We start from the raw sequence: 56,921 nt of genomic DNA, 5'->3' as shown, positions 1-56,921 counted from the left end.
CTCTTGCAGCAGCAGCTCAAGGCGCTCCTGCTCGACCTGCTCAGCCATGGACTCGACGGTGTCGCGCTCGATCGGGATTTTCTCCTGGGGCGACTCGGTCTTGATCTCCGGGTTGATGGTGCGCTCAGGCGCCAATTGCGGCGAGCCACCCAGGTCGATCACGAAGGGCGTGCCGCTTTCCGAGAAACCAATCGGGTCTTTGAAGTAGCCGGCGATGGCGATCTTCTGTTCCGGCGTGGCGGTGGACATCAGCCACAGCACCAGGAAGAACGCCATCATCGCCGTCGCAAAGTCGGCGAAGGCGATTTTCCAGGCGCCACCATGGTGCCCCGCAGCGAAGCGCTTGACGCGCTTGATGATTATCGGCTGGTTGTTTTCCATGGCTTAGCGACCGCGAACCGCTTGTTCCAGCTCGGCGAAGCTTGGGCGATGTTTCGGGTACAGCACCTTGCGGCCAAACTCCACCGCCAGGGACGGCGGCATGCCGGAAGCCGAGGCAACCAGGCTGGCCTTGATCGATTCATACAGGTTGATTTCTTCCTTGGCGTCATGGGCCAGGGAGGTCGCAAGCGGACCGAAGAAGCCGTAGGCCGCGAGAATACCGAAGAACGTACCCACCAGTGCCGCACCCACGTGCATGCCGATGGCGGCCTGGTCGCCCTCGCCCAGGGACGCCATGGTCACCACGATACCGAGTACCGCCGCGACGATACCAAAACCCGGCATACCGTCAGCGATGCCGGTCACGGCGTGGGAAGGATGCTCCAACTCTTCTTTAAGGCTGAACAACTCCATGTCGAACAGGCCTTCCAGCTCATGGGGGGCCATGTTGCCGGAGGACATGATGCGCAGGTAGTCGCAGATGTAGGCGGTCATGCGCTCATCTTTGAGCACAGCCGGGTACTTGGCGAAAATCGGGCTGGCGGCGGCGTCTTCAATGTCGGCCTCGATGGCCATCATGCCTTCGCGGCGGCTCTTGTTGAGGATCTCGTAGACCAGCCCCAGCACTTCCAGATAGAACGTGTGAGTGAAGCGCGAACCGAACATCCCCAGCGACTTCTTGACCACGTGCATAGTCATGTAGCCGGGGTTGGCCTGCAAGAATGCGCCGAACGCCGCACCACCGATGATCAGCACTTCGAAGGGCTGGATCAACGCCGCAATTTTACCGTGGGACAGGACGTAGCCACCGAGCACACTTGCGATGACGACGATGATGCCGATAATTTTAGCCATAGGGGATGAGTACTTGCGCCGTCGGGTTCATGGACATATTGGGTGTAGCAGAAAACTCTTGTTCTACTTATCGGCAAAACTGCGCCAGACTATAGCCCGTTAAGGCGAAAAGCCAGTTCGGCCCGCTCCGGGCGTGTAGACCGCAAGTGATGATCGCGCCCCTATCATGGCTAATGAAACGACAGTCCCAAGTGCAAAACCCAACTCTCTCGCCGCTTGGATCAAGCGCCTGGACGATGTGCTGCTGCCTGTGCCCCAGGCCAGTCACGACCGGGTGTGCAAAGGCATCCGCGACAGCCGCAGTTCATTGCGAGATATTGCCGATCTGATGCAAAGCAGCCCAGCGCTCGTGCTCAGCGTGATGCGCGAGGCCAACAGCTACACCCATGGCAGCCTGGCGGAACCGGCGGAAAACCTCGAAGTGGCGCTCAACCGCCTGGGCCTCAAGCGCGCCGAAGAACTGCTGGCGCGCCTGCCTTCGGTGCCGGCCAATGAGATCCCCGTGGCGTTGCGCCAACTGCTATTGATCAGCCAGCACGCGTCGCAGCAAGCCAACGGTTTGTTCGGCAGCCGCCTGGCGCGACTGTGGCAGGACATTCACTGGGGCAGCCTGCTGTTTCTGTCGCCGCTGTGGCCGATGGCGGTCGCCTACCCCAAGCTCCTGGAAGAATGGGAACTGCGGGTGATCCACAAAGGCCAATCGGCCCGCGAGGTCGAGCAGGCACTGTTCGGCGTGCGCCTGCTGGACCTGTGCGTCGGCCTGACCGAAGCCTGGCACCTGCCGATCTGGGTGTCTCAGGGCTACAAGCTGCTGATGAGCGAGCAGCGCTTGCTGGTCAAGGCGCTGCACATCGCCCGCGAAGACGACCCACTGCGCCACCAGCAACTGCTCGACGCCGAACCCAACCTGCGCCGTTGGCTGAACCAACCGGCCAACACCGTGCTGCTGGCCAACGGCCTGGCGATGTCGGCCCAGGAATCCTGGACCTGCCCGCACACCGAACGCTGGCAACTCCTTACGGCGCTGTACCTGCAGCAGCCTCTGGGCGAGGTGCAGCAGCAGGTTCACCAACAGGCCGTCACCAGCGCCCGCACCACCTTGATGCCTGACCTCTGGCACCCGGCGCTGTCGCTGATCTGGCCGTGGCATGTGCAGAAGATTCATCGCGGCCTGCTTCCAGCGCCGCCGCCCACCGCCGAGGCCCTGGCCGTGTGGCGCAAGCGCTGCACCGAACTGCTGGTGGAACCGAGCCGCTTTGCCAACGCCATGCACCTGACCACCTGCGCCAAGGAGGCCCTGGTGGCCAGTGGCATGCAGCGGGTCATGCTGTTGATGGCTGACCGCGCCATGAGCACCTTGCGTGTGCACCAGGTCGATGGCCTGCCGAAGGATGCGGCCAATTTGTGCCTGGATGTGGTCAACAGCACGCTATTGCAGCGCTTGCTGGAAAAATCCGCGCAGGTGCGCCTCAACCCGGAAAACCACGCGCAGTTCTCGGCCTTGCTGCCGCCGATCCTGCGTCGCCTGTTCACCGGCGAACACCTGTTGCTGCGCTCGCTGAGCTGTAATGGCAAGGTGGTGATGCTGATGGTGGCCGACCAGGGCGGCGGACCGTTCTCGGAAACCACCGTGCAGGCCTTCGGCAAAACCGCCCAATGCATCGAGAAAGCCCTGCACTGCTTTACCAACCGCAGCGCCTGATGCTTGCGCTACAATCGCCGTCCTTTATCGCCAACATTTGTGCCCAGGAGACCTCACATGCCTGACTTCTCTGGCTTGCCGCTGGTGATCGAATCCAGCGACCTGCTTGGTCGCCTCGATACCGAACACCTGATACTGGTGGACCTCACCAGTGCCGCCCGCTACGCCGAAGGGCATATCCCCGGCGCGCATTTCGTTGACCCCAAGCGCACCCAACTGGGCCAGCCGCCGGCGCCCGGCCTGCTGCCCAGCAAGGCTGATCTGGAGAAGCTGTTCGGCGAACTGGGCCACACCCCGGACGCCACTTACGTGGTCTACGACGACGAAGGGGGCGGCTGGGCCGGGCGATTCATCTGGATGCTCGACGTGATCGGCCACCAGAAATACCACTACCTGGACGGCGGCCTGCTGGCCTGGCTGGAAGAAAAGCACCCGGTTTCCACCGACGTGCCTGCCCCCGTCGGCGGCCCGGTCAGCCTCACGTTGCACGATGGCCCAACCGCCACCCGCGAATACCTGCAAAGCCGCCTGGGTGCCGCCGACCTGGGTATCTGGGATGCACGCGGTCCGCTGGAGTATTCCGGCGAGAAGGTCCTCGCCGCCAAAGGCGGGCACATCCCCGGCGCGGTGAACTTCGAATGGACTGCCGGCATGGACAAGGCGCGCAACCTGCGTATCCGCCGCGACATGCCGCAGATCCTCGAAGACCTCGGGTTGACCAAAGACAAAGAAATCATCACCCACTGCCAGACTCACCACCGTTCTGGCTTCACCTACCTGGTGGCCAAGGCGCTCGGTTATCCGCGAGTCAAAGGTTATGCCGGTTCCTGGGGCGAATGGGGCAACCACCCCGACACCCCCGTCGAGATTTAAGGTTTAAGGACAGTTATGAAAAAGCAGTTGTTTATCCTCAGCCAGTACTTGCTGCCGCACCACTTGCTGTCGCGTCTGGCCGGTTGCATTGCCGAGTGCCGCGTGCGCTGGTTCAAGAATGCCTTCACCAGCTGGTTCGCCAAGCGTTATCAAGTGGACATGTCCCAGGCCCTGGTTGAAGACGTGACCGCCTACGAGCACTTCAACGCTTTCTTCACCCGCGCCCTGAAAGATGGCGCCCGCCCACTGGATCAAACCCCAGGCGCGGTGTTGAGCCCCGCCGATGGTGCGGTCAGCCAGTTGGGCCCGATCGAGCATGGCCGGGTGTTCCAGGCCAAGGGCCACAGTTTCAGCGTGCTGGAATTGCTGGGCGGCGACTCGGCCGTCGCGGCTCCGTTCATGGGCGGCGATTTCGCCACCATCTACCTGTCGCCAAAGGACTACCACCGCGTGCACATGCCGCTGGCCGGCACGCTGCGTGAGATGGTCTACATCCCGGGTCGCATCTTCTCGGTCAACCAGACTACCGCTGAAAACGTACCTGAGCTGTTCGCGCGCAACGAGCGCGTTGCCTGCATCTTCGACACCGAACGCGGCCCGATGGCCGTGGTATTGGTGGGCGCGATGATTGTGGCGTCGATTGAAACCGTGTGGGCTGGGCTGGTAACGCCGCCGAAGCGCGAGCTGAAAACCTTCCGCTACGACGAGGCCGCACGCGCGCCGGTTCATCTGGAGAAAGGTGCGGAGCTGGGTCGCTTCAAGCTGGGTTCGACCGCGATTGTGCTGTTTGGGCCGGATCAGGTGAAGTGGGCTGAAGAGCTGGCCGCTGGCACTTCGGTACAGATGGGCCAAGGCATAGCACTGCCAAAAGCCTAACGCACAACCCAATGTGGGAGCGGGCTTGCTCGCGAATACGGAGTATCAGTCGACACATCAGTGACTGAACTATTGCATTCGCGAGCAAGCCCGCTCCCACATTTTTTACCGCATTTTTTCAGTTACAACTGACCGTCGCGGTCACGGAAGCCCAGCAGATACAACACGCCATCCAAGCCCAACGTCGAAATCGCCTGCTTGGCCGATTGCTTCACCAGCGGCTTGGCACGGAAGGCCACACCCAACCCCGCAATCGCCAGCATCGGCAAGTCATTCGCACCGTCGCCGACCGCAATGGTCTGCTCCAGACGCAAACCTTCCTTGTGCGCCAACTCCTTGAGCAGATCCGCCTTGCGCTGAGCGTCGACAATCGGCTCGACCGCCACGCCGGTCACCTTGCCATCCACCACTTCCAGCTCGTTGGCGAACACATAGTCGATGCCCAGCTTGGCCTGCAATTGCTTGGCGAAGTAGGTGAAGCCGCCGGACAGGATGGCGGTCTTGTAGCCCAGGCGCTTGAGTTCAGCGAACAGGGTTTCGGCGCCTTCGGTCAGGCGCAGGGAGGCGCCGATGGAGTCCAGCACGCTCACGTCCAGGCCTTTAAGCAGCGCAAGGCGCTCCTTGAAGCTGGCGCGGAAGTCCAGCTCACCGGCCATGGCGCGTTCGGTGATTTCGGAAACCTGCTCGCCCACGCCGGCCGCTTTGGCCAATTCGTCGATGACTTCGGCTTCGATCAGCGTGGAGTCCATGTCGAACACCGCCAAGCGGCGGTTGCGGCGGAACAGCGAGTCTTCCTGGAAGGCGATGTCAACGTTCAGCTCTTGGGCCACGCTGAGGAATTCGGCGCGCAGGGCCTGAGGGTCGGCCGGTTCACCGCGCACGGAGAACTCGATGCAGCCCTTGCCCTTGTCGGCCGGGGTGTCCAGCGGCATACGACCCGACAGACGGTCGATATGGTCGATATTCAGACCGTACTGCGCGGTAATGGAGCTGACGCGTTGCAATTGTTCCGCGGTGACCTTGCGGGTCAGCAGCGTCACGATGTGGCGTTTCTTGCCCTGGCCGGCTACCCAGTGCTGGTAGTCCTCTTCGGACACCGGGGTGAAGCGCACCTGTTGATCCAGCTTGTACGCCGTAAACAGGATGTCCTTGAGCACCGAAGACGCCTGTTCAGTGCTCGGAATCTCGACCAGGATGCCGAACGACAAGGTGTCGTGGATCACCGCCTGACCGATGTCGAGAATGTTCACACCACCCTGGGCCAGAACGCCGGTAATGGCTGCGGTCAGACCTGGGCGGTCTTCCCCCGTGATGTTAATCAGGACAATTTCGCGCAAGGCGCACCCCCAGGCTGGAAAAAAACCGCATTCTACCCACTTTCAGTGACCATCGGGCACAGCCAGCGCTTTGCCGGTTCTAGGGCTGTCGCTATACTGCGCGTCAACTTCACGGACCAAGAGCCGAGCGCAAGTGAACCGGCCCACGCCAGTAAAAACCGATAATTTCTTCCTGCTGATCTTCCGGGCACTGCGCCACCGCCGTGTACCGATCGCATTACGCATCGCCAGCCATAACGTGATCCTGGTCGCCCTGGCCCTGGTGATCTACGCCTGCGTGATGGGTTTGCAGTTCAAACAGGCCATGCACGAGCAAGCCGACGCCCTGGGCGAGAGCTTGACCACCCAGACCGCCACCTCGGCGACTGAGCTGCTGGTGTCCAACGACATCCTCAGCCTCAACGTGCTGCTCAACAACCTGACCAAGAACCCGCTGGTGGCCCACGCCGCCATCTACAGCGTGGACAACCGGATCATGGCCGAAGCCGGGCAGCGCCCGAAAAACGGCCTGCTGGGTGAAGCCGAAGGCCTGTATCAGAGCAACATTACGTTTCAGGATGTGAAGGCCGGCCAACTGCGCATCAGCCTGGACATGCAGCAATTCCAGCAGCCGATGACCATCAGCCTGCAAAGCATGGGCATCTTGAGCGCGATCCTGCTGGCCTTGGCGTTGGCCTTGAGCCTGCGCCTGGGTCGACACATCTCTACGCCGCTGATGCAGTTGCGCATCTGGCTGCGCGATATCGACGAACACACCCCGGCCACTGATCGCCAGGATGAAATCGGCGACCTCGCCCGCCAGCTGCACGCCAGTTTCGCCCCGGAGCCGGTGGTGCGCGAAGTGGAGCCAGAGCCTGAGTTCGACGAAACCGACTACGACGACGAGCCTGAGTTTGAAGTGCAGGACGCGCCGGTAGCGGGCCTGAAGCCTGCCACCCGCCAGGCGTTCAAAGCCGAAGAAGACGAGCTGGACGACGAAGACCCCTTCGCCGACCTGCGCGACACCTCGACCAGCGCACCGGCCGTCGCGCCGAAACCGGCCCCGGTGAAGAATACCGAACCTCAGTTCAGCGCTGTACTAGCGGTGCAACTGGGCGCTCAGGACCAACTGCGTCGCCTGCCCCGCGCACGCCTGACCGAGCTGCTGGAGCGCTACCGCGACTGCCTCGACCAGGCTGCGTCGCTGTACCAGAGCGAACTGCACACCCTGAACGATGGCAGCACCTTGATGCTGTTCCACAGCGAAGACAGCGGCGAAGACTACCTGACCAACGCCATCTGCTGCGGCGAGTTGCTGCGCGCCCTGGGCCATGCCCTGCAGATCGAAGTGGCCGACAGTGGCATCACGCTGCAACTGCAGTTGGGCCTGACGGTGAGCGATGATCTGTTTGGCATGAGCCAGATCGACCTGCTGCTCACCGAGAGCGCCCAGGACGCCCTGGCGCTGTCGCAACACAGCCGCAACCTGCTGCTGGTGGAGCGCAAGATCAGTGAAGACACACTGATCCGCCAACGCGCACGGATCCGCCCGATTGCCAGCCCAGAAGGTGCCAGCTGTGTGGAGCGGTTGATGGAGCCGTATCCGTCGATGCTGGAGCGGCAGTTGGCGCGGATGCACGAGACCCGCACCAAAGGTTAAGGTGAAACGGGCTTGTTGTAGCGGAGCGGGCTCCTGTGGTGAATGGCTTCTGTGGTGAGCGGGCTTGCCCCGCGCTGGGCTGCGAAGCGGCCCTAAAACCAGACGGCCCGGTTCTACCTGGAAACATGCGGTGACTGGATTGGGGCCGCTTCGCGCCCCAGCGCGGGGCAAGCCCGCTCACCACAAAAGCCTCCCTCACCACAGGAACCCTCTCATCACAGGGGCAAACGCCACAACAAAAAGGCCCGCTGAATCAGCGGGCCTTTTTTGTATCTGCGATTCAGATCAGAACCTGAACACTTCCATATCCGTGCGAATCGGCGTTGCCATCGGCATCTTCGGCTTCTGCGGTTCTGCCGGTTTGGCTTGTACCGGGGCGCTTTGCTTGCGCGGTGCTTCGGCAATCGGCGGCTGGTTGGCCAATGGCTTGAGGGCCACCGACAGCTGCTGCGCCAGATGTTGCAACAACACGCCCTGGGCCTGGACCTGGGACGCGGTGGTACCGGTGTGTTGTTCCTGCAGGTGCACAATGCGGTTATCGCGGACCTGGCCACGACGATCGATCAAGCGCCATTGCGCATCGAGGATCGCCGGTTGCGACGTACCGGAGTCAAGACGGGTGATGGTCAGCAACACCTGCACATCCGGGGTAAAACCCGTCGGCGCGGGCGCCAGCACCACACGCTGGCTGTCCAGTTGACCTGCCACCTGGCGCAACATCAATTGGTTGATGTCGGAGGACAAACTGCCCGCCCAACGACCATCGGTGGAACCTTGCAGGCTGCCGTCGTTCTGACGTTGCAGCAGTGTTTCGCGTTGCAGGTAGTCGGCGACGACCACCGGGCCCAGCAAGACGGCCATGCCGGCGGTCTGTGCAGGTTGAGCCGGACTTCCGCTGTCCAGCTGGTACAGCGACACCGGTTGATGTGTGCTGCAACCCGCCAGCCCCAAAAGGCCAGCGAGCACAAAAAATAAAGGAAGGCGTGGAGCAGTCATCATCCCATCCAGGTGGCTGCCACAAGGCGAACCACAATGTAATACTAAAAATAACCTAAACACGCTCGGCCACGCTGGCGCTGGAAAGGCCATATCATCCGTGAATATGCGCCATGACTCCAGCGCCAAAGCGTCGATCTACGCGTTAAATCGTAGATCGAGGGCTCTAATACGCGTTAAACCGGCGTTTCCACCAGCAAAGCATCCACGCGCTGGAAGCCGCGAGGCAATTTGTTACCACGCCGACCGCGCTCACCCTTGTAATGCTCAAGGTCGTCAGGACGCAACGACAGGGTACGTTTACCGGCTTGAAGCACTAACGTCGCGCCTTCCGGGATCACTGCGATGTCGGTCACGTACTCTTCGCGACTGGCCACCCGCTCGCCGGGAATACCAATGATCTTGTTGCCCTTGCCTTTGCCCAACTGCGGCAGGTCGCTGATCTTGAACACCAGCAAACGCCCTTCGGTGGTCACCGACGCCAGCCAGTTGCTCTCGCGATCGTTCACCGGCCGCGGCAGGATCACCTTGGCGTTGTTCGGCAAGCTCAGCAAGGCCTTGCCCGCCTTGTTCTTGGCCTGCAGGTCTTCACCCTTCACCACGAACCCGTAACCCGCGTCGGAGGCGATCACGTACAGCGCATCATCGTCCGGCAGCAACACGCACTCGAAATTCGCCCCTGGCGGCGGCGTCAGGCGCCCGGTCAACGGCTCGCCCTGCCCCCTTGCGGATGGCAAGGTGTGGGCCGGCACCGAATAACTGCGCCCGGTGGAGTCGATAAACACCGCAAACTGGTTGGAACGCCCGGCAGCGGCGGTCTTGAAACCATCGCCGGCCTTGTACGACAAGCCAGTGGCGTCAATATCATGCCCTTTGGCGGAACGAACCCAACCCTTTTCCGACAGAACGACGGTAATTTTCTCGTTTGGCAGCAGCTCGGTTTCTGTCAGCGCTTTCGCTTCGGCGCGCTGGACGATTGGCGAACGACGGTCATCGCCGTAGGTTTCGGCGTCTTTGATCAGTTCGCTACGCACCAGCTTCTTCAGCTTGGCTTCGCTGCCCAGCAGCGCTTGCAGCTTGGCTTGTTCCTTGAGCAGCGCATCTTGCTCGTCGCGCAGCTTCATTTCTTCCAGCCGTGCCAACTGGCGCAAGCGGGTGTCGAGGATGTAGTCAGCCTGGATTTCGCTCAGCTCGAAACGCGCGATCAGCTCGGCTTTCGGGTGTTCGGCGGTACGGATGATGTGGATCACTTCATCCAAGTTGAGGTAGGCGATCAGCAAGCCGTCCAACAGGTGCAGGCGACGCTCGACCTTATCCAGGCGGAATTGCAGGCGGCGACGCACGGTCTGCACCCGGAACTCCAGCCATTCCACCAGCAGGTTGCGCAGGTTTTTCAGCTGCGGCTTGCCGTCCAGACCGATGATGTTGACGTTGACCCGGTAGCTGGACTCCAAATCCGTGCTGGCAAACAAATGCTGCATCAGCACTTCGTGATCGACCCGGCTGTTGGTCGGGATGATCACGATGCGGCAGGGGTTTTCGTGGTCGGATTCGTCACGCAGGTCGGCAACCTGCGGCAATTTCGACGGTTTGGCCTGCATCAACGCGGCGATCTGCTCCAGCACCTTGGCACCGGACACCTGATGCGGCAGCGCGGTGACGATAATGTCGCCATCTTCGATGTGGTACACGGCGCGCATGCGCACCGAGCCCTTGCCGGTTTCGTACATCTTCAGCAGGTCGGCGCGCGGCGTGATGATTTCCGCTTCGGTCGGGTAGTCCGGGCCCTGGATGTGTTCGCAGAGCTGTTCCACCGTGGCTTTGGGCTCATCGAGCAAGCGCACGCACGCGGTGGCGACTTCGCGCAGGTTATGCGGCGGCACATCGGTGGCCATGCCGACGGCGATACCGGTGGTGCCATTGAGCAGGATATTCGGCAAACGTGCCGGCAACACCAGCGGTTCATCGAGAGTGCCGTCGAAGTTAGGGCCCCAATCGGCGGTGCCCTGGCCCAATTCGCTCAGCAGGACTTCCGAGTAACGCGACAGGCGTGCCTCGGTGTAGCGCATCGCAGCGAAGGACTTGGGATCATCCGGCGCACCCCAGTTGCCCTGGCCGTCTACCAGCGTGTAGCGATAGCTGAACGGTTGGGCCATCAACACCATGGCTTCGTAGCAGGCGGAATCGCCGTGGGGGTGGAACTTACCGAGCACGTCACCGACGGTACGCGCCGACTTCTTGTGCTTGGAATCGGCGTCCAGGCCCAACTCACTCATGGCGTAGATAATGCGCCGTTGTACAGGCTTCAGGCCGTCGCCGATATGCGGCAAGGCACGGTCCATGATCACGTACATGGAGTAGTTGAGGTAGGCATTTTCGGTGAAGTCAGCCAGCGACCGGCGTTCTACGCCATCTAAGCTGTCTGCGAGGATGTCACTCATGCGGGCCTCATCATGGTCGGGTAAGGTGCTGCGGAACTGCCGCTGCACCGGGTCAATTCAAAAAAACAGGGGCTCATGGGCGAGCGCTCCAGCCACCGGCAGGGGCGGCGAAACGATAGACCACGGGGCGCTTTTCACCATCGGCACGCGGGCCGAAGTTGTTGTCGATGCCCAGCCAGGCGCCGTCGGCATCCACCACCAGGGCTTCAGCCAGGCCATAAGACTGGGGATAACGCCGCTCGGGCGTCAGGGTCTCGTCGGCAAACGACCAGCACAGTTCGACCTTGGCCGTGACCGCATCCCGCCGGCAAATCTGGAACGCATTGCGCTCCAGGGTAAACAGCTTGCCGTTGAACAGCGCCAGGTCGGCGAAATCCTTGGACACCGCCTTGGCGTTCGGGAACTGGGCCGGTTGCACTTCCTGGCCGGCTTCGCTCAACAAGACGCAGGGGCCGTCACAGTCCCACAGGCTTTGCGGACGCTTGATCGAAATCAGTCCACGTCTTTCGCGCTCAGCGGCCAGCCAGATCTGGTTGCCTTCGGGGTTGATCGCCAGGCCTTCAAACAACGCATTGAAGTGCAGCAACATGCCACTGGCCCGCGCTTCACGCACCATGCCCGGCGCAATCTTCAACCACTCAGGCGCGCCCGTCACCGGCACTTGCAGCACCGCCGCATGGGCTTCGCTGACAATGTAGCGGTTGCCGGCGGCATCGCAGGTGATGCCTTCAAAGTCCAAGTCACCACCGCGAATGAACGATGCGGCCTTGGTGCGCGAACGCAAACCCCAGGGCAACCCGGACTCGGGCACCGGCGGCACGTCGATCTTTACCGCCTCGGCCTGCCAGGTCGGCGCGCTGATATCCAGGCGGTAGATCTGGTCATCATCGCGGTCGGAAACCGTCCACAACTCCGTGCCACACAAGGCCAAGCCCGACAAGTTACCGCCGCGCATGCCATCCACCGGGTGCTCGGACAGCAGCTTCAGCTCAGCCACGGGTGCGGCAACTACCGTGGTAGCCGCCAGCCCGCTCAACATCAGGATCGCCAGGGCGAAACCTGTGCGCATCAGCCCAGAACCTCGGCCAGGTTGCCTTTGGATTCCAGCCAGGACTTGCGGTCCGGCGCGCGTTTCTTCGCCAGCAGCATGTCCATCATTTCCGAGGTGGCGGCGAAGTCGTCGCCCAGCGTCAACTGCACCAGGCGCCGAGTGTTCGGGTCCATGGTGGTTTCGCGCAGCTGCGGCGGGTTCATTTCACCCAGGCCCTTGAATCGTGTGACCTGTGGCTTGCCGCGCTTCTTCTCGGCCACCAGGCGGTCGAGAATGCCGTCGCGCTCAGCCTCGTCCAGGGCGTAGTAAATCTCCTTGCCCAGGTCGATCCGGTACAACGGCGGCATGGCGACGTAGACGTGGCCGGCATCCACCAGCGGGCGGAAGTGCTGCACGAACAGCGCGCACAGCAGCGTGGCGATGTGCAGGCCGTCGGAGTCGGCGTCGGCGAGGATGCAGATCTTGCCGTAGCGCAGTTGGCTCATGTCCGCCGCGCCTGGGTCTACCCCAATGGCCACGGCGATGTTGTGCACTTCCTGGCTGGCCAGGACTTCGCTGCCATCGACTTCCCAGGTGTTGAGGATCTTGCCGCGCAACGGCAGGATCGCCTGGAATTCCTTGTCCCGCGCTTGCTTGGCGGAACCACCGGCGGAGTCACCTTCCACCAGGAACAGCTCGGAGCGCATCGGGTCTTGCCCGGCGCAATCGGCCAGCTTGCCGGGCAATGCCGGGCCCTGGGTGATGCGCTTGCGCTCGACCTTCTTGCTGGCCTTCAGGCGACGGCCGGCGTTGTTGATCGCCAGTTCCGCCAGGGCCAGGCCCAGTTCAGGGTGTTCGTTGAGCCACAGGCTGAAGGCGTCCTTGACCACGCCGGAGACAAACGCCGCCGCCTCGCGGGACGACAGGCGCTCTTTGGTCTGGCCGGAGAATTGCGGCTCCTGCATTTTCATCGACAGCACGAACGCGATGCGCTCCCACACGTCTTCCGGCGCCAGCTTCACGCCGCGCGGCAACAGGCTGCGGTATTCGCAGAATTCGCGCATGGCATCCAGCAAGCCCTGGCGCAAACCGTTGACGTGGGTGCCGCCCTGGGCGGTCGGGATCAGGTTGACGTAGCTTTCCTGCACGCTGTCGCCACCTTCCGGCAGCCACAACAACGCCCAGTCCACGGCTTCTTTATTACCCGCCAGGCTGCCGCAGAACGGCTCGTTGGGCAGGCGCTCGAAGTCGCTGACGGAATCCTCTAGGTACGAGCGCAGGCCATCTTCGTAGTGCCACTCGACCTTCTCACCGGTGCCTTTGTCTTCAAAGGTCACCAGCAGGCCTGGGCACAGGACAGCCTTGGCCTTGAGCACGTGCTTGAGGCGGCTGATGGAGAATTTCGGCGAATCGAAGTATTTCGGGTCCGGCGCAAAGTACACGCTGGTGCCGGTGTTGCGCTTGCCTACGGTGCCGATCACTGCCAAGTCGGTGGCTTTGTAGCCATCGGCGAACGTCATCTCGTACTCGTTGCCATCGCGCTTGACCCTGACGCGAACCAGCGTGGACAGGGCGTTGACCACCGAAATACCCACACCGTGCAACCCCCCGGAGAACTGGTAGTTCTTGTTGGAGAACTTGCCACCCGCATGCAGCTTGGTGAGGATCAGCTCAACGCCGGGCACACCCTCTTCCGGGTGGATATCCACCGGCATGCCGCGACCATCGTCGGACACTTCCAGGGAATGGTCAGCGTGGAGAATGACATGCACCGACTTGGCGTGGCCGGCCAGGGCTTCGTCGACGCTGTTGTCGATGACTTCCTGGGCAAGGTGGTTCGGCCGACTGGTGTCGGTGTACATGCCGGGGCGTTTGCGCACCGGGTCGAGGCCCGAGAGGACTTCGATGGCGTCGGCGTTATAAGAGCTAGCGCTGGGAGTGGCCATGGGGTCTCGTCGTGAGTCGTTCGATTAAAAAGTGACCTGCGATTCTTACAATGAAGAAAAATCGAAGGATTGATACTGATCTGCGCCAATGCCGGCAAAGCTCAACATAGCCGGCAATTGCTGGGCGAACCCCTGGTAACCATGGTCGCCGCCGGCCTGGATGCGCAAGGCACAGGCCCGGTAATACTGCTGGGCGAGGCGATAATCCAGGGTTTCATCCCCAGTCTGCAACCACACCTGATACCGCGCCGCGCCCTGGGGAGCCGGTACTTCCAGCTCGGCCAGCGCCGTGACGTGGTCGTGGGTCAGTTCCCAGGTTTCATCGGTGTAGAGGTTCTTCTGGGTGCCCAGGTAACCGTCGAACATCCGGTGAGGGCTGACCGCCGGGTTTACCAGCAGCGCCTTGAGGCCATGGCGCTCGGCAAGATGGGTTGCATAGTAGCCGCCGAGTGAGCTGCCGACCAGCAGTGGCCGCCCCAGTTCGGCAATGGCCGCTTCCAACTGGGGAATCGCCTGACGGGGATGGTGATGCAGGGCCGGCACGCGCAATTGGTCGGCCAGGCCGATGGCGTCCATTACAGTGATCAACTGAGTGGCCTTGTTGGACGCAGGCGCGCTGTTGAAACCGTGGATATACAGGATCGAAGCGGACATGCCGGGCTCTCCGTGCTTGCGCCAAAAAGGCGCAGTTTACAGGTAAATCTCAGTAGCCGTTGCTACCGTAATCCACCGTAAACGCGAAGCCGACCAAGCGCTCTACCCCGGTCTCCAACCGTCCGTCGGCATGCAGACGCAGCCAGCGGTAGCCCGGCGCTTGCTCGCTGACCTTGAAATCCTCGCTGCCCGGTGCGAACTGGATGCAGGTGGACGGCGATGCCAGCAGGCGCACGCCGTTGCGCTCGCGGTCGATTTCCTGGTGCACATGCCCCCACAGTACCGCCCGCACCTGCGGGAAACGGTCAAGCACGGCAAACAACGCCTCAGGATTGCGCAAGCCAATGGGGTCCATCCAGGCGCAACCGATGGGCACCGGATGATGGTGAAAACACACCAGATGATGACGGTTAGGCGCTTCGCTCAGGGCCTGGGCGAGCAGCTGCAGCTGCTGGTCTTGCAGGTAGCCCGGCACTGAACCGGGTACGGCGGAATCCAGCAAGGTCACGCGCCAGTTGCCGATATCGAGCACCGGCTCCAGCAGATCGCTGTGCACGGCGGCGTGAGCCATGATGTGCGGTTCGTCGTGATTGCCGGGAATCCAGCGTGCTGGGGCGTCGATCTGCCGGGTCATGTCGCGAAATTGCTGGTACGACTCCAACGTGCCGTCCTGGGACAGGTCCCCCGTGGCCAACACCAAATCGATGTGCGGCTGCTGCGCGCGCACCAGCTCAATGACGCCTTGCAGGCTTTCGCGGGTGTTCATGCCCAGCAGCGTACCGTCGGCCTCGGCAAACAAATGGCTGTCGGACAGTTGCACCAGCAATGCGGGCGCATCAGGACTCACAGTGGATACGCTCGGCAAGGCGCTCTCCCAAGGCAATCACAGGAATGGACGTGTGGCGTGATTATGCTGGGGCAGGACACAAGAGGAAACCTTGGGAAGCAGATGCAGTTCACATCTACCGCACAACTTCGAACTCATGGCCCAAGGCCAGGCAATGGCTCAACCATTCACCGAGGAACACATTGAGCTGTGCTTTCTCATCGGGCTGGTGCATGAACACGTTGGGGTAAGGATAGATGCTGCGAAAGCGTCGTGCATGTTCGGCACTGATGACTTCGGCCATCCGCGCGTCGTGGTACACCTGCACTTCCAACTGCGGCACCGGCAGCCAGGGCAGGCTGTGTTCCTGACGCACGCGCAAGGTGGTGGTGTACGGGCAGTTGACGATGACTTCCAGGGCCAGCACGCCGAGCATCTGGTCGCCGTGGGTCACGCCGATGCGGCGGGCCTCGGGGGCATGGCGCATGTCGGGGAGCAAGCGCATCAGCCGCGCATAGTTGGCCTCGCAGGCGGCTTGCAGCCCGATCAGGTCGACTCGATAACGTTCCCGTGCCTTTACTGCCATAACCCCCTCACTTCCGCGCGATTAAGCGCAAGCCATTGCAGGGCGATAATGCTGGCTGCGTTGGAAATTTTGCCGTCGCGCACCGCTTGCAGGGCATCTTCGAAGGCCCAGACGGTGACGCGGATATCTTCAGCTTCTTCTTCCAATCCATGGACGCCCCCCACACCGGCGCTGTCGCAGCGACCCAGGTACAAGTGCACATATTCGGTACTGCCGCCGGGCGACGGGAAATATTTGGTGATCGGCCACAACGCGGAGAATGTCAGCCCAGCTTCCTCCTCGGCTTCGCGGTGTGCAACCTCCTCGGGTTGCTCGTCCTTGTCGATCAGGCCGGCGACCATCTCGATCATCCAGGGGTTGTCGGTACGGCCCATGGCTCCGACGCGAAACTGCTCGTTCAACACCACTTCATCGCGCTGCGGGTCGTAGGGCAATACACACACGGCATCATGACGAACAAACACTTCGCGGTTGATCACACGGCTCATGCTGCCGTCGAATTTTTCATGGCGCAGTTGTATCTGATCCAGCTTGTAGAAACCTTTGTAGAGATTGTCGTGCTGAACCATTTCGATCTTGTCCGGCGCCGACTTTGCAAAATCCGTCATATCCATCCCCGTTGAACCTGCGCAATTGGCGCCATCCTAACGCGCCCGTGCCTCCGGATGCAGCCCCTTTCCAGTTGCCGGGATAGACGGCGGGCGTCAAACTCACTCTAATGAGCTTAGTGGCGAACTGACTGCCTTGCCGGTAGTCGAAGCTGCACAATTTCGCTCTTATCGACGGACGAAGACCCTACATGTCGCTTTTAAAAATCGCCTCCGTGGCCTGTATCGCATTGACCCTCGGTGCCTGCCAAAGCCTGTTCCAGCCCAGCTACAAAACCCCGCTGGACGCCACCCGCGACGCCACCGAGCAAAGCAAGCCAGGCTGCGCCAGCGCCGACTGCCCGCTGGTGAATATCGACACGGTGCACTTTGCCAAGGAGCCCAAGTTGGACGCCTTGATCGAACAGCGCCTGCTGGAAATGACCCAGGCCGACCCGCTGCCAACCAGCCTCGCGACCTACAGCGAGCAGTTCCTGCGCACCGCCGCTCCACGCAACAGCATGTACTTGCAGGCCAAGGTACGTGAGCAGCATGACGGCTTGGTGATCATCGAGTTATCCAGCTACCTGGACCAGGGCGCCACCCACGGCGAGCCAGGCCGTGCGTTCATCAACTATTCGCGCCAGCAGCAAAAGGCCCTGACCCTCACCGACATGTTGCTGCCCGGCAAGGAAGAAGCGTTCTGGAAAGCCGCCCAAGTGGCCCATAACAGCTGGCTGATCAGCACCCGCCTGAGCCTGGAGCCGGAGTACGTGAAACAGTACCCCTTCCAGAAAACCCCGAACGTGGCGCTCACCTACGGTGGCGTGATCCTCAAGTACCCCACCACCACCATCGCGCCGTATGCCTTGGGCCACGTCGAGTTGCAGATTCCGTACTCGCGCCTGGACGGCATCCTCAAGCCTGAACTGGTGCCCGCGCGCCGCTGAAGGCCCGGCCCAGGATCAGCTGCAACAGCCCTGCCAGCACCAGCGCCGGCAGGGTCGCGCCGATGTCCGGATACAGATTGGCCAGCAGGTGGTAAACCGCAATGCCACCCAGCCAGGCAATTAATGCCGGCCAGCGCAGACTGGCTAAGGCTCCCCCGCTACGACGGCGCAGGATGAAGTGATCCACCAGCACCACGCCAAACAGCGGCGCGAATACCGAGCCGATCAGCAGCAGGAAGTTCTGGTACTGAGCCAATGGCGCAAAGCAGGCGATGAGCGTGCAGATCACGCCAATCGCCAGCGCCAGGTGCTCGACCTTCAAACGCAACAATATCCCGCTGGAAACCGCCGCCGAGTGAATATCGGCGAAGGCGTTTTCCGATTCATCCAACAGGATCAATAGCAGCGGGATCCCCAGGCCAGCCCCGGCCAACGCCAGCAACAGCGCGTTCACTTCGCCGCTCGGCGCAAACGCCAGGGTGTAGGCCACGCCCAGGCTCATCAGCCAGAAATTACCGATAAAGAACCCCAGCGCGGCACCGCCGAACACACCTTTGGCACGCTTGCCGAAGCGTGAGTAATCCGCGATCAGCGGCAGCCACGACAGCGGCATGGCGATGGCGATATCAAAACCCACCGCAAATGGCATCGAACCGTCACCGGCCTGAGCCCAGAGCGCGGTGAGGTCGGCCTTGGCAAACAGGTTCCAGGTGAGCCACAGGCAGGCGGCGAGCAGCAGCCAGATCCCCCATTTGCGCAGGATCTGGCGCACAAAGGTCAGCGGGCCACTGACCGCGAGCAGCGTTGCCAGACCGCCGAAGAACAGGGTCCACAGCAAGGGGCTGGCCAACAGGCTGCCGTCGCTGAACGCCCGTGTGCCCAGCAGGCTGGCTGCGTCGCGCATCACGATGATTTCGAACGAACCCCAGCCGATCAGCTGCAGCAGATTCAGCAGCGCCGGCAGGCTCGCGCCTTTGGCGCCGAGGCTGAGCTTGAGGGCCGCCATGGCGGACAGGCCCGTGTCGCTGCCGATCACGCCGACGGCGGCCAGCAACAGGACACCCACCAGGGTGCCGAGGAAAATCGCCAGCAACGAACCGGACAGGCCCAGGCCCGGCGCAAGCAAGGCGCCGGTTTGCAGGACCATCAGGCCGATGCCGAGGGAGAACCAGAGGGAGAACAGGTCGCGGGCGCCGAAGACTCTTTTGTCGCTCGGCACTGCGATATCCGGGGAGTAAGTACTCGGTTGAATGCTCAAGGGTGTTATCTCTGAGGAACATTTGTTGTTTGGGAGATTGCATTCGCGAGCAAGCCCGCTCCCACACTTGGAATGCGTTCCAAATGTGGGAGCGGCGGTGCGACGATTCGACTTGCTCGCGAAGAGGCCGGCACAGCCTCCAACAATCCCGGATCAGACCTTTTTGTACAGCTGACTACCTTCCTGCTTGAACCGCTCCGCCTGCTCGGCCAAGCCCTTGGCGACATCCACATCCACCGCTTCAATGCGCTGGTTGGCCGCGTATTCACGCACTTCCTGGGTGATCTTCATCGAGCAGAACTTCGGCCCGCACATGGAGCAGAAATGCGCGACCTTTGCCGAGTCCTTCGGCAGGGTTTCATCGTGGTACGAACGCGCGGTGTCCGGGTCCAGGCCGAGGTTGAACTGGTCTTCCCAGCGGAATTCGAAACGCGCCTTGCTCAAGGCGTTATCGCGGATCTGCGCGCCCGGATGGCCTTTGGCAAGGTCAGCCGCGTGGGCGGCGATCTTGTAGGTGATGATCCCGGTCTTCACGTCATCCTTGTTCGGCAGGCCCAAGTGCTCCTTGGGCGTGACGTAGCAGAGCATGGCGCAACCGAACCAGCCGATCATCGCCGCGCCGATGCCGGAGGTGATGTGGTCGTAGCCCGGCGCAATGTCGGTGGTCAGCGGGCCGAGGGTGTAGAACGGCGCTTCGTCGCAGCATTCGAGCTGCTTGTCCATGTTCTCCTTGATCAACTGCATCGGCACATGGCCAGGGCCTTCGATCATGGTTTGCACGTCGTGCTTCCAGGCGGTCTTGGTCAGCTCGCCGAGAGTTTCCAGCTCGCCGAATTGCGCGGCGTCGTTGGCGTCGGCAATCGAGCCTGGGCGCAGGCCGTCGCCGAGAGAGAAGCTGACGTCGTAGGCCTTCATGATTTCGCAGATTTCGTCGAAATGCGTGTAGGTAAAGTTCTCTTTGTGGTGCGCCAGGCACCACTTGGCCATGATCGAACCGCCACGGGACACGATGCCGGTGACGCGCTTGGCGGTCAGCGGTACATAGCGCAGCAGCACGCCGGCGTGGATGGTGAAGTAATCCACACCTTGCTCGGCCTGTTCGATCAGGGTGTCGCGGAACAACTCCCAGGTCAGGTCTTCGGCGGCGCCGCCGACTTTTTCCAGGGCCTGGTAGATCGGCACGGTGCCAATCGGCACGGGCGAGTTGCGGATGATCCACTCGCGGGTTTCGTGGATGTGCTTGCCGGTGGACAAATCCATCACGGTGTCCGAACCCCAGCGAATGCCCCAGGTCAGTTTCGCCACTTCTTCTTCGATGGACGAACCCAGGGCGCTGTTGCCGATATTGCCGTTGATCTTCACCAGGAAGTTACGGCCGATGATCATCGGTTCCAGTTCGGTGTGGTTGATGTTGGCCGGGATTATCGCGCGGCCACGGGCGATTTCTTCGCGCACAAATTCCGGAGTGATGATCTTCGGCACGCTGGCGCCAAAGCTGTGGCCGGCGTGCTGCTGGTCGAGCAGGCCAGTGGCGCGGGCTTCTTCCAGCTTCATGTTTTCGCGGATGGCGACGTATTCCATCTCGGCGGTGATGATGCCTTTGCGCGCGTAGTGCATCTGCGTGACGTTAGCGCCGGCCTTGGCGCGACGCGGGTTCTTCACGTGGGCGAAGCGCAGCGCGGTCAGTTCGGCATCGCTCAAGCGTTGCTGGCCGAAATGCGAGCTTAGGCCAGGCAAGCGCTCGGTGTCATTACGCACTTCGATCCATGGCGAGCGTACATCGCCAAGGCCTTTGCGCACGTCAATGATGACGTTAGGGTCGGTGTACGGGCCAGAGGTGTCATAGACCACGACCGGCGCGTTGATTTCACCGCCGAAGTCGGTGGGGGTCACGTCCAGGCTGATTTCACGCATCGGCACGCGAATATCCGGGCGGGTGCCTTGTACGTAGATTTTCTGCGAGCGGGTAAAGGGTTGCACAGAGCCGGAGTCGACCTTGGCCGATTCACTCAGGTGCACGGTATTTTTTAGTTTTGTCGTCATCACGGGCTCTCCAACTTATCCAGGCGGTGGATTTTTGTCGGAGCGAACCTGTGACGGATGGACGCACTGAAACCAGTGCTGTGCTTGGCGCACGAGAGCTGTTCAAAAAACGAACAACAACCCGGACGAAGCACAAGAGGACTCGCCGGGTGACGAGAAATCTTGTTCCCTACGCAGGCGCTAACCTGATCAGGTTCAACGGGATCCGGTATTTACCGATCTCAGCCTTCCAACAAGGCACCCCGACAAGAACGCGGCCAGTCTAGACCATGGCGTGGGCAAATTGCCAATGGCGGTGCATTCAGCGTGATGAATGGCTCTTTTGCAGATTGTTGTGCGGTGACCGCGCCACTACACTCGGGAACTGCTTAAGGCTTGACGCCACAAAAGGCGAGCCTTAGCCTTGGGCTCTAAATTACATCCATAATATTTATCTAGGGATCGCCTCATGCTGCGCAAACTTTCACTGGCTCTCGCCGTGTCTTGTGCGACCAACGGAATGGTCTGGGCAGCTGAAGCGCCCTTGTCCGCTAAAACTGACTTGGTCAGCGTCTACCAGGAAGCGGTGGACAACAACGCCGACCTGGCCGCTGCCCGCGCCCAATACGGCGCTCAAAAAGAAGTGGTGCCCCAGGCCCGCGCCGGGCTGCTGCCGAACCTGACCGGTGGCGCCGATATCAATAACGTGCGCACCCAGATCGACACGCCCGCCGCCACCGCCAACCGCGATGCGCATTCCTGGCGGGCCACCTTGAGCCAGCCGCTGTTCCGCGCCGACCGCTGGTTCCAATTGCAGGCGGCCGAGGCCACCAACGAGCAGGCGGCGCTGCAACTGTCGGCCACCGAGCAGAACCTGATCCTGCAAAGTGCCGAAAACTACTTTGCCGTGTTGCGTGCCCAGGACAACCTGGCGTCGACCAAGGCCGAAGAGAATGCCTTCAAGCGCCAACTGGACCAGTCCAACGAGCGCTTCGACGTCGGCCTGTCGGACAAGACCGACGTGCTGCAATCCCAGGCCAGCTACGACACCGCCCGCGCCAACCGCATCCTGGCCCAGCGCCAGGTGGAAGACGCGTTCGAAGCCTTGATCACGCTGACCAACCGCCAATACAACTCGATCCAGGGCATTGTCCACACGCTGCCGGTGCTACCGCCGCTGCCGAACGACGCCAAGGCCTGGGTCGAAACCGCCGGCCGCCAGAACCTCAACCTGCTGGCCAGCAACTACGCCGTCACCGCCGCCGAAGAAACCCTCAAGCAGCGCAAGGCCGGACATGCCCCGACCCTGGACGCCGTGGCGCAATACGAAAAAGGTGACAACGACGCCCTGGGCTTCAGCAACCCGAATGCGTTCGGCACGCCGTACCGTGGTGATGTGGAACAACGCACCATCGGCCTGCGCCTGAGCATCCCGATCTACAGCGGCGGGCTGACCAGCTCGCAAGTGCGTGAGTCCTACTCGCGCCTGGGCCAGACCGAGCAACAGCGCGAAGGCCTGCGCCGCCAGGTAGTGGAAAACACTCGCAACCTGCACCGTGCGGTGAACACCGATGTGGAGCAGGTGCAAGCGCGCCGCCAGTCGATCATCTCCAACCAGAGCGCGGTGGAAGCCACGGAAATCGGTTATCAGGTGGGTACGCGCAACATCGTCGATGTGCTGGATTCACAACGCCAGCTCTACGCGTCGGTGCGCAACTACAACAACAGCCGTTATGACTACATCCTCGACAACCTGCGCTTGAAGCAGGCGGCGGGAACTTTGAACCCAGGCGACTTGCAGGACCTGGCGCGCTACTTAAAGGCTGACTACAACCCGGACCGCGACTTCCTGCCGCCGGATTTGGCCAAAGCCGCCGCCGAGCAATTGAAAGCCCGCCCCGGCTACTGAAGCAAACGCCCCAGGCCATCCAGCAAGCGCTTCAACGCGCCCTGGTTGGCCTGCATCACCTTCAGCCCCGCCTGCGCCATCTTGCGCGCATCCTGCGGCAGCTCGAACAACTGGCGCACGGCTTCGGCCAAGCCTTCGGCGTCATCCACCTCGCGCAATGCCCCGGCTTCGCGCATCATCGCGGTGATTTCGAGGAAGTTGAACACGTGCGGCCCCATGATCACCGGCTTTGCCAATGCCGCCGGCTCCAGGGGATTGTGCCCGCCGGTCGCCACCAGGCTGCCGCCGACAAAGGCGCTGTCGGCCAAAGCGTAGAGAAATAGCAATTCACCCATGGTGTCGCCGAGCAGTACCGAAGTTTGCGCGGTGACGGCTTCGCCGCTGGAACGGCGCACGGTGGCAAAGCCTTGCTGCTGGCACAGCTCGAACATCGGCCCGAAGCGCTCTTGGTGGCGCGGCACCAGAATCAGCAGTGCGTTGGGATAGCTGTCGAGCAATTGGCGATGGGCTGCCAAAACGACTTCATCTTCACCTTCATGGGTACTGGCGGCGATCCATACCGGACGTTCGCTGGCGCCCCATTGCTCGCGCAACGCAGCGGCCCGCACCGGCAGTTCGGGGTCGATGGTCAGGTCGAACTTGATCGAACCAGTGACTTCGACGGTTTCCGGGCGAGCGCCGAGGCTCAGGAAGCGCTGGGCTTCGGCGTGCGTCTGCACGGCGAACAGGCTCATTTGCGCCAGCATCGGCGCCGTCAGCTTGGCAAAGCGCGCGTAGCCCTTGGCCGAACGCGCCGACAACCGCGCATTCGCCAATGCCACCGGAATCCCACGCTGGGCGCAGGCGTGGATATGGTTGGGCCACAGCTCGGTTTCCATGATCACCGCCAGTTTCGGCTGCACACGGTCGAGGAAACGTTTGGCCGCGCACGGCAAGTCATACGGCAAATAGCAATGCTGGATGCGTGGCTCGTTGGCGAACAATGCCTGGATGCGCTCGGACCCGGTGGGCGTCATGCAGGTAACAGTGATCGGCAGCGTCGGATAACGCGCCAGCAACCCGCGCACCATGGGTGCGGCGGCAATGCTCTCGCCCACCGACACGGCATGCACCCAGATCCCGCCGGGCTGCATCACCGGCAGGCCATAGGAGAAACGTTCGCCGACGCGCTTGGCATAGGCCGGCCCCTTGCGCGCGCGCAGCCACAGACGTAAAGCCACCAACGGCAGCGCCAGGTAAAACAGACAGCTGTAGAGAGTTCTATTCATGGCGGCGGAGTTTATCGGCTTTTTCAGTCGATCGCCTGCAAGCACTCGGCAAATCGTTTGGCCAGGAAGCGTGCGGCAGGTCCCAGGTGCTCGTCGCGACGCCAGACCAGCTCCACCACCAGGGCCGGCGGCGTCCATTCGCTGTCCAGTTCCACCATCTGTTGCTGATACGTCGGATACTGCACGATATGCCGGGGCAGCCAGGCCCAGCCCAGGCCGCTCATCAGCCACTCGGCCAACACGTAGAAACTGTCGGCGCGCCACACCAACGGGCTGGCCGCTTCGCTGCCGGGGTAGACGCTGGTCTGGGTCGACATCAGCAACTGGCGGAACTGTGCCAGGCGTTGGCATGTCACGTAGGGTTCCTTGGCCAGTGGGTGATTCACACCGCACACCGTGACCATCTCCACACTGCCGACCACCCGTCGCTCCAAGGCTTCGGGGATCTGGTCGTGATAGAACAGCAGGCCCAGGTCAGCCTTGCGCTCCACCAACTTGCGCGCCACATCGCCTTGGGCGGCGCTGGACAGCTGCACTTCCAGCAATGGGTATTCGCCCGCCAGTGCTTCCAGGCTGTCGAGGACCGGCTGGAACAGCATGGCTTCGTCCTGGGCCAGGCGCAGGCACGCCTCTTCGCCGCGGGTCAGCGAAAGCGCCCGGCCGTTGAGCCGCTCACATTGCCGCAGCACTTCGCGCGCTTCCTCCAGCAATACGCTGCCGGCTTCAGTCAGCCGAGGCTGGCGGCCGCTGCTACGCTCGAACAGGCTGACGCCGAGGTCCGCCTCCAGCATTGCAATCCCATTGCTCACCGCCGACTGCGCCTTGCGCTGTTGGCGCGCCACGGCCGAAAACGAGCGTTGTTCGGCGACGCTGACAAACAGGCGCATCTGCTCCAGATCCCATTGCACGCTCATGGCTCAACCCATCTCCAATTCAGATAGGTAATGACTTTACCCCATCTGATTAAACTCTAGAATGCCAGCCTTATCTGATTGCTTTACCCCGAGGATTGACCCATGAACGTCGCTTACTACTACCTGGCCATTGCCATCTGCTCGGAAGTGATCGCCACCGTGTCCATGAAAGCCATCAAGGGCTGGAGCACACCGATCCCTTTGATGCTGGTGATCGTCGGCTACGGCGTGGCGTTCTGGATGCTGACGCTGGTGGTGCGCACGGTGCCGGTGGGCGTGGCCTACGCCGTGTGGGCCGGGATGGGCATTGTGATGGTGAGCATCGCGGCGCTGTTTATCTACGGGCAGAAGCTGGATATCCCGGCGATGCTGGGGATGGGCCTGATTGTGCTGGGCGTGGTGGTGATCCAGTTGTTCTCGAAAACCGCCGGGCACTGACCGCTCCTCAACAGCCTGTATACTGCGCCTCTTGTCTTGAACACTGAGGTCGCCCATGCCATCCGTTATTTCCACCGACGTTCTGATTGTCGGCGCCGGGGTTGCCGGCCTCTGGCTGAATGCGCGCCTGCGCCGCCAGGGGTTTTCCACGGTGTTGGTGGAAAACGCCACCTTGGGTGGCGGGCAAAGCGTGAAGTCCCAGGGGATCATTCACGGCGGTGCGAAATACGCCCTGCACGGCGCCCTCACCGGCGCCTCCGAAGCCATTGCCGACATGCCGCGCCGCTGGCGTGAAGCGCTGGCGGGCAACGGTGAGCTGGACCTGACCGGCGTGCGCCTGCTCTCCGAAGCCCATTACCTGTGGTCGCCCGGCACCCTCGCAGGCAACCTCACCAGCTTCTTCGCCAGTAAGGCCGTGCGTGGCCGTGTCGATCAGGTCAAGGGCGACGACCTGCCGCCCGCCTTGCAAGACCGTCGCTTCAAGGGCAAGGTCTATCGCCTGGCCGAGCTGGTGGTGGACGTCCCGAGCCTGATCGAACGCCTGGCGCAGTTGGCGGGCGATGGCTTGCTCGCCGGCCAACACATCGAACCGCTGTTGGAAGGCAACAAGCTGGTTGGCTTGAAAGTAGACGGCCGCGAGATCCGCGCCCAACGCATTGTGTTGAGCGCCGGGGGCGGAACCGCAGACTTGCTGACTGGCCTGGGCTTAAGCAAGCCGGCGATGCAGAAGCGCCCCTTGCACATGATCATCGCCAAAGGCCCTGGCCTGAAGCAGTTGTATGCCCACTGCCTGGGCGGCGGCACCAAGCCGCGCATCACCGTCACCACTCACCCGGCCGCCGATGGCAACTGGGTGTGGTACATGGGCGGCGACATTGCCGAAGCCGATGGCGTGGCGCGCACGCCGCAAGAACAGATCGCCACGGCGCAGAAAGAGCTTGCTCAGCTGTTGCCGTGGATCGACATGAGCCAAACCCAGTGGGCCACCCTGCGCGTCGACCGTGCCGAGCCGCTGCAATCGGGCCTCACCCGTCCCGACAATGCCTTCATCGCCGAGGAAGGCCGCCTGTTGGTGGGCTGGCCGACCAAACTGGCGCTGGCGCCGGACTTCGCCGATCGGGTGATCAACAGCCTGGAACGTGACGGCATTCGCCCAAGCGCCAGCGAGCCGCTGCCCGACCTGCCAAAACCCGCCATCGGCGTCCCTGCCTGGGAGCAACTGTTGCCATGAGCCTGCCCACTCTGCACGACCTGCATCGCCCCCTGGGCAGCACCGGCCTGATGGTTTCGCCACTGGGCCTGGGCACCGTCAAGCTGGGCCGCGACCAAGGGGTGAAGTACCCCAGCGGCTTCCAGATTCCCGGTGACGACGAGGCGCGCATGCTGTTGCGACAGGCCCGCGAACTGGGCATCAATCTGATCGACACCGCACCGGCTTATGGCATGAGCGAGGAACGCCTGGGGCCGCTGCTGCGCGATCAACGCAAGGAGTGGGTGATTGTCAGCAAGGTCGGGGAAGAGTTCGAGAATGGCGCATCCACCCACGACTTCAGCGCGGCTCACACCCGCCGGTCGATCGAGCGTAGTTTGAAACGACTTGAAACCGATTTTATCGACCTGGTGCTGGTGCACTCCGACGGCAACGACCTGCACATCCTCAACGACTGCGAGGTCTACCAGACCCTGGCCGAGCTGAAAAAAGAAGGCAAGATCCGCGGTTTCGGCTTCTCCGGCAAAACCGTCGAAGGCGGGGTGAAGGCTCTGGAACAGGGTGATTGCGCCATGGTCACCTACAATTTGAACGAACAGGCCGAGAAAGCCGTCATTGATTATGCGGCGGCCCATGGCAAGGGCATCCTGGTGAAAAAGGCCTTGGCCAGCGGTCACGTTTGCCTGGAGCCTGGAATGGATCCAATTCGTGCGAGTTTCATGCTGTTGTTTGCGCAAACGGGCGTCGCCAGTGCTATTGTCGGGACCATCAATCCGCTGCACCTGGCCCATAACGTGGCGACCGCTGCCCAGGTCATTCGTCAACTCTGATGCCGCCCACGCGGCCGACCCCGTCGCAAGAAGGAGCCGACATGCCGCGAACGCTCATAAGAAAAAATCCCAGCAACTTCAAGACACTGCCGCTGCACGTCGAAGCCACCCCCGAAGGCCTGAGCTACCAGAGCGTCGGCATGCCGCTCAACTTTGCCCAGACCCTGCAACGGCGCAAACCGGTGGAAGTGGCTGACCCAGAGCGCTTCGCCCTGGAACTGGCCAACCTCGGCGTTTCGGTACGCCTGACCCTGCACTGGCAAAACCGCGATTATTGGGTGCTGGTGCGCCAGCGCCGTCAGGACCGTGGCGATGTGGTGCTCAAGCTGATCTCCGGCTACGTCCCCGCCCATGAACTGAACCTGCCGCTGCACACCGCCATCCAGGAAATCGCCGAAGAGTGCCTGTTGGAGACGCCAGAAGGTTGGCTGGGCGGACGCTTCAACGACACTTGGCTACCGGCGCCTTATTCCGCCGCGCTGCATTACCGTGAAGCCCTGCCCTTTCGCCTCAGCCCGCTGTCCGGTGCCGCCCGCCCGGTACGTTGCGCCACCACCCAATTGATCGAGCGCCCGCGCGCCTACGTGCACCTGCCCACCGCCTCCCTGCAATTGATCTATGACCTGCGCCTGGAAGTGCCCAAGGAAGCCAAGTCCCTGAGCCTGTTCCATGTGGACGAGCGCCTGGAAGGCGATCAACTGGTGGCACGCCTGGACCGCCAGCGTCCTGACCTGTACCTGATGCCGCTCAAAGATGGCCAGCCCCTGGCCGAGTTGTACACCGTCAAGAAAGACCAGCTGTACCCGGCGAGTACTCGCGGTTTGTACCTGGCGGAAAGCTTCGCCCAGCAGGAAGGCTGGCTGGTGCGTGAAGAGCGGATTCGCTGGAAGGATTGGCTACGCCAGCAGGGGTTGGCGGAGCCGGAGAAAGAGTCGAAATTGAAGCGCCTGGCACAGCGGGTACTGCGCAAGATCGTGCCGAAGAAAAAAGGCAAGGCCTGAATCAGACTGTAGTGAGCGGGCTTGCCCGCGCTGGAGTGCGTAGCGCTCCGGCTTTTTTGGGGCCGCTACGCAGCCCAGCGCGGGGCAAGCCCGCTCACTACAAATCGCGTCAGCCTTTGAGCAAGCGCTCCAGCCCGACCTTCAAGGGTGTGGGCTCGGGTAGTGTGAAGCTCTCCAACAACCGCTGATTGTTCGCCCGCGAGTGGCGAATATCCCCAGAACGCGCCGGCCCGTAAGTCACAGTCGGCAACTTGCCGACAATTTCTTCCAACGCCTGCAGCACCTGCTTGAGGGTGGTCGTGCGGTTCCAGCCCACGTTGATCGCGCCCAACGGTGCGTCCGGCGCTTCGATGGCCTGCACCAACACGTCCACCAGGTCTTCCACGTACATGAAGTCACGGGTCTGCTCGCCATCGCCAAACACAGCAATCGGCACGCCCTGCTGCGCGCGCTGGCTGAAGATACTGATCACGCCGGAATACGGCGATGATGGGTCCTGGCGTGGCCCGAAGATATTGAAAAAGCGGAAAATCACCGGTTCCAGCGCGTGCTGGCGACGGTAGAAGTCGAAGTAGAACTCACCGGCCAGCTTGTCGGACGCATAGGGCGTCAATGGCGCCTTGGTGGTGTCTTCATCAATCGAAGCGCCTTCGCCATTGTTGCCATACACCGCCGCGCTGGAGGCATACACCACACGCTTGACGCCGGCCTTGCGCATGGCTTCGCAGACATTCAAGGTGCCGACGAAATTGCTCTGGTGCGTGCTGACCGGATCATCCACCGAGGCCTGCACCGAGGCCACAGCCGCCAGGTGCACCACCGCTGTTGCGCCGACGGCGGCGCGGGCTACCAGCTCGGCATCCGCCACATCACCTTCGAGCAATTGGACGCGTGGATTGTCCAGCGGCAAATTGCTGCGCTTGCCGGTGGACAGGTTATCCAACACCCGCACGCTGCAGCCTTTGGCAAGCAGCGCATCGACCAGGTGCGAACCAATAAAGCCGGCGCCGCCGGTGATCAGGACCCACTTATCAGCGTTACTCATTGTTGCGGATCTTCTCGACAATGGCGGTGGTCGAGCTGTTCTCGACCAGGCCCAGTACTTTGACCTTGCCACCGTAGGCGCTGACGATATCCGCCCCAACGACTTGGTCGACGGAGTAATCACCCCCCTTGACCAGCACGTCCGGCTTGACCTGGGCCAGCAGGTTCTCCGGGGTCGCTTCAGGGAAGCTGATCACCCAGTCCACCGCGCCCAGACCTGCAAGCACCGCCATGCGACGGTCGACACTGTTGATCGGACGGCCAGGGCCTTTGAGGCGGCTGACCGACGCGTCATCGTTAACCGCAACAATCAGGCGGTCGCCTTGGGCGCGCGCTTGTTCCAGATAAGTCACGTGACCGGCGTGCAGAATGTCGAAGCAGCCATTGGTGAACACAATGCTTTCGTTGTGGGCGCGAGCGTCGTCAATCGCCAGTAGCAATTGCTCGATGGTCAGCACACCGCGTTCCGAGCCTTCGGAGCGCTGGATCGCGCGGCGCAATTCAGGCGCGCTGATGGCAGCGGTACCCAATTTGCCCACTACGATGCCCGCCGCCAGATTGGCCAGGGCCACGGCGTGGGGCAGTTCTTCGCCCGCCGCAATCGAGGCGGCCAGGGTGGAGATCACGGTGTCGCCAGCGCCGGTAACGTCGAACACTTCACGGGCACGTGCCGGAAGGTGCATCGCCGGGTGGCCCGGACGCAGCAAGGTCATGCCGTGCTCGCCACGGGTGACCAGCAAGGCGCCCAGGTCGAGGTCGGCCATCAGCGCAGCGCCCTTGGTGACCAGGTCGTGTTCATCGGCGCAACCGCCGACGATGGCTTCGAACTCGCTGAGATTCGGCGTGATCAGGCTGGCTCCGCGATAAATCGAGAAGTCCTTGCCCTTGGGATCGGCCAGTACCGGAATGCCCTTGGCCTTGGCGGCCTGGATCAGCACCTGGTGGTTGCGCAAGGCGCCTTTGCCGTAGTCGGACAACACCAGCACCTTGATGCCTTCGAGCAGCTCATCGACCTGGCCGCTGAGGGCCAGGGCGTCGGTGGCGAAGGGTTCTTCAAAATCGATACGCAGCAGTTGCTGGTGACGGCTCATGACCCGCAGCTTGACGATGGTCGGCTGGTGGGCAATGCGCTGGAACAGCGCGCGCACGCCGGCACCGCGCAGGCTGTTGGCCAGGCTGTCGGCGGCTTCGTCGTCGCCGGTCACGCCGACCAGGGAGGCCGGGGCGCCGAGGGCGGCAATATTGAGGGCAACGTTGGCAGCGCCGCCCGGACGGTCTTCGATTTGCTCGACCTTGACTACCGGTACCGGCGCCTCAGGGGAAATCCGTGAGGTACCGCCATGCCAGTAACGGTCGAGCATGACATCGCCGACCACCAAGACAGGGGCTTGATCGAATCGCGGCATGGACAACTTCATGGAGCATCCCACATACAAAATGAACAGGGGCGCGATATTAGCACAGGGTGAGCGCCGCCTAGTTCGAGAGCTTTATGTGGGATGCATCACATGCGAAATCTGATCATTTTTTGAACAATTCCGCCAAAATGTGATCCACCGCGTCGGCCAGTTCGACTTCATCGGTATTGATTTCGCAGTCAGCCTTGATCGGTGCTTCATAGGGGCTGTCCAGCCCGGTGAAGGCTTTGATCCGCCCTTCCAGCGCCGCACGGTACAAGCCTTTGGGATCACGCCGCGCGCACACCTCGAACGGCGTACTGATGTAGACCTCGAAAAACTGCCCAGGCCCGAACAGTGCCTTGGCGGTTGCCCGATCGGCGCTGAACGGGGAAATCGCCGAAACGATCACGATCAGCCCCGCGTCCACCATCAGCCGCGCCACCTCGCCGATGCGCCGGATGTTTTCCTTGCGCGCCGCATCACTCATGCCCAGGTCATTGCACAACCCGGTGCGCAAGTTATCGCCATCGAGCACGAAGGTATGCCGGCCCTGCTCGTTGAGTTGTACTTCCAGAGCGTTGGCCAAGGTCGACTTACCGGACCCGGACAACCCCGTCAGCCACAGGCAGCAAGGCTGCTGGTGCTTGAGTGCGGCCCGCGCGGCGACCGACAACGATAAGGCAAAGGGTCGGATAGAAGCAGAACCACTGGAGAGCGACTGACTATTCATACCCCAAGACCTCGTAATCACGTTGATAGGCTCGTCGGACCAGGCGTCGCGTACGCAGCGTGCAGAAATCCCTGACCGGTTCGCTGCGCCGCCCCTGTGAAACATTCAGGTGTGGCAGGGAAGCGCTCACGCCCAGGCGCTCGCACAAGTGCTGGAAGTCATTCTCGAGTGATTCCTGGCGCCCAAGAAAGTCCATGGCCATGCGCCCCATGTGATCGACCAGGAAATCAGTCTGGGGGGCGAAATGCAGTTGGCGGCGCAGGTTCTCCGGGTGCAGCCAGTTGCCGACGAAATGATCGAAGTCGCGATAGCTGCACACCAGTGCCTGAGCGTGCAAATCACGGGTGCCCATGTGGTTGCTGCGCAAGTAGGTGTAGGCCGAGTAGGCGCGCTCCAATGGGTCGCGCACAAAGGCAAACTTGAAACTGCGTTCGCAGTGTTCGGGGAACTGCTGCTGGTACCAGTAATACGGCAGATGCCCAGGCCAGCGCCCGTCGAGCAACGCCGAGCAGACGCTGCTGCCGGCGCATTTAGGCACATGGATAAATACGCAGTTATGACGCTCGAAAGCCGGCGCAAGTGTGGCCACCCCAGACAGGGACTTGTTCACCGCCTGACGGTCCACCACCGATAAACGCCCCAGCAGAAAAACCCGTTGGGGTTTGGGAAGCAATTTCCAGAACAGACGTTGCAACATTCCATTACCCACGCAAGAAGGTTAGCCCTCTCGTTCGTCAATCGAATCGAGAAGGCCAACATAACAAACGATAGGCAGCGAATTATTTGGCTTTGGTCAAGCCTGTAAGGGGCTTGATACAAACACCGGGGCACATTGCGCGCCCCGGCACATCAGGTGATGTTGGCCGTTACCGGCTCATCCAGGCCCATGGCGTGCAGGCGCGAGTAATAGCCGCCCATGGCCAGCAGTTCCACGTGTGTACCACGCTCGACAATTTCACCGTGGTCCATCACCAGAATCATGTCGGCTTTCTCGATGGTGGACAGTCGGTGTGCGATCACCAGGGTGGTACGGCCCTTCATGACCTTGTCCAGCGCCGCCTGGATATGCCGCTCCGACTCGGTATCCAGCGCCGAAGTCGCCTCATCCAGGATCAGCAGCGGGGCATTTTTCAGCAGTGCCCGGGCGATAGCCAAGCGCTGGCGCTGACCGCCAGAAAGCAGCACGCCGTTTTCGCCGACTTCAGTATCCAGGCCTTTGGGCAGCTCGGCGATGAAGTCCATGGCATAGGCATCGGTGGCAGCTTTCTCGATGTCTTCACGCGGTGCATCCGCCAGATCGCCGTAGGCGATGTTGTTGGCCACCGTATCGTTGAACAACGTGACGTGCTGGGTCACCTGGGCCACATGCCGGCGCAGGTTGCGCAGGCGGTAGTCTTCGATCTCTACCTCATCCAGCAGGATTTCGCCGGTTTCGTGGTGGTAGAAACGCGGGATCAGGCTGGCCAGCGTGGACTTGCCACTGCCCGAGCGCCCGACCAGGGCGATCATCTGCCCAGGCTCTGCAGTGAAGCTGATGTTCTTCAGCACTTCACGCTCGGCACCTGGGTAGGTGAAGCTCAGGTTGCGCACGTCCAGGCGACCGCTGACGCGATCACGCTCCACGGTGCCGCTGTCGACTTCCGGCTCTTCATCCAGCTGTTCGAAGATGCTTTCGGCACCGGCGACGCCTTTCTGTATGGTCGAGCTGACTTCCGACAGTTGGCGGATCGGCTTGGGCAACAGGCCCGCTGCGGTGATGTAGGCCACCAGATCACCCGCCGTGGCATCGCCGCGCAGCAGCAGCACCAGGAACATCAGTGCCGCCATGGCGGTGTAGATCACCAGTTGCAACATCGGCGTATAGACCGCGCCGGTCTTGTTCATGCGCAGTTGCTTGTCGGTGTTGCCTTGGCTGGCCGCAGCAAAACGACGTTCTTCGTAGCTTTCGCCACCGAAGCTGCGCACCACGCGGTAACCCTGGATGGTCTCCGAGGCCACGTGGGTGACGTCGCCCATCGCTACCTGGATCTTCTTGCTCTGCTTGCGGAATTTCTTGCTGGTGCTGCCCACCATGATTGCGATCAACGGCAGGATCGCCAGCATGACCAGGGTCAGCTTCCAGTTCATCCACAGCAGGTAGCCGAACAGGAACACCACCGTCAGGCCCTCACGGATCACCACCTTGATCGCATCCGTGGCGGCGCCGGTGACCATGGTCACGTTGAAGGTGATGCGCGAAATCAGATGGCCGGAGTTGTGTGTGTCGAAATAACGGTTGGGCAATACCAGCAGTTTGTTGAACAACTGGACCCGCAGGTCATGCACCAGGCCCAGGGAGACCTTGGCCAGGTAGTAGTTGCCCAGGAACGAGCCGAGGCCTTGCCACGCGGCGATCAGGATGATCAGCAGCGGCACGGCCATCAACAGCTTCAGGTCCTTGAACAACGGGATCTTGGGCAGGAACACCACGTCGGGATTGCTCAAGCCATCCACGAAGTACTTGAGGATCCCGGCCAGCATCGGCTGGGTGGAAGCAAAGATCACGAAGCCCACGATACTCAGCATGAACATGCCGATGTACGGTTTCACATAGCCCAGCAGCCTGAAATAGATTTTCAGGCTGGATTCCTGGTCCGCTTTGGGCGGTGCGTCACTCATGTGTCGAGCTCACTGATTGGGTAGGACGCGAACTTTATCACATGCATCGGGGTTGGCCCGAGCCCAGACCAAGACAGTCGCCAGCGCAATCGGCAGCCATGAGATAAACCACTCGGCCCGCGGAGTGCCCGTGAGGCTGGCGGCATCGAACTGCATGGCCAGGAACGAAAACACCCACATCCCGATGACACCCTTGCCGTAGAGCGTGTCGCGGGCTTTCCAGGCTTGCCAGAGCACCCCGAACCACAGGCCGCACCACAGCAGCAGGCCGGGCAGACCGAGTTCGATGGCAACGTGGGAAAACAGGTTGTGGGCATGATCGAAATACACGCCCTCAGCCAGGACTTTATAATCCCCCCCCAACCCCAGGCCGGTCCACGGGTGCTCGGCAATCATCTGCATGGCGGACAAGAAGATCTGTGGTCGATAAGAAACGCCGCGAGCAAGCATCAACGATTGCATGGCGAAGAACACCGCCAGCGCCGCGATGACTGCGCCAATGGCGATCACTGCCGTTCGACGATCACGACACCAGGCCGGCATCGCCACGACGGTCAGCAGCAAGGCCAAAGCAGCCCCCCGGCTCTGGCTCAGCACGACGAAGAGCCCTAGCAATGCGATGGACACAACCCACGCCACCTGCATCCAGCGGCCACGTGGCAGCCAATGCAGCAACCAGACGGCAGCCAGGCCGATCACATAGGCACCCAGGATCGGGTGAGCCAACTGCCCCAAGCCCTCAAGGCGAGCGGACCAGGCATTATGCTCAACACCATAAAACTTGATGATCGCCACCAGCGAAGACAGGGCCAACCCGAAGCCCCCCCACTGCATCACGCGAATGACTCGCTCGGTCTGCCCACAGGCAAGCACCGGGAAAAACAGCAAGAACACACCGATATACAGCAGGCGCTTGGCCTCGCGTGATGGGTCTTCGGCATTGGTCCACAACAGGCTGATGGCACCCCAGACGGCCAACGCCGCCACCATCAGGCACATCCAACGCTGCTCACGCCAGACTTCCTTCAAGCGCTCACGGGCCGACCAGGCAAACACCATGGCGGGCAACCAGAGAAACAGGGTCAAGCCTTGTTGATAAATTTTGTTGGTCGGCGCAAAGGCAATCGCCAGCAAAAACCACAGTAACCCGAAAACCATCCATACCTGCGCCCAACGACTTGCCTGCATCACCCGCTCCTGAATACGTCCACCCCGCCAACGCGGCATGGTTAAAACCCAAAACTTTCGGCATTATTACCGATCACTGTGCCCGCGACTCCTACAAGGCTTTCCGACGATGCAATGTTCAAGGCTTCCCCAAGCCGATTTAAACGCGATGATTGAAGGCGCCCGCATCCTCGAAAAGGACAGCTACGGCCCTAAGGTCTACCTGCTGGCTGACGGGAATATCCTCAAACTGTTTCGCCGCAAGCGACTGTTTTCGTCGGCGCTGTTTCGCCCGTACTCCAAACGCTTCATCGACAACGTGGCTCAGTTGCAACAACGTGGCATCCCCACGCTGACCGTGCTTGCGTTCTTTCAACTGGCGGCGCCTGGCATGACCGCCGTGCTGTATCGCCCGCTGCCGGGTGAAACGTTGCGCCAGATTTCCAATAAGGAAGGCTTTGACTGGCAGTCGAACCTCGACCCACTGGTGGCACTTATCCGCCGCTTGCATGGTGCGGGAATTTACTTCCGCTCCCTGCACCTGGGCAATATCGTTGTTACACCTGATAACGAAATGGGGCTGATCGATGTGGCGGATATGCGCTTTTTGCGCGCGCCGCTAAACGAGGAACTCGCGCGGCGCAACCTGCAGCACTTTGCACGCTATATTGCGCGCGAGAAGCTGAACGAACGCTTTCCAATGCAAGCACTGGAGCAAGCGCTGCTAGCGGCATGAAAACAGGCGCTGGGAGGTCTCACTGAAGTCCTTCCAGGCTTGTTCTGGCGCCAGTGCCCGCAACTGAGCGTCGAGCACGTCCTGGGCCGAAGTCGCGAAGGCGCGCTCCATCAAGCGGCCCCAGGCCTGTGCATTGTCTGAAGGGGCGTACCAGCCGGCGTCCGCCAGTTGCTCGCGAAACACGGCCAATTCGCTGGTCAATACCGGAACGCCAGCCATCACGGCCTCTTGCAGGATCAACCCCAAGCCCTCTTGCGTCGACGGAATCGCCACCCAGTCAAATGCCCGGTACAACGTCGCCGCGTCCGGCAAATGACCCGGCAGTGAAACCTTGCCCTGCAAGCCGAGCTGCTGGATACGCGCCTCCAGGGTATCCCTCGCTGCACCCTCGCCGATAATCACCAGGCGCGCATCCGGCTGATGGGCCGAGACACCGGCAAACGCCTCCAGCAAACAGCTGAACCCTTTGCCGTCGACCAATCGGCCTACCGCGCCCAGCACGGGCGAGCCGTCCAATGGAAGACCAAGACGCGTGCGCGCCTGTTCCCGAGAAAGCGCGGCATGGCGGAAAGCCACCGGGTCGAATGCACTGCGCAGCACAGTTACCGGCCTTTGCAGGAAACGTTCGATCGAGTGAGACAGGGTTTGCGAGACGGCCGCCAGGGTCAGTTGTTCTGCAGGAAACTGCTCAAACAGCTGTTGGTCCGCCCGGCGCATGCGTGTGACACCATGAAAGACCACGACTGCACGTACGTGCGGCAAGTGTTTGAGCACTGGCAGCATCACCCGGGCCACGCCCACTCCATCCAGCAGCACAACCTGCAGATCGTCAGGCAGCGCCTTCTGGAAACGCGCGCGCATCCAGGGCATCAGTAACTTCCACAGATGCCGGCCTTTAAGCCGTGCAGAGGATAAATTCCACTCCAGTGCCGACTCCCCCTCCTGCGAACGACCTTGAAGTAGCCAGGTAGAAATCGGCGCACGGCATACAACGTGGGAAAGTATCTGTTGATGAACCTTCTGCACCGAAGCGAAAGCAGAACCACCGGCCCACATGATGTTGAGGATACTCATCGAAAAAATGACCTTTTGCGGCGTTGTGGTGGCTTGTCGCCTGTACTTACCTGTACTTAATGGATCAACCAGCCAATACCGACACCCAGTACCAGCATAGCTGCCAGCTTGATCCGCTCGCGCCGCTTACGCCGCGCTTTGGTCAAGCGCTCTTCTGCCGTCGCCACATGCAAACCGAAACCGGTATGCAGAACCGCATCGCCTTCCAGAGTCACGGCTGCCAGGTTGAGCTGCGCGTAACGCTTCGATAGTCCCTTCTCACCCTCGAACCCTGCGTAGGGTGCACACAAGCGATATTCCTTGATACGCCGCAACCCTGGGTTCAACGAAAAACCTTGCCACTCGGGCTTGTCGGACAGCAGGGGATAACACGGCACCCCGCCCACCACTTCACGTGGCCCTAAGTGAATATAGGGGCTGTGCACCTGCAAGTCGTAGACGTAGTTACGTAACCACACCTGCAAAATATCCGGTCGATGCTCCAGTACCGTCTTGGAGTCCTCGACAAAGCCAGGTCGATAAAACGCCCAGTCATCCTCGCAATGGAAAATGTAGGGGGTCTTGACCGACTCGTAGGCCAAGTCGATGGAAGCCAACTGCCCAAGCTTCGGGCGGTTGATCAAGAAAGTGCAATGACTGTGCCAGTGCTCTGGGACCGCAAGGCGCACGGCGTCATCACCGGAGTCTTCGGTAATGAAGACTTCGCGTATCGCCGCCGTATTGAACTGATCGAAGCTCTCGAGCGTGCGCTTCAACAAATCGAAGCGACCGCAACTGGTCACCACGAGCGTTATGTCGCTTTGATCGGAGAATTGCATTCAAGCCTCAGTAATATCATATAGCCATCATTTGCGGCCATCTGGCCGATATCAAACGCCCAGTTTCAGGCGCAACCTTTCCAGCACACTCAATGGGGCACGGGGCCGCAGGGGCGGCTCGAGGACCTCGACAATCCGCTGGCCGATCCGGGCAAAGCTGAACTGGCTGACGGCCAGGTCCTGACCCTTTCGCGCAATGTCGGCCGCCAACTGCGGATCGGACCGTAACACGGCCAGCTTTTCCTGCAACTGTGGGATGTCCTTGTAGAACACCACATTGACCATCTCTTCGAACCCCAGGGCCGCGTTTTCCTCGGCGCCCTGATCGAATGCCAGCAGTACACATCCACAGGCCATGGCTTCGAAATTCTTGATCATGTACTCGCCCATGCCCACATCGGCGCTGACGAAAAAGCGGATCCGGTTGAGCGTGGCGCAATATTCTTCACCGGATTTGGTGCGCGTGACCACCAACGGCTCAACCTGTGCCAGTTCATCGAGCAACGCCTTGCGACCGCTGTAGGCGACGCTGTTGGTACTGCCGACAAACGCCAGTTCGATATCCCGATCACGTTCCTGCGGCTGCAACAGCGCCTGGTCATAACCCTTGGGCACGAACACCGCGTCAAAGCCCTCGGCGCGCAGGCGTTGGGTCACCATGTAACCGGAGCTGATCACCCGCGCCCAAGGCAAGCGGCGGTAATGAGCGCTGAATTTACCGGTGTATTTACAAGGAATGTAGTTCTGGTAAGCGTCGTGTTCGAGGATCACCAGGTTCGGGATCGTACGGATAAACCCGGCCTGGCGGATTTCCTGCTTGAAGCGCAGGAAGAACACAATGCGGTCGTAGCGGGTCACGTCGACCTCACGCCGGAAGTAACCGCGCAGGTTGCGCTGCTCATCGCTGCTCAACCAACGGATATCACATTCGCAGTGCTCGGCCACGCCTTCGTACAAGCGATCGAGGATGGCGCGCTGCTCTTTCTGCACCAAAAACAAGACTTTCATGACTTATCCTTTCCCAAACGCCAGAACAGCTCATGCCGTCGTACGGCCTTGCGGAAAAATTCGTTCTCACCATACGGCGACTGCGCACGGCCCGCCAACACTCGCTGCAGCCAACGCCGTACGCGACGCTTGAAGGGCGGTGACGGTTGCAAGTCATGCATCATGCCCAGCGCCATGGCCTTGTCACGCTGCTGTGTCAGCGTCAGAGGCAGGCTGCAGGGCAGCAGCTCTTCGGTCGCGTCGAACAGCGGCGGCAACGCAATGCCGGTACCTGCGTCGCCCATGGGCCAGCGATCGTTGTCGTGCAAGTGGTTGGCGTAGCCCAGTATTGTCGTCGGCTGCCACTCAAGACCTTGCAAGGCTTCCAGAACCGCGTGCTGCGCGCAGACATGGTCTGGATGCGGATCCAATACCGGATGCGGCAGCACAATCACTTCTGGACGCGCCATCAGCAATACTTGGCGCAGGTCGGCCAACAGGTTGTTCCAGGTCGGCAAGCCATCGCTGTCCGCCGGCAATGCAAACGGATTGAATTGGCGGAACGGCCGAACGTCTGTCATCTCGGCTTCACGGGAAGCAAACGGCAGATCCGGAGCGGCTTGCATCGCCTGCAATTGCAGGCAGAAGTAACCCAGTTGCACGCAGTGCGCTTGCGGCACGCCGGCCCACAGAGGCACCGCGATACTGTCCCAGGCACGCAGGCGACCCTTGATGCGCGCGGCTTCGACCGCGTCCAGGCCCATCTGTTGGTAGTGCTCGGCTTCGATTTCGCCTGCGGTCAGGGTGACGATCCAGGGCTTTTCAGCCTGGCTGTACAGACCAAAGGCCGCTAATTCGGCATCGTCGGCATGGGGCGCGATCACCATCACGCGCTGCGTGCGGTAATCCGGGTGGTTCCAAGCCCACAGGCGTGGCGTGCCGATCACTCGGCAATGCCGACCGCGCAACGGCAACTCGTTCAGCGCCAAACCACTGAGGTTCAGGTAACGCACGCCGTTAACGCCGCGCTCAAAGGTTTGCCGGTCGCCCGCCAGTTCAATGCTCGGGTCAAGGAAGCGTCCCAGCCACGTGCTTTTGACCTTGATCGCCAGCACCCGCGTTGCGTCCGCGTCCACCGGCTGATCCAGTAGCAAGCGCCCATTTTCCAGGCGCACGCCCGGCACCTCGGCGTCCGCTGCAAAACGGTATTGGTAATCCTCGTTGGGCGCATAGAACAGATGGTCGGCAAACCAGGCCTCATGGGCGATCCAGGCCAGCACGGCCAACAGCAATGGCAACCACCAGGCCACCAGGATACCGATCACCACCAGCAGCAATACGCCAACCATCAGCGCCGTGCGCTTGTTGCGCCGATGGCGCTTGAGCAGTTGCTGCTTACGGGTCATACGCTGAATACCTGCACGGGGTTGCACCAACGGTCCTTGTACTCGCGGTCGGCCCGGCCAAAGGAGAAGCGCAACGGCTTGCCAACTTCGCGCGCCTGCTCCCAGGCACTCTGGGTATTGATAAAACTCAGCACGCTACCGGGGCTGAAGGCACGGGTTTCAGGATCGACCCCGCCGTTGACGTACTCCACGCTGATCCACTCCGGCGATTCGACCCGATACACCAACTGAATCGCGATAGGCGCGTCATTCAGAAAAATCACCGAGCCGATCAACCACTCGCGCATCAGCTCGATCACTTCAGCCAAGCGCTCGGCGCCCGTGGCAGTAAAACCCCAGCGGCGCAGGAACAGGTCACAGTAGATGGCCGCCAGCTCCGCGCTGGAAAACTCGCTGACCGGTCGTACCACGCCGCCCGCCTCTTCCAGCAAACGCAGTTCGCGCCGCTGGTTATAGCGAAACTTCTTCGACAGTTCTTCCGGAGTACGCGCCATGGCCAACTGCTCGGCCTGGGGCTTGAGGCCGCTGAAGCGGCCTTCGTTCAACGTCGACAGGTAGCGTGCACGCTGGCGCAAAGGCGCCTGTGCATCGGCGGCGCCCGGCAGGATTACCTCGGCATTGCCCAGGTCGAACAGGCCTTTCTTGCCACTGCGCTTGAGCACGTCCTTGGATAACGCCAGGTCGCGCCCCCAGGTGGCAATGCACGCCTTGAGTTCACCCGCCTGCTCCCAGGCCAGGTATCGCACAGGAATCTGCGCCAGCCCAGCCAGGCGCTCGATCACTTGCGGATGGGTGGCGACGCTGCCGCCAAAACGCTGCCAGGCCTCATGGTAGGTCGGTGCATCGACGACGCACCAGCCGCGCTCGCGCCAGCCTTGGAATCGATTGAGCATCAAGCCCTCGCGGTCAGTTCAATGACATGGGGCAATTGCCAGAAAGTGTCGCGCACCGCCTGATCCGAGAATCGTGCGTGCAGGCGCTCCAGCATCAGCTCTGCGCACTGGTGTTGCTGGTGTGGGTCCATCGCGGCCAGATGGCCCAGCCCTTGGGCCAGGTGCTCGGCGTCACCGAACGGAAACAGGATGCCAACACCTTCGACCACTTCCCGTGCACCACCACACGCGGTAGCCAACAGTGGTACACCAGCAGCCATGGCTTCCAGCAGCACCATGCCGAAGGGTTCGTGATCGGAACTCAGCGCAAACACATCAAACGCGCGGAAATAGCGGCGCGCATCCGGCACCTGGCCGAGGAACAATACCTTGTCGGCAACCCCCAACTCGCGGGCCAGCTCCTTCAGGTCCTGTTCCAGGCGCCCGGTGCCGAGGATCGCCAGGCGGCTTTCAACCGGCAGCTGCGGCAGGGCCAAGGCAAAGCCCTTGAGCAGAGTGGCCTGGTCCTTGTCCGGGTGCAGGCGGCCGACATTGCCGACCACCCATTCATCCGTCGACAACCCCAGGGCATCCCGCGCGTCATCCCTGGAAACCTGCTGGGCTTGCAGGGCTTGCACATCGATGCGGTTGTACAAGGTCTGGATACGCGCCGCCGGCCAACTCGGCAGGCAGCGGCGGATGTCATCGCGCACGGCGTCGGAAACCCCCAGCAGGCTCAGGCGCTTGCGGAAGATCGACGCGAACAGGCGGCGGCCACGGCGCTGATAATCACCGAAGGCATGGTGCACACCGATCACCTGCAACCGCGTGGCGAGCAACGCCACGTAGATCGGCTTGGCGCGGTGCGCGATGCAGAAACTGAAATTGCGCGAGGCGGCAATCTTACGCATCTCGGCGATGGCGCCCAGCTTGAGGCCACGAATGGCCTTCGAGCTGAACTCCATGAACAACACCTCATCACTGGCGCAACCCGCCGCCACTTCAGGGTCGGCAACCCCGGTGAGAAACACCGTGGTCACCTTGTAGCCGGAGCCTGCGAACAGGCTGGCGTATTGCCGCGCGCAGTCCAGGAACGGCCCGTCATAGCCGTGGCAGAACTGCAGGACGTGGCGTTCAGCCGACCGTGTCATAAGGGTCCACGCCGTCTTTGACGACCAGGATGTCTTCCATGATCAGGTATTGCAGGTCAGAGCCGAAGAACATGTCCAGCGCGTCTTTCGGCGAGCAGATCATCGCTTCGCCACGACGGTTGAGCGAGGTGTTCAGCGACACACCGTTACCGGTGAGCACTTCCAGCTCTTTCATCATGTCGTAGTAACGCGGGTTGTACTCGCGCTTGAGCACCTGGGCGCGGGACGTGCCATCTTCATGGACCACCTCCGGCACGCGGGTCTTCCACTCTTCAGCCACTTCAAAGGTGAAGGTCATGAACGGCGCCGGGTGATCGACCTTGATCATCTGCGGGGCGACGGTGTCGAGCATCGACGGGCAGAAAGGCCTCCAGCGCTCGCGGAACTTGATCTGGTGGTTGATGCGGTCAGCCACGCCGGTGGCGCTTGGGCAACCGATGATCGAACGACCGCCGAGGGCACGCGGGCCAAACTCCATGCGGCCCTGGAACCAGGCCACCGGATTGCCGTCGACCATGATCTTGGCGATGCGCTGGGGCATGTTGTCGATCTTGCGCCATACGGGCTTGCTCTCGTGCTTGGCGCACGCCGCAATCACCTCTTCGTTGCTGTAGGACGGGCCGAGGTAGACGTGCTCCATCTTCTCCACCGGCACACCACGGGCGTGGGACACATAAGCCGCCGCACCGACCGCCGTACCGGCATCGCCGGACGCCGGCTGTACGAACAGCTCCTTGACGTCGTCACGGGCAATGATCTTCTGGTTCAGCTTGACGTTCAACGCGCAGCCGCCAGCGAAGGCCAGCTTGCCGGTGTCTTTCAGGATGTCGCCCAGATAGTGGTCGATCATCTGCAGGGCCAGCTTCTCGAACAGCGCTTGCATGCTGGCGGCGTAGTGGATGTACGGCTCGTCGGCGATATCGCCTTCGCGCTTGGGACCCAGCCACTCGATCAGTTTTGGCGAGAAGTAGAACCCTTTGCCTTTCTCTTTATAGCGGCGCAGGCCGATGACGTTGGCGTAGTCGGTGTTGATCACCAGCTCGCCGTTTTCAAAGGAGGCCAGGCGCGAGAAGTCGTATTTGCTGGCATCGCCGTACGGCGCCATGCCCATGACCTTGAACTCGCCGTCGAGCATCTCGAAACCGAGGAACTCGGTGATCGCGCCATACAAGCCGCCGAGGGAGTCCGGATCGTAGAATTCCTTGATCTTGTGGATCTTGCCGTTCTCGCCGTAGCCGAAGAACGTGGTGGCGTACTCACCTTTACCGTCGATGCCGAGGATCGCGGTTTTCTCCTGGAAGCCGGAGCAGTGGTAGGCGCTGGATGCGTGGGCCAGGTGGTGTTCAACCGGTTCGATCTTGATTTTCTTCGGATCGAAGCCCAGTTGCTCCAGGCACCAGACGATCTTGTTGCGATAGCGTTTGTAGCGACGGTTGCCCATCAGGATCGCGTCGAGGGCGCGGTCCGGGGCGTACCAGTAACGCTTGGCGTAGTGCCAGCGCGCCTCACCGAACAGGCTGATCGGGGCGAACGGGATCGCCACCACGTCAACGTCGGAAGGCTTGATGCCGGCCTGTTCCAGGCAGAACTTCGCCGACTCGTAGGGCATGCGGTTCTTTGCATGTTTGTCGCGTACGAAGCGCTCTTCTTCGGCGGCCGCGATCAGCTTGCCGTCGATATACAAGGCTGCGGAAGGATCATGGCTAAGGGCGCCGGACAGGCCAAGAATCGTCAATGCCACAGGGGTCTAGCCTCTTTTAGTCTGCATGCAGGCGGGTTACGCCGCGAAAAAGTGTGCTTCCCGCCTGGGCAGGAAACAGCTAAAGGGCGGGATTATAGCTTAAAAGCAGGGGGGAGCTGTTAGCGGCAAGTGGCAAGAGGGATCAGCGGAAGATCTCGATGCTGCCGTCTTTGCTCTGGCGGTAAAGGGTGTAGGGCAACACCAGCGTATCGACCACGCCGGAGGCAATGAAATCGACGGCAACGAAAGGTAGCGCGGCACCGCTATGGTCTTTCAGGCTATTGCTTGTCAGGCTCTTGTCGGGGGCCGGCTCGCCATTGAGCGTGCAAAAGTTGTAGATCACCCCGCTGTAGATACGGGGCACGCTCTCGCAGTGGCTGCGCGAATCCTTGAGGTTCTGACTGGCAACCGCGTCCGGACGCATGACCGTGGTGACGGTTCCGCAACCGGCAAGCAGACAGCACAGCACAAGCCACACGACTTTCGACCCAATCCTCATGCCCCCTCCTTTTGACCCATCGGCCATTGTCGTTACCAAGGCCTGCCACGCTAACATCGCAAAGGCTGATGTCCCAGGGCGGCACCTCCGATGTGCAGCGTAAGACGATTCCTAAATGATAAATCTCGCCCAAGTCACTAAACTCGCGCCCCTTTGCGCGTTTACCTCCTATACAGCGCGCCACGGATTCTGGCTGACCCATGAAAACCCTCGCCCGCTTCACCTTGTTGCTGCCCGGTTTGCTCGCCTTGAGTGATGCCGCGCGGGCTGACGACGCACCGCTGATCCTGGACCCCAGCGTGGTCACCGGCTCCCGCAGCGCCAGCCCGACCTTCGACCTGCCCTACTCGGTCGACGGCATCAGCCGTGAGCAGATCAGCGACGGCCAACTGGGCATCAATGCCTCCGAGGTCCTGTCTCGCGTGCCCGGCCTGGTGGTGCAGAACCGCCAGAACTACGCCCAGGACCTGCAGATTTCTTCCCGCGGCTTCGGCGCCCGCTCGGCCTTCGGCGTACGCGGTATCAAGTTGATCGCCGACGGTATCCCTGCCAGCACGCCAGACGGCCAGGGCCAGGCCGCCACCTTCAACCTCGACACTGCCGAGCGCATCGAAGTCCTGCGCGGACCGGCGGCCACCCTATATGGCAGCAACGCCGGCGGCGTGATCCAGATGTTTTCCCGCGACGGCGAAGGCCCACCACGCATCGGCGCCGAGACCCTGGTGGGCAGCGACGGTTTGAACAAGAACCACCTGACCGCCGAGGGCGCGGCGAATGGCGCAGGCTTCGTGCTCGACGCCTCGCGCATGGACACCAACGGCTACCGCGACCACAGCAGCGCGCGTCGCGACCAGACCTTCGCCAAGCTCAACTTCCAGCCGGATGACGACAGCAAACTCGCGCTGATCTACAGCAGCCTGGAACAGAACGGCACCCAAGACCCGCTGGGGCAGACCTGGGCGGCGTACAAGGCCGATCCACGCTCGGTGAGTGCCAATGCGCTGACCTACAACACGCGCAAAAGCATCGATCATCAGCAATTGGGCTTGAATTACGAGTGCTACATCGGCGATGCGACGTTGCAGGTGAATGCCTATACGGGGCGGCGGAGTGTGATTCAGTACCTGTCGATTCCCAAAGGCACACCCGCCAACGAACGCGGCGGTGGCGTGGTGCAATTCGACCGTAAGTTCTACGGCGGCAGCGTGCGCTGGATGCAGCCTATCGAAAGCGCGCCAGGCGAGCTGATGATCATCACCGGCCTGGACTTCGACCAAAGCGAAGACAGCCGCCACGGCTACCAGAACTACAGCGGCAACACCCTCGGCGTGAAAGGCCAGCTACGCCGCGATGAAATCGACACCGCCCGCAGCCTCGACCCTTACATCCAGGCCAACTGGGCCCTGGACCGCTGGACCCTGCAAGCGGGCGTGCGGCACAGCACCATGGAGCTGGACGTCGATGATCAATTTTTGAGCAACGGCGACGCCAGCGGGAGCAAGACCTATCAGAAAAACACGCCATCAATGAGCGTGATGTATGCCTTCACGCCGGAACTGCACGGTTATGTCAGTGCGGGCAAAGGCTTCGAAACACCGACCCAGGCCGAACTGGCCTACGCACCAGGCAGCGTCGAAGGCTTCAATTTCGGCCTGAAGCCGTCTGACAGTACCCAGTACGAGGTGGGACTGAAGGCCCAAGTAAACAACACGCGAATCAACGCCGCCGTGTTCCAGATCACCACCGAGGATGAATTGGTGGTCTATCAATCCTTGGGCGGCCGCACCAGCTACCAGAACGCCGGCCGCACCCTGCGCCGCGGCTTCGAACTGGGCATCGAAAGCCAGCTCAGCGAACACTGGAGCACCAACCTCGCCTACACCCGCCTGCAAGCCACCTACGACAGTGACTTTGTCAGCGGCGGCAGCACTGCCGTTGACAAGGGCAACTACCTGCCCGGCGTACCGCAAACCACGCTGTTCGCCGAGCTGAACTGGAAACCCCGGGACTGGGTCAGCACCGCTATCGAAGGCCTGTACCGCAGCAAAGTCTATGTCGAGGACACCAACAGCCAACACGCCGCACCGGCCTACAGCGTGTTCAACTGGCGCGCGCGCTTCGAGCAGAAAGTCGAGCACTGGACCTTCCACCAGACCCTGCGCCTGGATAACCTGCTCGACCGCCAGTACGTCGGCTCGGTGATCGTCGGCGATGGCAACAACCGCTATTACGAAGCCGCGCCGGGGCGCTCCTGGTATGCGGGTGCAGGGGCGGAGTATCAATTCTGATCAGCGCGCCCCGCACAAAACGCGATGCGGCGGGTCGAAAGGCCCTGATCACCTCTCATCCCTGCAAGGAACGCTCATGAAACACATCGCGGTTATCGTCGCCCTAGGCCTGCTCAGTGGTTGCGGCGCGCAAGGCCTGAAGAGCGGCGACAAGGCCGACGCCCCGTATAAAGACATGCTCAAGAAGCCGCTATTGGCCGATTCAATCATGCGCGATGGCGACGACCTCAGTTACCAGGTTCACGTCACCCTGACCAACAACAACTCTGTGCCGGATATCGCGCAGATCCAGGCATCCTGCACCACTCCGAGCGGGAGCCTGCTGTATCTGGAAGCCCCCGGCACCCCAGGGCGCGATGGCCAGCCTACTCGCATCACGGTCATGCGCGACCTGGTGCCAGCAGTGATTGGCGAACTGCAACAGAACACCAGCTTTACCGACGCTTGCGCCCGCACGCCGCGCCCGGATTGGCGCCTGGTCAGCACGACAGAGACTCAACGCCAGTTGCTCATCGACCGCGCCAGCCTCAAGACCGTGGGCGAGAAAGTGGAGTTCTGGGGCGCCTACGATGAGCCGCTCATCCTGATCAACAAACTCAAGAAAATGCCCTACGCCCAGACGCGTATTCATTTAGAGGTCAACTGCAATCGCCAGACTTATCGCACCCTGGCGGCTTTCAGCCTCACCCAAAACAACAAGGTCACCTTCGGCAACGTCGTCGCCGTCCCCATTGACCAGCCCTTCAGCAGCGCCGAGGCGGACAGCCAGCCCCTGCTCAAAGCTGCATGTTCGCCAACCGTTGCGCAGTTGCCGATGGCGGTTGTACGCACCAAGCTCCAGCAGACCCTGACACCCGCACCCGTCCCGGTAGCGGTGACCGACGCGATCTCGGCACTGGGTCTCCCCACGGCAGCCAAGCCTCTGCGCCATCTTATGGAGAAGCGTGACCTGGGCTCATCCAGCCTGCGCACTGACGTATTCATTGAGCCCGCAGCTGGAAACGGCCTGCTTAAAGTCCGTCGGGCAACTCAATTTTCAAGCACCCATATCACCACATTCCGAGGTTTGTTCAGCCTGACCTTCCAAGGCGATTTCGAACTGCACGGTATGAAAGTCTCGGCCGCGAGCAATGTTGAGCAGCTCAGTTTCACCGGCGACTGGAAGCACATGCCGGTCGGCACGACGCTGGGCTTCAAGGTAAAAGAGCGCAATCGCAACACCGCCGAAGAGGACCGCCTGCTCTCCCGTGATTCAACCTGCGTCGTCGTACGCGAACTGCCAGCCAGCCAAGTCAATTCGGCACTGAGTGGCAACGCGAAAGAGCTCAATTGCACGGCTGCTGGCGATAACTACCAGGCAACCGGCACGGTCATGTACCTGCAGGACTACGGGTATTTCTTCGCCAGCCAGGACTTTATCCAGGGCAAATACAAAACCCGTACCACGCTGGTCAACGCGCAATAGCGCCGGCAAGCTGAGGCCTAAACGGATCAGGCGATCTGTTTAGGCAGGCGCTGATCGATCAATTGATACAACGCGCTGCTTTCAGGCCAGTTGCGCATAAACCGCGCGCGGTCCTTGGCAAACGCCGGGGCGAAGCTGGCGGAGGAGGTGTGTTGGCGCATGGCATCCAGGTCGATCAACGACCAGCGGTCGTTGTCCCAGAACAGGTTGTGGCCTTTGAAATCACCATGGCTGATGCGCTCGAGGATCAGTTCGGCAAACAGGTGATCCAGGGCCAGCAGCTCATCTTCCGGCGCATTGCCTTTTTCAACGTAGGGCGCAAAGCGCTCGATGATGTCCGGCCCCGTGATGAGTTCGGTCACCAGGTAGGCACGGCTGCGCAGCCAGAAAAAACGCTTTTCCAGCACGGCCAGCGGCTTGGGCGTGGCGATGCCAAGAAAGGTCAGGCGATTGCCTTCGCGCCAGGAATGCCAGGCGCGGCTCGGGCGCCAGAAGCGCTTGAGCCAGTGGGCGAAACCCTTGATGTTGTAGCGCTTGATCACCAACGCACGACCGGCCACTTCAGCCTTGGCCACCGTGGCGGCACCACCGGTCTTGAACAGATGGCCCTGGTCGAGCAGCGCATCGGCCTGTTCCAGCACCGGCAGCATCGCGGCTTCTTCCTCGCGGCGGATGGCACGCAAGGCAAACGGCCCACGCAGCACGCTGAACAGCGTGCATTCGCGGCCGACCTTGTTGAGAAAGTCCTTCAGGCGCCAGGCGCTGACTTTGCGCACCTGTTTTTCCAGGGCTTCCAGCGGCAAAGCATGTTCGCCGTTGCCGAGCAGGTAATACACCAGCAGCTCTTCGGTAAACGGCTCAAGGTTCTTCGGCAACTGAGCGAAAAACACGCCGAGGTTTTCCAGTACGCGATTGCGCGACAGCGGTTTGCCCGCCTCTTCCACGCGAATCCCGGCGCCATCGATCAGGTACAGCTTGCCGTCTTGGCGCAGCAGGTTGTCCAGGTGCAGGTCTTCCTGCCACAGGCCCTGGGTATGCATCTGCGCAATCGCGCCCAGCGCTTCGGCGAGCACCGCGGTTTGCTCGTCGGCCAGCGGCGGCAGACCTTCGACGGCATGCCAGGCGTCAGCCAGGCTTTCGGCGCCTTCGATAAACTCGAACAGCAGCCAGCCGCCCTCGCCTTCCTGCAAGCCATCGGCCAGCAGCAACGGCGTGGTCAGCCCTTGCTCGGCAAGCAGGCGCACACCCGTAAGCTCGCGCTGAAAATGCCGCGCCGCCTTGCTGCCGACCAACAGTTTGGCCAGCACCGGACGTCCGCGCCATACGGCAGCGCCTACGTAGCGCTCGCCCGGCAGCACGCGCAACAGGCTCAGCAATTGCAACTGGCCGGGGCCCGCCGCATCGGCCAGTTCAAGGGTCATGGGCAAGTCGGGGGAACGGCCGGCGGTTTTCAGCTCGGACAAACGCATCAACGGTTTTCCTTGTGGCTACGGCGGGCGCTCAGGCGCTGGAACCAGGTGTCGACCAACGAACTGTCCGCAGGCAGCTCCAGATACGCCGCCAACAACTGGCGCACCTGCGCATCAGACCATTGGGGTGCGCGACGCAACAACGGCTCCAGATCCTTGACCCGATCGCGCCAGCCAAACAGCAGCGGGCGGGTTTTTTCCAGGTCGATCAACTGCGCGGCGTAACCGTCGCCGGTAGCCTGCAGGAAAATATGCTTGGGGTAAAAACAGCCATGCACCTGGCCGACGCTGTGCAGCCGACGCGCCAGTTGACCGCAGGCCAGCAAGATCGCGCGGTGCTGGGCATCGCTCAATGAAGGCCATTGCTCCAGCAGCGAATCCAGGTCATTCCAGCCGTCCAGGGCGCGAGTCAGCAACATGGCGCGATGTTCGCCGTTGACTTTACGCTCGCCGTAGAACGCCGCTTGCAAGGCCGGAATGCCGAGCTTGCGGTAACGGCTGATATTGCGGAATTCGCGGGAAAAACTCGGCTCGCCCAAGGGACGGTGCAAGCTGCGCGTCAGGTAATTGCTCTGGCGCTTGAGGTAATAACCCTGGCCGTCGAGTTCGAGGCGGAACACGCTGCTCCAGCCACCACGGCTGGTATTGGGTTCATCCACCGCGTCCAGCTGTTTGGCCCACAAGGCGTCGAACGTCGCCAGGCCGTGGCGCTCCAACAGCGCACGGTCTTCAGCCGCCAGGAAATCACTCATTCGCGTCCCTCGAAAAACTTCACCACGTGGCGAATCCGCTCTTTATCCGATGCACTCAGGTGCCGACGCTGACGGTACTGCATGTAGAACCGCAGGCGCTGGGTGGCGGACAGGTGATACTTGGCCACCTTGTCCAGGCAGGCCAGGTCTTTGGTGATACGGTACTTGAGCCAGAACCCGCGCCAGAAGTCGCCATTGGGGCAATCGATCAGGTACAGGGTGGCCTGGTCATCGATCAGCAGGTTGCGCCACTTCAAATCATTATGGGTAAAGCGATGATCGTGCATGGTGCGCGTGTACTCGGCGAGCTGGCGGCTCACCGCGTTGACCCACTTGGGGTCGCGCAGGCGTGCATCGTTGCGCTCGGCGAGCACCGAGAGGTCTTCGGTCCTCGGCAGCTCGCGGGTGATCATCGCCCCACGGTCGTAGGCCAGGCCTTTGCGCTCCAGGCCCCAGGCAACCACGTCGGCAGTGGGAATACCCCACTTGGCGAAGCGCTTGAGGTTCTGCCACTCGGACTTGACCCGAGGCTTGCCCAGGTAACGCCGCAGGCCCTTGCCGGCGCCGGTGTAGCGCTTGACGTAGTAATTGACCCCGCCGCGCTCCACGCGGATCACTTCCGACAACGGATCGCGGGTCAGTTGCTCGCCCTGCAGGGCGAACACCGCTTCGAGGCTTCCAAAATCATCCGCCAGGTGGGCGTAGGCAGGTTCCAGGTTCCAGCCCGCCATCAGATTGCATCCCCGAGGCGCTGCTTGCGTGCGTAAAGCTTGTCGGCCTTGCGCTGCATCAGGCCCAACGACGCCGATTGCTCGGCCAGGATCTGGCGCAGCGGCTGGCGGAAGTAGCCCTTGAGGAAGCGCAACTTGTCGCGACGGGTCAGGCCGATGTCCAGCGCCGAGTAGTACAGCGCGGACAGGTCCTTGTCGCGCCAGCGCAACGGCAAGTGCGCACGCAGTTGGGCGCGGTGCAGGTCGATCACCGACAGCTTGATGTTCTTCGCATCGATGGGCTTGGCCGTGTCCAGCAGGAAGTGGCACAGGTAGCAATCGCGGTGGTTTACGCCGCCACGGTGCATGTCGCCGACCATGCGCGCCAGTTCATGGGTGAGCGCATGACGCAACGCAGGCGCTGGAGGCTCGGCCACCCAATTGATCGTCACATCTTCCAGGCTGAGGGTTGGCGCCAGTTCTTCTGTGATGATGAACGAGTGCTGGTCGGCCGGGTTGCTGCCTTTTTCACCGAAGGCGACGCCGGTCATGGTGGGCACGCCGAGTTCCTGCAAGCGATGAATCGCCGCCCACTCAAGGCCCGCACCCAGCACCGGCAGCTTGGCGGTGATCAGGTTCTTGAAGATCTCGCCCCAGCCAATGCCACGGTGGATTTTGACGAAATACGGACGGCCATCCACCACGGTACGCAGGGTGCGACGCGCCGCCAGCTCGCGGAATACTTCGCCTTGCAGCTTCTCGACTTCGGCAAAGGCATCAAGCCCGGCCCATAACGTCTTGAACGGTTCGGCAAGAATCAACTTCATCGTTTTGGCTCCGCCAGGATCACATCCGCAGCGTGCTGCGGCATGCTGTAAAGGTCGGCCGTCTCAGCGAAGGCCAAACCATTGCGGCTCCAGGCCGCGCGCTGTGCAGTGTCAGTGAGCATATTTGCCAGGTACTGGTTGAGCTGCGCTTGTTCGAACGGCTCATCCAGCACTAGGCCGCTGTCGGCTTCAGCGATGTAGTGGGCATAACCACATACGGCCGAGACCAGCACCGGAAGCCCGGCCACCAGGGCTTCAAGCAATACCGTGCCGGTGTTTTCGTTGTACGCCGGGTGGATCAACAGGTCGGCCCCCAACAGGAAACGCGGGATATCGCTGCGGCCCTTGAGGAACTGCACATTGTCCCCCAGCCCCAACGTAGCGCTTTGCAGTTGGAATACTTTGGGGTCGTCCTGGCCGATGACAAACAGGCGCGTGCGTTTTTTCAGCTCAGACGGCAACGCAGCCACGGCCTTGAGGCTGCGGTCGACGCCCTTGGTCTTGAAGCCAGAACCAATCTGCACCAGCAGCAAATCGTCGTCGCTCAGGTTGAATTCCTGGCGGAATCCTTCACGGATTTCAGCCGCATTCGGCGGCGCACGCCGGTCCTGGGCAATGCCCGGCGGCAGCAGGTGGAAGCGTTCCAGCGGCGTGTCGTAATGCTTGATGAACAGCGGCTGCTGCACTTCGGAAATCATCAGGACTTCGGTCTTGGCGTCCTTGGCGAACACGGCGCGCTCGTAGTCGGCGAAGTGCTTGTAGCGGCCAAAATAGCGGTACAGCGAGTGGCGCAGATTCTGCGCCTTGTCTTCAAAGCAGCCGTCGGCGGCGTAGTACACATCCAGGCCCGGCATTTTGTTGAAGCCAATCAGACGGTCCACCGGGCGCTTGGCCAGGTCGGCTTCCATCCAGGCGCTGAGTTTTTCGTTGCGCCGATGGTTGAAGAACGCCTTGACCGGCGCCACCAGCACTTCGAAGCCGGGCGGGATGTCGCCTTCCCAGATCAGCGTGTAGACACGAATCTGATGGCCGCGCTGCTGGCACTCCAGGGCGATGCGCATGAAGTCGCGCTGCAGGCCACCGAAGGGGAAATATTTGTACAGCACAAAAGCCAGTTGCATCAGTGCAGCTCCTCGGCCAATAACAACGTGCTCAGTCGGCTTGCCACACGCTCAGGGTTCAGGCGCGTGAAGCACAGCGGCGACTCGCGCTTGATGTCGAACCGACGCAGGTCGTCGGCTGTCGGTTGATAGGTACATTGCTTTTGCAGGCACGGCGCGCAAGGGAAGTCGCTGGCCAGATGAATCTGGCCCTTGCCATAGGCGCCGGTGAGGCCGGGGTTGGTCGGGCCGAACAGGGAAATGGTCGGCACATCCAGCGCGGCGGCCAGGTGACCAAGGCCCGTGTCCACCGCTACGCAGGCGCGGGCGCCGGCCAGTACGCGGGCGACGCCGGCCAGGTTCAATTTGGGCAGCACTTCGGCGTTTTGCAGGCCTTGGGCCAAGCGTTCGGCGCGGGCTTTTTCGGCGGCGTTGCCCCAAGGCAATTTCACGTCGACGCCCAGACGCCCCATGCGCTCGGCCAGCTCACGCCAGTAGGCTTCGGGCCAGTGTTTGGTGTCCCAGGTGGTGCCGTGCAGCAGCAGTACAAACGGCTTTTTCGGCGGCAGGCCCAGGAGCTTTTCAGTGCTCAGGCCGTAGTCGCCCAAGCCTTTGGGCAAGTCATAACCGAGGGCCACGGCGAACAGCTGACGCAGCCGCTCCACCGCGTGCTGCCCACGCGCCACGGCGAGGCGACGGGAATAGAAACGTGCAGCCATCGGCTCGCGCGCGGAATGCTTGTCGAAACCCGCGATGGGCGCACGCACGTAGCGGGTCAGCCAGGCGCTTTTCAGCAGGCCCTGGGCATCGATCACCAGGTCATATTTGGTCGACTGGACTTGCTGCTTGAAGCGCCGCCATTCGCCACTCTTGAGGGTCTGCCAGATATTTTTTCGCCAGCGGCGGATCGCCACCGGGATCACCTTATCGACCGCCGGGTGCCAGGTGGGAATCTCGGCGAAGCCTTCTTCCACCACCCAGTCGAATCGGATGCCGGGAATCGCCCGCGCCGCATCGGTCAGGGCCGGTAAGGCATGAATCACATCGCCCAGGGATGAGGTCTTGATTACCAGTACGCGCAAACTATCGGACCTCGACCGCAGAGCCCTGCAACCGCTGCAAGGCTTCGTTCACCGGCTGCGGCAGCAACTGGCGCATGCAGTTGTAGTGACCGAAACGGCAGGTGCGATCAAAACACGGGCTGCACTCCAGGCCCAGGCGCACCACTTCGACCTTGTCGGCCAACGGCGGCGTGAAGCCCGGCGATGTGGAGCCGTACACCGCCACGAGCGGGCGGTTCAGCGCGGCGGCGACGTGCATCAGGCCGGAGTCGTTGGACACTACCGAGTCGGCGCAGGACAGCAGGTCGATGGCTTCGGCGAGCGACGTGTCACCACTGAGGTTGACCGCCTCTTCACGCAGGCCCGGAATCAGGCGCTGGCGAATGTCTTCGCCCACCGGATGGTCTTTCTTCGAACCAAACAACCAGACCTGCCAGCCTTCGCGGATCTTGGCCTCGGCGACCTTGGCGTAGTGCTCCGACGGCCAGCGCTTGGACTCACCAAACTCGGCGCCGGGGCACAGCGCCAGGACAGGACGGTCGAGTTCCAGGCCGAACTTGGCCAGGGCGGCGTCACGGCTCACCGGATCAATCTGCAAACTCGGACGCGGATACGGCGTGGGCAACTCGGCCCCCGGCTCGTAGGCCAGGGCCATGAAGCGCTCGATCATCAGCGGATAGCGGGCTTTGTCCAGGGTGCGCACGTCATTGAGCAGCACGTAGCGGAATTCGCCACGCCAACCGGTACGCTTGGGGATACCGGCGAAATACGGCACCAACGCCGACTTGAGCGAATTGGGCAGCAGGATCGCCTGGTCGTATTCGCCCGCCAGGGATTTACCGATACGACGGCGCGTCGCCAGCTCCAGAGCGCCATGGCCGAGCGGGAAGCTCAAGGCCTTGCGCACTTGCGGCATGCGTTCGAGGATCGGCCGGCTCCACTCAGGGGCAAGTACGTCGATCTGGCAGTCCGGGTAGCGCATACGCAGGCACTGGAACAGTGTCTGCGCCATCACCATGTCACCGACCCAACTGGGCCCAACGATCAGAATATTCATGTAGTTTCCACAAACGATGCGGGGAGGCTTATGCCTCCCCGCCCTAATAGTGTTTCAGCTCAACCCCAGCTCTCGCCAGATTCGCATCACCTGGCGCCGTTCGTCGGCGAACTGATCCCCGGCCACCGTGCCGGCCTCGTTTTGCAAGGCCTGGCGGTGCGCGGCGGAACGGTAGGCCTTATACACCTCGCGCAGCAGATGGGCATCGGCGGCGGGCATCAAGCCCACCTGCTCCAGGCCTTCCAGAATGCGGATATTGTCGGTGTAGCGCAGCAACGATGGATGTTGCGCAGACCACGCCAAAGCCGCGTATTGCACCATAAATTCAATATCGACGATACCTCCGGCGTCCTGCTTGAGGTCGAACACCGCCGTGGCCTCGAAGGCATTGGCGCCGGTGCCGGCCGCCGTGGTCTTGGTCCCCAGGTTGTCACGCATCTTGGCACGCATCCCGCTGACCTCCTGGCGCAGCTTCACCAGGTCGCGTTGCTGCCCCAGCACTTTGGCCCGCACCTGCTCGAACGCCTGGCCCACATCCTGGCTGCCCACCAGTACCCGCGCGCGAATCAAGGCCTGATGTTCCCAGGTCCAGGCTTCATTTTGTTGATAGCGGTCAAACGCACCCAGCGAGCTCACAAGCAAACCGGACGCGCCGGAAGGCCGCAGGCGCATGTCCACTTCATACAGCTGGCCGGAGTTGGTCTGGGTGGTCAGCAAGTGAATGATGCGCTGGCCCAGGCGCGTAAAGAACTGCGCCCCGTCGATCGGCTTGGCGCCATCGGTTTCCGCTTGTGGATCGCCATCGTGGATAAACACCAGGTCCAGGTCCGAACCATGCCCCAGTTCGATCCCACCGACTTTCCCATAACCGACAATGATGAACCCAGGATCGCACAGGGTGCCGTCCAGCCGTTGCGGCGAGCCATGGCGCGCGACGGTCTGGCGCCAGGCCAGGGCCAGCACTTGTTCGAGGATCGCCTCGGCGAGCCAAGTGAGGTAGTCGCTGACTTTCATCAGCGGCAGGCTGCCGGCGATTTCCGAAGCGGCCACGCGCAGGCGGTGGGCCAGCTTGAAGTGACGCAGGGCTTCCATCTGTTGCTCAAGGTCGTCTTCCGGGATGCGCGTCAGACGCTCGCGCAACTCGGCGGCCAATTCAGGCGCCAAGGGTGGCTTGAACAGACGGCCTTCGTTGAGCAGTTCGTCGAGCAGTAGCGGGAAACGGGTGATCTGCTCAGCGATCCACGGGCTGGCGGCGCACAGGGTCAACAGGCGACGCAGGGCGTCGGGGTTTTCCGTGAGCAGCACCAGATAAGCGGAACGCCGCGCGACGGCTTCGACCAATGGCAGCACGCGCTCCAGCACCAGGTCCGGGTTGGCGTG

The 56,921-nt window shown here is 61.7% G+C and carries 50 protein-coding genes and 1 riboswitch (2 of these 51 running past the window's edge); of the genes, 13 read left to right on the top strand and 37 right to left on the bottom strand.

Annotation, left to right across the window (positions count from 1 at the left end; genetic code table 11):
- Together motB and motA are read right to left on the bottom strand one after the other, a co-directional pair.
- Positions 1–381, bottom strand: the beginning of a protein-coding gene (gene motB, locus ACP7BX_RS20355) for a flagellar motor protein MotB (RefSeq protein ID WP_314524869.1). It extends 639 nt beyond the left edge of the window; 381 of the gene's 1,020 nt are visible here — the first part of the coding sequence; it begins with the start codon at positions 379–381; the stop codon falls past the left edge of the window.
- 3 nt (positions 382–384) lie between these two features.
- Positions 385–1,236 carry a flagellar motor stator protein MotA gene (gene motA, locus ACP7BX_RS20350; RefSeq protein WP_016976894.1) on the bottom strand — a complete coding sequence of 284 codons (852 nt, stop codon included), beginning with the start codon at positions 1,234–1,236 and terminating at the stop codon, positions 385–387.
- A gap of 166 nt (positions 1,237–1,402) precedes the next feature.
- Here motA and ACP7BX_RS20345 point away from each other — a divergent pair, with 166 nt between their 5' ends.
- From ACP7BX_RS20345 to asd, 3 genes are read left to right on the top strand one after another with little or no spacing between them, the layout of a single operon-like run.
- On the top strand, positions 1,403–2,938 hold the full coding sequence (locus tag ACP7BX_RS20345; protein WP_426129246.1) for an HDOD domain-containing protein: 1,536 nt from the start codon (positions 1,403–1,405) through the stop codon (positions 2,936–2,938).
- Positions 2,939–2,995: 57 nt separating this feature from the next.
- On the top strand, positions 2,996–3,811 hold the full coding sequence (locus ACP7BX_RS20340) for a rhodanese-like domain-containing protein (RefSeq protein WP_178955021.1): 816 nt from the start codon (positions 2,996–2,998) through the stop codon (positions 3,809–3,811).
- Positions 3,812–3,826: 15 nt separating this feature from the next.
- Complete coding sequence (gene asd, locus ACP7BX_RS20335) at positions 3,827–4,687, top strand: archaetidylserine decarboxylase (RefSeq protein ID WP_426129248.1); 861 nt, start codon at positions 3,827–3,829, stop codon at positions 4,685–4,687.
- A 122-nt stretch (positions 4,688–4,809) separates the two neighbouring features.
- On the opposite strand, the gene serB is transcribed toward asd, so the two are convergent.
- Positions 4,810–6,024, bottom strand: coding sequence for a phosphoserine phosphatase SerB (gene serB / locus ACP7BX_RS20330; RefSeq protein ID WP_038850738.1), 1,215 nt, complete (start codon positions 6,022–6,024; stop codon positions 4,810–4,812).
- 133 nt (positions 6,025–6,157) lie between these two features.
- Here serB and ACP7BX_RS20325 point away from each other — a divergent pair, with 133 nt between their 5' ends.
- Complete coding sequence (locus ACP7BX_RS20325; protein WP_426129251.1) at positions 6,158–7,663, top strand: AhpA/YtjB family protein; 1,506 nt, start codon at positions 6,158–6,160, stop codon at positions 7,661–7,663.
- 285 nt (positions 7,664–7,948) lie between these two features.
- Here the strand turns inward: ACP7BX_RS20325 and ACP7BX_RS20320 are convergent, their stop codons facing one another.
- From ACP7BX_RS20320 to ACP7BX_RS20285, 8 genes are all read right to left on the bottom strand, one after another.
- Positions 7,949–8,659 (bottom strand): PqiC family protein, encoded by a 711-nt coding sequence (locus ACP7BX_RS20320; protein ID WP_033897860.1) that lies wholly within the window; start codon positions 8,657–8,659, stop codon positions 7,949–7,951.
- A 176-nt stretch (positions 8,660–8,835) separates the two neighbouring features.
- The gene (gene parC, locus ACP7BX_RS20315) at positions 8,836–11,100 is read right to left on the bottom strand and encodes a DNA topoisomerase IV subunit A (protein ID WP_426129253.1); all 2,265 of its coding nucleotides are present in this window, start codon (positions 11,098–11,100) and stop codon (positions 8,836–8,838) included.
- A gap of 73 nt (positions 11,101–11,173) precedes the next feature.
- Positions 11,174–12,169, bottom strand: coding sequence for an esterase-like activity of phytase family protein (locus tag ACP7BX_RS20310; RefSeq protein WP_426129255.1), 996 nt, complete (start codon positions 12,167–12,169; stop codon positions 11,174–11,176).
- Positions 12,169–14,076 (bottom strand): DNA topoisomerase IV subunit B, encoded by a 1,908-nt coding sequence (gene parE / locus ACP7BX_RS20305; protein WP_033897857.1) that lies wholly within the window; start codon positions 14,074–14,076, stop codon positions 12,169–12,171. Before parE ends, ACP7BX_RS20310 begins: the two co-directional genes overlap by 1 nt.
- 45 nt (positions 14,077–14,121) lie before the next feature.
- Complete coding sequence (locus ACP7BX_RS20300) at positions 14,122–14,730, bottom strand: YqiA/YcfP family alpha/beta fold hydrolase (protein ID WP_426129257.1); 609 nt, start codon at positions 14,728–14,730, stop codon at positions 14,122–14,124.
- Positions 14,731–14,779: 49 nt separating this feature from the next.
- Entirely contained in the window at positions 14,780–15,595 is an 816-nt protein-coding gene (cpdA, locus tag ACP7BX_RS20295) for a 3',5'-cyclic-AMP phosphodiesterase (protein ID WP_314524843.1), read from the bottom strand.
- 97 nt (positions 15,596–15,692) lie between these two features.
- Positions 15,693–16,142 carry a DUF1249 domain-containing protein gene (locus ACP7BX_RS20290; RefSeq protein ID WP_003171323.1) on the bottom strand — a complete coding sequence of 150 codons (450 nt, stop codon included), beginning with the start codon at positions 16,140–16,142 and terminating at the stop codon, positions 15,693–15,695.
- A complete protein-coding gene (locus tag ACP7BX_RS20285) occupies positions 16,133–16,750 on the bottom strand; it encodes an NUDIX domain-containing protein (RefSeq protein WP_314524840.1) in 618 nt (205 codons plus the stop codon). Before ACP7BX_RS20285 ends, ACP7BX_RS20290 begins: the two co-directional genes overlap by 10 nt.
- A gap of 191 nt (positions 16,751–16,941) precedes the next feature.
- Here ACP7BX_RS20285 and ACP7BX_RS20280 point away from each other — a divergent pair, with 191 nt between their 5' ends.
- On the top strand, positions 16,942–17,679 hold the full coding sequence (locus ACP7BX_RS20280; protein ID WP_178955011.1) for an RsiV family protein: 738 nt from the start codon (positions 16,942–16,944) through the stop codon (positions 17,677–17,679).
- Here the strand turns inward: ACP7BX_RS20280 and cytX are convergent.
- On the bottom strand, positions 17,648–18,937 hold the full coding sequence (gene cytX / locus ACP7BX_RS20275) for a putative hydroxymethylpyrimidine transporter CytX (RefSeq protein WP_426129260.1): 1,290 nt from the start codon (positions 18,935–18,937) through the stop codon (positions 17,648–17,650). The genes ACP7BX_RS20280 and cytX overlap by 32 nt on opposite strands.
- Before the next feature lie 153 nt (positions 18,938–19,090).
- Positions 19,091–20,980: a phosphomethylpyrimidine synthase ThiC gene (thiC, locus tag ACP7BX_RS20270; protein WP_016975619.1), complete on the bottom strand. Its 1,890-nt coding sequence runs from the start codon at positions 20,978–20,980 to the stop codon at positions 19,091–19,093.
- Between the two features lie 149 nt (positions 20,981–21,129).
- A riboswitch (TPP riboswitch) is annotated at positions 21,130–21,235 on the bottom strand.
- Between the two features lie 193 nt (positions 21,236–21,428).
- On the opposite strand from thiC, the gene ACP7BX_RS20265 reads away from it, so the two are divergent.
- Entirely contained in the window at positions 21,429–22,868 is a 1,440-nt protein-coding gene (locus ACP7BX_RS20265) for a TolC family outer membrane protein (protein ID WP_028615490.1), read from the top strand.
- On the opposite strand, the gene waaA is transcribed toward ACP7BX_RS20265, so the two are convergent.
- Complete coding sequence (gene waaA / locus ACP7BX_RS20260) at positions 22,862–24,136, bottom strand: lipid IV(A) 3-deoxy-D-manno-octulosonic acid transferase (protein WP_426129262.1); 1,275 nt, start codon at positions 24,134–24,136, stop codon at positions 22,862–22,864. The two genes, ACP7BX_RS20265 and waaA, sit on opposite strands and share 7 nt — an antisense overlap.
- Positions 24,137–24,159: 23 nt before the next feature.
- A complete protein-coding gene (locus ACP7BX_RS20255; RefSeq protein ID WP_177051562.1) occupies positions 24,160–25,050 on the bottom strand; it encodes a LysR family transcriptional regulator in 891 nt (296 codons plus the stop codon).
- Positions 25,051–25,152: 102 nt separating this feature from the next.
- On the opposite strand from ACP7BX_RS20255, the gene ACP7BX_RS20250 reads away from it, so the two are divergent.
- Genes ACP7BX_RS20250 through ACP7BX_RS20235 form a run of 4 tightly spaced genes read left to right on the top strand, consistent with a single transcriptional unit; the run spans position 25,153 to position 28,529 of the window.
- Entirely contained in the window at positions 25,153–25,488 is a 336-nt protein-coding gene (locus ACP7BX_RS20250; RefSeq protein WP_426129265.1) for a DMT family transporter, read from the top strand.
- A gap of 55 nt (positions 25,489–25,543) precedes the next feature.
- Complete coding sequence (locus tag ACP7BX_RS20245; RefSeq protein WP_426129267.1) at positions 25,544–26,719, top strand: NAD(P)/FAD-dependent oxidoreductase; 1,176 nt, start codon at positions 25,544–25,546, stop codon at positions 26,717–26,719.
- Positions 26,716–27,528, top strand: a complete 813-nt coding sequence (locus ACP7BX_RS20240; protein ID WP_426129269.1) for an aldo/keto reductase — start codon at positions 26,716–26,718, stop codon at positions 27,526–27,528. The genes ACP7BX_RS20245 and ACP7BX_RS20240 overlap by 4 nt, the downstream gene beginning before the upstream one ends.
- A 41-nt stretch (positions 27,529–27,569) precedes the next feature.
- Positions 27,570–28,529 (top strand): metal ABC transporter ATPase, encoded by a 960-nt coding sequence (locus tag ACP7BX_RS20235; protein WP_426129271.1) that lies wholly within the window; start codon positions 27,570–27,572, stop codon positions 28,527–28,529.
- Between the two features lie 109 nt (positions 28,530–28,638).
- On the opposite strand, the gene ACP7BX_RS20230 is transcribed toward ACP7BX_RS20235, so the two are convergent.
- The 6 genes from ACP7BX_RS20230 to ACP7BX_RS20205 all read right to left on the bottom strand — a co-directional run bounded on the left by ACP7BX_RS20230 (position 28,639) and on the right by ACP7BX_RS20205 (position 35,549).
- Positions 28,639–29,574: an NAD-dependent epimerase/dehydratase family protein gene (locus tag ACP7BX_RS20230; RefSeq protein WP_314524811.1), complete on the bottom strand. Its 936-nt coding sequence runs from the start codon at positions 29,572–29,574 to the stop codon at positions 28,639–28,641.
- Positions 29,567–30,991 carry a bifunctional D-glycero-beta-D-manno-heptose-7-phosphate kinase/D-glycero-beta-D-manno-heptose 1-phosphate adenylyltransferase HldE gene (hldE, locus tag ACP7BX_RS20225; protein WP_033897841.1) on the bottom strand — a complete coding sequence of 475 codons (1,425 nt, stop codon included), beginning with the start codon at positions 30,989–30,991 and terminating at the stop codon, positions 29,567–29,569. Before hldE ends, ACP7BX_RS20230 begins: the two co-directional genes overlap by 8 nt.
- A gap of 103 nt (positions 30,992–31,094) precedes the next feature.
- Positions 31,095–31,703: an adenylyl-sulfate kinase gene (gene cysC / locus ACP7BX_RS20220; protein ID WP_426129273.1), complete on the bottom strand. Its 609-nt coding sequence runs from the start codon at positions 31,701–31,703 to the stop codon at positions 31,095–31,097.
- Positions 31,696–32,400, bottom strand: a complete 705-nt coding sequence (locus tag ACP7BX_RS20215; RefSeq protein ID WP_426129275.1) for a sulfotransferase family 2 domain-containing protein — start codon at positions 32,398–32,400, stop codon at positions 31,696–31,698. The genes cysC and ACP7BX_RS20215 overlap by 8 nt, the downstream gene beginning before the upstream one ends.
- A 152-nt stretch (positions 32,401–32,552) precedes the next feature.
- Positions 32,553–34,361, bottom strand: coding sequence for a lipid A export permease/ATP-binding protein MsbA (msbA, locus tag ACP7BX_RS20210; RefSeq protein WP_269132668.1), 1,809 nt, complete (start codon positions 34,359–34,361; stop codon positions 32,553–32,555).
- Positions 34,362–34,370: 9 nt separating this feature from the next.
- Positions 34,371–35,549 (bottom strand): O-antigen ligase family protein, encoded by a 1,179-nt coding sequence (locus ACP7BX_RS20205; RefSeq protein ID WP_314524802.1) that lies wholly within the window; start codon positions 35,547–35,549, stop codon positions 34,371–34,373.
- A 148-nt stretch (positions 35,550–35,697) separates the two neighbouring features.
- Here ACP7BX_RS20205 and ACP7BX_RS20200 point away from each other — a divergent pair, with 148 nt between their 5' ends.
- Positions 35,698–36,264 (top strand): toluene tolerance protein, encoded by a 567-nt coding sequence (locus ACP7BX_RS20200; RefSeq protein ID WP_426129509.1) that lies wholly within the window; start codon positions 35,698–35,700, stop codon positions 36,262–36,264.
- Here ACP7BX_RS20200 and ACP7BX_RS20195 read toward each other — a convergent pair.
- The 8 genes from ACP7BX_RS20195 to ACP7BX_RS20160 all read right to left on the bottom strand — a co-directional run bounded on the left by ACP7BX_RS20195 (position 36,253) and on the right by ACP7BX_RS20160 (position 44,812).
- The gene (locus ACP7BX_RS20195) at positions 36,253–37,338 is read right to left on the bottom strand and encodes a glycosyltransferase (protein WP_426129278.1); all 1,086 of its coding nucleotides are present in this window, start codon (positions 37,336–37,338) and stop codon (positions 36,253–36,255) included. The genes ACP7BX_RS20200 and ACP7BX_RS20195 overlap by 12 nt on opposite strands.
- A gap of 56 nt (positions 37,339–37,394) precedes the next feature.
- On the bottom strand, positions 37,395–38,156 hold the full coding sequence (locus tag ACP7BX_RS20190; protein ID WP_314524795.1) for a glycosyltransferase family 2 protein: 762 nt from the start codon (positions 38,154–38,156) through the stop codon (positions 37,395–37,397).
- Positions 38,157–38,207: 51 nt separating this feature from the next.
- Positions 38,208–39,164: a glycosyltransferase family protein gene (locus ACP7BX_RS20185; RefSeq protein WP_426129280.1), complete on the bottom strand. Its 957-nt coding sequence runs from the start codon at positions 39,162–39,164 to the stop codon at positions 38,208–38,210.
- Positions 39,161–40,549, bottom strand: a complete 1,389-nt coding sequence (locus ACP7BX_RS20180; protein WP_426129282.1) for a PIG-L deacetylase family protein — start codon at positions 40,547–40,549, stop codon at positions 39,161–39,163. The genes ACP7BX_RS20185 and ACP7BX_RS20180 overlap by 4 nt, the downstream gene beginning before the upstream one ends.
- On the bottom strand, positions 40,546–41,442 hold the full coding sequence (locus tag ACP7BX_RS20175; protein WP_426129284.1) for an antimicrobial resistance protein Mig-14: 897 nt from the start codon (positions 41,440–41,442) through the stop codon (positions 40,546–40,548). The genes ACP7BX_RS20180 and ACP7BX_RS20175 overlap by 4 nt, the downstream gene beginning before the upstream one ends.
- Entirely contained in the window at positions 41,442–42,572 is a 1,131-nt protein-coding gene (locus ACP7BX_RS20170) for a glycosyltransferase (RefSeq protein ID WP_426129286.1), read from the bottom strand. The genes ACP7BX_RS20175 and ACP7BX_RS20170 overlap by 1 nt, the downstream gene beginning before the upstream one ends.
- The gene (locus ACP7BX_RS20165) at positions 42,556–44,313 is read right to left on the bottom strand and encodes a carbamoyltransferase family protein (protein WP_033897821.1); all 1,758 of its coding nucleotides are present in this window, start codon (positions 44,311–44,313) and stop codon (positions 42,556–42,558) included. The genes ACP7BX_RS20170 and ACP7BX_RS20165 overlap by 17 nt, the downstream gene beginning before the upstream one ends.
- 142 nt (positions 44,314–44,455) lie before the next feature.
- The gene (locus ACP7BX_RS20160; protein WP_426129290.1) at positions 44,456–44,812 is read right to left on the bottom strand and encodes a YceK/YidQ family lipoprotein; all 357 of its coding nucleotides are present in this window, start codon (positions 44,810–44,812) and stop codon (positions 44,456–44,458) included.
- A 200-nt stretch (positions 44,813–45,012) separates the two neighbouring features.
- Between ACP7BX_RS20160 and ACP7BX_RS20155 the strand changes: the two genes are divergently transcribed.
- Together ACP7BX_RS20155 and ACP7BX_RS20150 are read left to right on the top strand one after the other, a co-directional pair.
- Positions 45,013–47,100, top strand: coding sequence for a TonB-dependent receptor family protein (locus tag ACP7BX_RS20155; RefSeq protein WP_426129292.1), 2,088 nt, complete (start codon positions 45,013–45,015; stop codon positions 47,098–47,100).
- A gap of 76 nt (positions 47,101–47,176) precedes the next feature.
- Positions 47,177–48,565 (top strand): surface-adhesin E family protein, encoded by a 1,389-nt coding sequence (locus ACP7BX_RS20150; RefSeq protein ID WP_426129294.1) that lies wholly within the window; start codon positions 47,177–47,179, stop codon positions 48,563–48,565.
- Between the two features lie 26 nt (positions 48,566–48,591).
- On the opposite strand, the gene ACP7BX_RS20145 is transcribed toward ACP7BX_RS20150, so the two are convergent.
- The 8 genes in view from ACP7BX_RS20145 to glnE are tightly spaced (at most 54 nt apart) and all read right to left on the bottom strand, a layout consistent with a single transcriptional unit that may run on beyond the window.
- A complete protein-coding gene (locus ACP7BX_RS20145; protein ID WP_426129296.1) occupies positions 48,592–50,034 on the bottom strand; it encodes a lipopolysaccharide kinase InaA family protein in 1,443 nt (480 codons plus the stop codon).
- Positions 50,034–50,786, bottom strand: a complete 753-nt coding sequence (locus ACP7BX_RS20140; protein ID WP_426129298.1) for a lipopolysaccharide kinase InaA family protein — start codon at positions 50,784–50,786, stop codon at positions 50,034–50,036. Before ACP7BX_RS20140 ends, ACP7BX_RS20145 begins: the two co-directional genes overlap by 1 nt.
- Entirely contained in the window at positions 50,783–51,517 is a 735-nt protein-coding gene (locus tag ACP7BX_RS20135; RefSeq protein ID WP_426129300.1) for a lipopolysaccharide kinase InaA family protein, read from the bottom strand. Before ACP7BX_RS20135 ends, ACP7BX_RS20140 begins: the two co-directional genes overlap by 4 nt.
- Positions 51,517–52,323, bottom strand: a complete 807-nt coding sequence (gene rfaP / locus ACP7BX_RS20130; RefSeq protein WP_426129302.1) for a lipopolysaccharide core heptose(I) kinase RfaP — start codon at positions 52,321–52,323, stop codon at positions 51,517–51,519. The genes ACP7BX_RS20135 and rfaP overlap by 1 nt, the downstream gene beginning before the upstream one ends.
- Positions 52,320–53,444, bottom strand: a complete 1,125-nt coding sequence (locus ACP7BX_RS20125) for a glycosyltransferase family 4 protein (protein ID WP_426129304.1) — start codon at positions 53,442–53,444, stop codon at positions 52,320–52,322. The genes rfaP and ACP7BX_RS20125 overlap by 4 nt, the downstream gene beginning before the upstream one ends.
- A complete protein-coding gene (gene waaC / locus ACP7BX_RS20120; protein ID WP_038844400.1) occupies positions 53,444–54,505 on the bottom strand; it encodes a lipopolysaccharide heptosyltransferase I in 1,062 nt (353 codons plus the stop codon). Before waaC ends, ACP7BX_RS20125 begins: the two co-directional genes overlap by 1 nt.
- Before the next feature lies 1 nt (position 54,506).
- Positions 54,507–55,541 carry a lipopolysaccharide heptosyltransferase II gene (gene waaF, locus ACP7BX_RS20115; protein ID WP_177074597.1) on the bottom strand — a complete coding sequence of 345 codons (1,035 nt, stop codon included), beginning with the start codon at positions 55,539–55,541 and terminating at the stop codon, positions 54,507–54,509.
- Positions 55,542–55,595: 54 nt separating this feature from the next.
- Positions 55,596–56,921, bottom strand: partial view of a bifunctional [glutamate--ammonia ligase]-adenylyl-L-tyrosine phosphorylase/[glutamate--ammonia-ligase] adenylyltransferase gene (glnE, locus tag ACP7BX_RS20110; protein WP_426129307.1) — the 3' portion only. The gene runs 1,614 nt beyond the window's last position; 1,326 of the gene's 2,940 nt are visible here — the last part of the coding sequence; the start codon falls outside the window, past its right edge; the stop codon is at positions 55,596–55,598.

Source organism: Pseudomonas sp. DWP3-1-3b3, assembly GCF_049896305.1.
Classification (GTDB): Bacteria; Pseudomonadota; Gammaproteobacteria; order Pseudomonadales; family Pseudomonadaceae; genus Aquipseudomonas; species Aquipseudomonas azotoformans_A.
This window is presented reverse-complemented; position numbering and strand designations above follow the sequence as displayed.

What these genes read in the sequence shown, in the direction of transcription:
- ACP7BX_RS20240 (WP_426129269.1), top strand. Translation starts at nt 26,716, where the DNA reads ATGAGCCTGCCCACTCTGCACGACCTGCATCGCCCCCTGGGCAGCACC.
- waaF (WP_177074597.1), bottom strand. Translation starts at nt 55,541, where the DNA reads ATGAATATTCTGATCGTTGGGCCCAGTTGGGTCGGTGACATGGTGATG.
- ACP7BX_RS20265 (WP_028615490.1), top strand. Translation starts at nt 21,429, where the DNA reads ATGCTGCGCAAACTTTCACTGGCTCTCGCCGTGTCTTGTGCGACCAAC.
- ACP7BX_RS20150 (WP_426129294.1), top strand. Translation starts at nt 47,177, where the DNA reads ATGAAACACATCGCGGTTATCGTCGCCCTAGGCCTGCTCAGTGGTTGC.
- ACP7BX_RS20190 (WP_314524795.1), bottom strand. Translation starts at nt 38,156, where the DNA reads ATGCAATTCTCCGATCAAAGCGACATAACGCTCGTGGTGACCAGTTGC.
- ACP7BX_RS20230 (WP_314524811.1), bottom strand. Translation starts at nt 29,574, where the DNA reads ATGAGTAACGCTGATAAGTGGGTCCTGATCACCGGCGGCGCCGGCTTT.
- ACP7BX_RS20140 (WP_426129298.1), bottom strand. Translation starts at nt 50,786, where the DNA reads ATGAGTGATTTCCTGGCGGCTGAAGACCGTGCGCTGTTGGAGCGCCAC.
- ACP7BX_RS20245 (WP_426129267.1), top strand. Translation starts at nt 25,544, where the DNA reads ATGCCATCCGTTATTTCCACCGACGTTCTGATTGTCGGCGCCGGGGTT.
- hldE (WP_033897841.1), bottom strand. Translation starts at nt 30,991, where the DNA reads ATGAAGTTGTCCATGCCGCGATTCGATCAAGCCCCTGTCTTGGTGGTC.
- ACP7BX_RS20345 (WP_426129246.1), top strand. Translation starts at nt 1,403, where the DNA reads ATGGCTAATGAAACGACAGTCCCAAGTGCAAAACCCAACTCTCTCGCC.
- ACP7BX_RS20155 (WP_426129292.1), top strand. Translation starts at nt 45,013, where the DNA reads ATGAAAACCCTCGCCCGCTTCACCTTGTTGCTGCCCGGTTTGCTCGCC.
- parC (WP_426129253.1), bottom strand. Translation starts at nt 11,100, where the DNA reads ATGAGTGACATCCTCGCAGACAGCTTAGATGGCGTAGAACGCCGGTCG.
- ACP7BX_RS20125 (WP_426129304.1), bottom strand. Translation starts at nt 53,444, where the DNA reads ATGCAACTGGCTTTTGTGCTGTACAAATATTTCCCCTTCGGTGGCCTG.
- ACP7BX_RS20215 (WP_426129275.1), bottom strand. Translation starts at nt 32,400, where the DNA reads ATGTTGCAACGTCTGTTCTGGAAATTGCTTCCCAAACCCCAACGGGTT.
- asd (WP_426129248.1), top strand. Translation starts at nt 3,827, where the DNA reads ATGAAAAAGCAGTTGTTTATCCTCAGCCAGTACTTGCTGCCGCACCAC.
- ACP7BX_RS20170 (WP_426129286.1), bottom strand. Translation starts at nt 42,572, where the DNA reads ATGACACGGTCGGCTGAACGCCACGTCCTGCAGTTCTGCCACGGCTAT.
- ACP7BX_RS20320 (WP_033897860.1), bottom strand. Translation starts at nt 8,659, where the DNA reads ATGACTGCTCCACGCCTTCCTTTATTTTTTGTGCTCGCTGGCCTTTTG.
- ACP7BX_RS20290 (WP_003171323.1), bottom strand. Translation starts at nt 16,142, where the DNA reads ATGGCAGTAAAGGCACGGGAACGTTATCGAGTCGACCTGATCGGGCTG.
- parE (WP_033897857.1), bottom strand. Translation starts at nt 14,076, where the DNA reads ATGGCCACTCCCAGCGCTAGCTCTTATAACGCCGACGCCATCGAAGTC.
- ACP7BX_RS20180 (WP_426129282.1), bottom strand. Translation starts at nt 40,549, where the DNA reads ATGACCCGTAAGCAGCAACTGCTCAAGCGCCATCGGCGCAACAAGCGC.
- ACP7BX_RS20135 (WP_426129300.1), bottom strand. Translation starts at nt 51,517, where the DNA reads ATGGCGGGCTGGAACCTGGAACCTGCCTACGCCCACCTGGCGGATGAT.
- waaA (WP_426129262.1), bottom strand. Translation starts at nt 24,136, where the DNA reads ATGAATAGAACTCTCTACAGCTGTCTGTTTTACCTGGCGCTGCCGTTG.
- msbA (WP_269132668.1), bottom strand. Translation starts at nt 34,361, where the DNA reads ATGAGTGACGCACCGCCCAAAGCGGACCAGGAATCCAGCCTGAAAATC.
- ACP7BX_RS20175 (WP_426129284.1), bottom strand. Translation starts at nt 41,442, where the DNA reads ATGCTCAATCGATTCCAAGGCTGGCGCGAGCGCGGCTGGTGCGTCGTC.
- cysC (WP_426129273.1), bottom strand. Translation starts at nt 31,703, where the DNA reads ATGAATAGTCAGTCGCTCTCCAGTGGTTCTGCTTCTATCCGACCCTTT.
- ACP7BX_RS20185 (WP_426129280.1), bottom strand. Translation starts at nt 39,164, where the DNA reads ATGAAAGTCTTGTTTTTGGTGCAGAAAGAGCAGCGCGCCATCCTCGAT.
- ACP7BX_RS20300 (WP_426129257.1), bottom strand. Translation starts at nt 14,730, where the DNA reads ATGTCCGCTTCGATCCTGTATATCCACGGTTTCAACAGCGCGCCTGCG.
- ACP7BX_RS20280 (WP_178955011.1), top strand. Translation starts at nt 16,942, where the DNA reads ATGTCGCTTTTAAAAATCGCCTCCGTGGCCTGTATCGCATTGACCCTC.
- ACP7BX_RS20160 (WP_426129290.1), bottom strand. Translation starts at nt 44,812, where the DNA reads ATGAGGATTGGGTCGAAAGTCGTGTGGCTTGTGCTGTGCTGTCTGCTT.
- ACP7BX_RS20285 (WP_314524840.1), bottom strand. Translation starts at nt 16,750, where the DNA reads ATGACGGATTTTGCAAAGTCGGCGCCGGACAAGATCGAAATGGTTCAG.
- ACP7BX_RS20340 (WP_178955021.1), top strand. Translation starts at nt 2,996, where the DNA reads ATGCCTGACTTCTCTGGCTTGCCGCTGGTGATCGAATCCAGCGACCTG.
- ACP7BX_RS20250 (WP_426129265.1), top strand. Translation starts at nt 25,153, where the DNA reads ATGAACGTCGCTTACTACTACCTGGCCATTGCCATCTGCTCGGAAGTG.
- motA (WP_016976894.1), bottom strand. Translation starts at nt 1,236, where the DNA reads ATGGCTAAAATTATCGGCATCATCGTCGTCATCGCAAGTGTGCTCGGT.
- ACP7BX_RS20195 (WP_426129278.1), bottom strand. Translation starts at nt 37,338, where the DNA reads ATGAGTATCCTCAACATCATGTGGGCCGGTGGTTCTGCTTTCGCTTCG.
- ACP7BX_RS20205 (WP_314524802.1), bottom strand. Translation starts at nt 35,549, where the DNA reads ATGCAGGCAAGTCGTTGGGCGCAGGTATGGATGGTTTTCGGGTTACTG.
- ACP7BX_RS20310 (WP_426129255.1), bottom strand. Translation starts at nt 12,169, where the DNA reads ATGCGCACAGGTTTCGCCCTGGCGATCCTGATGTTGAGCGGGCTGGCG.
- ACP7BX_RS20255 (WP_177051562.1), bottom strand. Translation starts at nt 25,050, where the DNA reads ATGAGCGTGCAATGGGATCTGGAGCAGATGCGCCTGTTTGTCAGCGTC.
- ACP7BX_RS20145 (WP_426129296.1), bottom strand. Translation starts at nt 50,034, where the DNA reads ATGCGTTTGTCCGAGCTGAAAACCGCCGGCCGTTCCCCCGACTTGCCC.
- thiC (WP_016975619.1), bottom strand. Translation starts at nt 20,980, where the DNA reads ATGACGACAAAACTAAAAAATACCGTGCACCTGAGTGAATCGGCCAAG.
- ACP7BX_RS20235 (WP_426129271.1), top strand. Translation starts at nt 27,570, where the DNA reads ATGCCGCGAACGCTCATAAGAAAAAATCCCAGCAACTTCAAGACACTG.
- ACP7BX_RS20200 (WP_426129509.1), top strand. Translation starts at nt 35,698, where the DNA reads ATGATTGAAGGCGCCCGCATCCTCGAAAAGGACAGCTACGGCCCTAAG.
- rfaP (WP_426129302.1), bottom strand. Translation starts at nt 52,323, where the DNA reads ATGAAGTTGATTCTTGCCGAACCGTTCAAGACGTTATGGGCCGGGCTT.